The following is a 54,678-nucleotide window of genomic DNA, read 5'->3' on the forward strand; positions in this document are numbered from 1 at the left end:
TTCAGATGCCTCGGCCTTTATGACCGGGCAGGTCCTGACGCTGGATGGCGGACGCAGCTTACTGGATGTGGTGGCAGCACCGGGGCACTGAGGCGACTTTGGCCGCGATTATTCCGGAAACTGCGCTTTGCAGGCCGCGATGACCGGGGCCGCGCCCGCCTGCAGGCTGCGATGCTTGCGCTGCATGGAGACCAGTTTGGCGCGCTCGGCATCAAGGTTGACGGAAACCGGGCGGGTCTCGGTATCCGGCACCGGCCGCCAGCACATGCGCGGCTGCGGGGCCTCTCCCTCTTTGCGCGGGCGGTGCCAGCCGCAGTTTTCCCAGCTCATCCGGGTGGTCTCAACCTCGACCAGGGCATAGCCGCGGCTGAGGGTGGCCTCAGATTCGGCGATCAGGCTGTTGAGGGTGCGCAGATCCTCAGTGCCGCTGCGGATGCAGCGCTCCTGCGGGGTGCCGCAGGCTGCAAGCAGGGCGGGCAGGGCAAGAAGCGCGAAGCAGGCGAAACGGCGGGTCATGGCGAAACCTTTGGGAGATGTTGGCCGGAGTGTGCGGCTGCGCTGCGGCACTGTAAAGGGTGCCGCGGTCAATTTTGCAGGCGCGGCGGGCGGACGCAGGCCCACAGGGATAGCGGCGCGGGGGCGGGGCTGCTAAACCCGGCCTCAGCAAAGCCCCGGGGGATTTCTCATGACCGCATCTGTTTCTGACCTGCCGTCCGACACGGCTGAGGCGCAAAAAGCGCAGGCCGCTGCCTGGTTTCGCAACCTGCGTGACCGCATTGTGGCGGCCTTTGAAGATCTGGAGGACCGCCATACGGAGGGTCCCGGATCCGAGCTGCCGGCGGGTCGCTTTGAAGTGACGCCCACCACCCGCGCCAATGACGGCGGCGGCGGCATCATGAGCGTGATGCGCGGCGGCCGGGTCTTTGAGAAGGTCGGGGTGAACTGGTCGCAGGTGCATGGCACTTTGCAGCCGCGCGCGCAAAAGGCCATGGCGGCCCGCGGTGTGCCGGGGATGGCCGAAGATCCGCGGTTCTGGGCCAGCGGGATTTCTTTGGTGGCGCATATGCGCAACCCCAATGCGCCGGCGGTGCATATGAACACCCGGATGTTCTGGACCCCCCATGCCTGGTGGTTCGGCGGCGGCGCGGATCTTAATCCGGCGCTGGAATTCGCTGAGGATACCGCGCATTTCCACGCTGAGATGAAACGCGCCTGTGACGCCCATGATGCGGGCTATTACGACCGCTTTAAGCCTTGGGCGGATGAGTATTTCTTTATCCCGCACCGGGGCCGGGCGCGCGGAGTGGGCGGGATCTTCTTTGATGATCTGAATACCGGTGACTGGGAGGGCGATTTTGCCTTTACCCGCGCGGTGGGCGAGGCCTTCCTGCCGGCTTTTGTGCCGCTGGCTGATCGTCGCCGTGAGATGCCTTTTGGTGAGGGCGAGCGTGAGGCGCAGCTGGTGCATCGCGGGCTCTATGCGGAATATAACCTTGTTTATGATCGCGGCACGAAGTTCGGTCTGGAGACCGGGCATGATGCCAATGCGGTGCTGATGTCGCTGCCGCCGCTGGCGAAATGGATCTGAGGCGCTTTTGTGGGGAGCGCCGGGGGCTTCGCGCCCCCGGACCCCCGCGGAGTATTTTGAAAAAGCCAAAATCAGGCGGGGTCTGCGGCAGGTGTTCTTGAGCATGGACCGGGGGGGCGGCTTGGGCTAATCCTTGCGGCAAATGCTCTGGCTGCAGGAAATATCATGTCGTCTCATGCCACGCCCGTTCCGATGACCGCGCAGCGCTCTGGCCCTCTGAGGGGGGTGGCGCAGGTGCCCGGGGATAAGTCGATCAGCCATCGTGCGCTGATCCTGGGGGCCATGGCCATTGGCGAGACGCGGATCACCGGGCTGCTGGAGGGCGAGGATGTCATCGATACCGCCAAGGCCATGCGCGCTTTCGGGGCGCAGGTGGAGCGTGTCGGTGAGGGCGAGTGGGTCGTGAATGGCGTGGGCGTCGGTGGGTTTTCCGAGCCTGCGGATGTGATTGACTGCGGCAATTCCGGCACCGGGGTGCGGCTGATCATGGGGGCCATGGCCACCACCGGGATCACGGCGACCTTTACCGGGGATGGCTCGCTGCGCAAGCGGCCGATGAAGCGGGTGACCGAGCCGCTGGCGCTGTTTGGCGTGCAGAGCGTCGGGCGTTCGGGTGGGCGGTTGCCGATGACCCTCGTGGGGGCAGCCGAGCCGCTGGCGGTGAGCTATGAGGTGCCGGTGCCTTCGGCGCAGGTGAAATCGGCGGTGCTGCTGGCGGGTTTGAATGCGCCGGGCGAGACGGTGGTGATTGAGCGCGAGCCGACGCGGGATCACTCGGAGCGGATGCTGGCGGGGTTTGGGGCTGAGATCAGCACCGAGGTGCGCGCGGATGGGGCGCGGGTGATCCGTCTGCAGGGACGGCCGGAGCTGAAGCCCCAGGCCGTGGCGGTGCCGCGCGATCCGTCATCGGCGGCCTTTCCGGTCTGCGCGGCGCTTTTGGTGCCGGGATCTGATATTCTGGTGCCGGGGGTGTCGCGCAACCCGACGCGGGACGGGCTGTTCCTGACGCTGATTGAGATGGGCGCGGATATCACCTTTGAGAACCCTCGCGAAGAGGGCGGTGAGCCGGTGGCGGATCTGCGGGTGCGCTATGCGGGGGCGCTGACGGGGATTGAGACGCCGGAGGAGCGGGCGGCCTCGATGATTGATGAGTTTCCGGTGCTTTCGGTCGTTGCGGCCTGTGCCACGGGTCGGACCATCATGCGCGGGGTGAAAGAGCTGCGCGTGAAGGAGAGCGACCGGATTGATGCCATGGCGCGCGGTCTTGAGGCCTGTGGGGTGACGATTGAGGAAGATGAGGACACGCTGATCGTTCATGGCATGGGCGAGGGCGGTGTGCCGGGCGGGGCCACCTGCGCCACCCATCTCGATCACCGGATTGCCATGTCGTTTCTGGTGCTGGGGCTGGCCTCGCAGCAGCCGGTTTCGGTGGATGACGGCGCGCCGATTGCCACCTCTTTCCCGGTGTTTGAGCCGCTGATGGCGGAGTTGGGCGCAAAGATCACCCGGGGTGGAGAGTAACCGATGAGCCGTTTCTGGAGCCCTGCCGTTCACGGTCTTGAGCCCTATGTGCCGGGTGAGCAACCCAAAGGGCAGAGCTTTATCAAGCTCAATACCAACGAAAATCCCTATGGCCCTTCGCCGAGGGCCCTTGCGGCCATGGCCGGGGCGGGGGGCGAGGCGCTGCGGCTTTATCCCGATCCGGTGGCGGCGGATCTGCGCCGGGTGATCGGCGAGGCCTTCGGGCTGGGTGCGGATCATGTCTTTGCGGGCAATGGCTCGGACGAGGTTCTGGGCCATGCTTTTGCGGCGTTTTTCCGCGATAAGGGGCCGGTACTTTTTGCCGATGTGACCTATAGTTTCTATCCGGTCTGGTGTGATCTGCATGGCATTCCTTACCGCCGTGTTGCGACCGATGCCGATTTCAACATCGAGGTCGCGGATTATGCCGGCCCCTGTGGCGGGGTGATCCTGGCCAATCCCAATGCGCCGACCGGCATCGCTCTGCCGCTGAGTGAGGTGGAGCGCCTGCTGCGCCAGCACCCCGATGTCGTGGTGCTGGTGGATGAGGCCTATGTCGATTTCGGCGCCGAGTCTGCGGCTTCGCTGATTGCGAAATACGACAACCTGCTGGTGGTGCAGACGCTGTCGAAGTCGCGCAGTCTGGCGGGGCTGCGGGTGGGCTTTGCGCTTGGTCAGCCGCATCTGATTGAGGGGCTGGTACGGATCAAGGACAGCTTCAACAGCTATCCGCTGGGCCGGGTGGCCCTGGCGGGGGCGACTGCGGCCATCGAGGACCGCGCCTGGTTTGAGCAGACCCGTGCGCGGGTCATGGCGGATCGTGATGCCATGGCCGGGGGGCTGCAGGCTCTGGGATTTAAGGTTTTGCCGTCGCAGACCAATTTCCTCTTTGCGTCTCATCCCGGGCGGGATGCGGCGGATCTGCTGGCCGAACTGCGGCAGCGTGGGATTCTGGTGCGCCACTTCCGCTCGGAAAAGATCCGCGACTGGCTGCGGATCTCGGTCGGCACGGCAGAGGAATGTCAGGCGCTGGTCACAGCTATGGGTGGGATCCTGGCTGGTAAAGACAAATAAAAAGCCGGGGGAGACCCCGGCTTTTCAGATGTCACACCGTTCTGCCCGGAGGGGCTGCACGGCTTACGGGTTGCGCACGCGCACGGCGCCGGTGCCACCCAGGGCTGCGCCTGCAACTGCGCCCACAGGGCCTGCAATCACGGCGCCGGTTGCCGCGCCGGTTGTGGCACGGGTGGCAGTGTTTGGCCCGCAGGCCGCAAGCGCGAGGGTCATCGCGCAGAAAACTCCGGTCAGGGCACGGGTCATGGCAGCTCTCCTGGACTGACTTTGAATTGCAGAAGTAACGCCGCACCCCACCCTGACGGTTCCGAAAAAACTGAGAGGCCGGTCAGGGCCTCTCAGGGGATGGGCTTAGTAAACCACGACTGCGCGGATCGATTCGCCTTTGTGCATCAGATCAAAGGCCTCGTTGATGCGCTCAAGCGGCAGGGTGTGGGTGATCATCGAATCGATCTCGATCTTGCCGTCCATGTACCAGTCGACAATGCCCGGAACATCGGTACGCCCGCGTGCGCCGCCAAAGGCGGTGCCTTTCCAGACACGGCCGGTGACCAGCTGGAACGGACGGGTCTGGATTTCAGCACCCGCGGGGGCCACGCCGATCACGATGGACTGACCCCAGCCGCGGTGGGTGCACTCCAGCGCATCGCGCATCACCTGCACATTGCCGGTGCAGTCGAAGGAGTAATCCGCGCCGCCGATCTGATCGAAGGGGGTCTTCGTCAGATCCACGATATGCTGCACGATTGAGCCGTCGATCTTTTTGGGGTTCACAAAGTGGGTCATGCCGAATTTGCGGCCCCAGTCTTCTTTGCTGTCGTTCAGATCGACGCCGATGATCATATCGGCTCCGGCCATTTTCAGGCCCTGAATGACGTTGAGGCCAATGCCGCCAAGGCCAAAGATCACGGCTTTCGCGCCGATCTCAACTTTCGCGGTGTTCAGCACAGCGCCGATGCCGGTGGTCACACCGCAGCCGACGTAGCAGACTTTCTCAAAGGGCGCGTCCTCACGGATTTTCGCCAGCGCAATCTCGGGGACCACGGTGTGGTTCGCGAAGGTCGAGCAGCCCATGTAGTGATGGATCGGGGTGCCATCGAGCATCGAGAAGCGGGTGGTGCCGTCCGGCAGCAGGCCCGCCCCCTGGGTCGAGCGGATCGAGGTGCAGAGGTTCGTCTTGCGCGAGAGGCAGGAGGGGCATTCGCGGCACTCGGGGGTGTAAAGCGGGATCACGTGGTCGCCGGGCTTCAGCGTGGTGACGCCTTCGCCGACTTCGATCACCACGCCCGCGCCTTCATGGCCGAGGATCGCCGGGAAGATACCTTCCGGGTCCGCGCCCGACAGGGTGAATTCATCGGTATGGCAGATGCCGGTGGCTTTAATCTCAACCAGAACCTCGCCCTTCTTCGGACGCTCAAGGTTCACCTCCATAATTTCCAACGGCTTACCGGGGGCAACGGCAACGGCGGCGCGGGTGCGGATCATGGGTTTACTCCTATAAAAACGTCAAAGTGTACGGGCAGGGGCGACAGGCCGGGGAAGTCGTGGCAGTCTGATCTGCAGCCTGCCGGGGTAATGATCCGGAACCCCGGCGCGATGCAACAGAGGAGAACGGATTTTGCACAGGAAACTGAAGCTGCTGCCGATCGTGGCAGTTCTGGCGCTTGCGGGCTGCGTAGAGCAGCAGTTGGCCACCCCCGGCCCGATCAAAATCGATGACTGTGGTGCGGCGGGCTATGGCGGGCTGGTGGGCACACCGCTCAGCCGGTTCAATCCCGCACAGGTGAAAAGCCCGGTGCGCGTGCTGGCACCGGGGTCGGTCATGACGATGGATTTCCGCAGCGAGCGTCTGAACATCGAGCATAATGAGCGCGGCACCATCACCCGCATTTACTGCGGCTGAGGCCCTGGTCAGCGGGCCCCGCTCAGGGGCCTGCTGCTGCGGTTACTTGCTCAGCCGATAGGCCTCATGGCAGGATTTGCAGCTGGCCCCGACGGGACCAAGGCTGCCCTTCAGCCCGTCGAGCGAGGCGGTGTTCAGCGCCTCAGCGGCGGTGACCAGGCTTTCGGCTTTCGTGCTGAAATCGTCAAACTTTTCCCAGATCGCGGGCGCGGCTTCGGTCACCGGGTCGGTTTCAGGCGCCTGAAAGGCCGGCACGATCGTGGCGGCGGCGGCGGCCATTGCGGTCTTTGCCTCTGTCGCGCGGGCCGCATCGAAGGTGGCTTTGCCCGAGGCCATATCGCCCAGCGTGGCCATGCCGCCGCGGATCACCTGCATAACATCCATCCGCGCTTTGACCGTCGGATTGGTTACGCCCTCTTTGGCAAAAGCAGGAAGCGCCAGCAGCACAAGGCTGAGGGCGCAGATCCGGGTGAGAGTCTTCATAGGTCTGAACTCCACGCATAAAGCTGCGCAAAACCTGCGCTGCGCGGCAGTCTGACATGCAAAAGCCCCTTCTGCGAAGGGGCTTTTAATCACAGCTTTGTCAAAATCATGAACGGCTCAGACGACAATAAATCCGCCGCGCTCGGGGTCGTATTGCTCAAGAGAGCCTTCCCCGATTGAGGTCCAGAGCCCGTGCAGCGTCAGCTCTTCGGCTTCAACCGCGGCGCGTACGAAAGGAAAGCTCATCAGATTTTCAAGGCTGACCAGCACGGCCTGCTTTTCCAGCGCGTCGATCTGCTCGGCCTCAGGCAGATGGGTCACGCGTTCATAGCCCGGGCGCAGGATGTCCATCCAGCGGCCCACGAAGCTCGATTTTTCCTCAAGTGCCGGGGCATGGCCCGAGCACATATCGTGACAGCCCTTCACGCCGCCGCAGTTCGAATGCGCCAGCACCACAACATGCGCAACCTTCAGCGCGGTCACGGCATATTCCAGCGCGGCCGAGGTGCCGTGATGATTGCCGTCATCGGTGAAGGGCGGCACCAGGGCGGCGATATTGCGGTGAATGAAGAATTCGCCCTCATCGGCGCCGAAGATCGAGGTCACATGGACCCGGCTGTCGCAGCAGGAAATGACCATCGCCCTCGGGTGCTGTCCCCCCGCCGCCAGACGCTTGTACCAGGCCTTGTTGTCCTGCCAGGCGGTGGCACGCCAGCCGTGGAAACGCTGGACGAGATAGGTCGGAAGCAGTTTCGCTGTCATCGGAGTTCCTCTTGATGCCCCTGAGATACTGCCGCAGCCCGAAAAATTCGAGTGATTTTTGGGGGTGGGTCTCATCATTCATTCAACTTTACAGCGGCACACTGTCACGGGTGATGGTGAAAACACATGGGTGTGGCTGTGGCGGGCGGTGAAATTATCCGGCTGAGGATGCGGGAACGGCTTTTGCCTGACCCGGTCTGGGCCGGTCCGGCGGAAATTATGCGCAATGCGTTTCCGGACGGTTATGAAGAGTTGCAGGCCCTGGCGCGGGCCATGCTGCGGTGCTGGCTGCGTGAGGATTTTCGCGGTTTTGATGCGGGGCTCAGACGGGTGATGCGACTGGCCCCCGATCTGGGGCTGGCGCCGATTGCGCGCGTGGCCGCCGATGTGCGGCGCTGTCTGCATCTGCAGGACGGCACGGCGCTGGCCTCGACCTGGGCGCGATTGTCGCGGCTTCTTGATCAGGCCTCGGACTGGCACGACTGAGGCTTGCAGGCCCGCGCCAATCGGCTCACTCTGGGCGGGCCTGCAACCGGAGTGTTCTCATGCCCGAAACCCGCCTCAGCTTTGCCCCTGCCGGAACCCCGGTGCGTCCGCTGTTTCTTGTGACGCCGGAAGGGCTTGCAACGTTTCTGGCGGGTCAGCCAAACGCGGCTCAGGCCTGGCTTTCCGCGCAGGGTTTCAGCGCGGGCTTCGGCGATCCGATCCTGCTGCCGGGGGAAGACGGGCAGATCAGCGGCGCAGTCCTGGGCCTGGGCGATGCAAGGGCCCGCGCGCGCAGCCGTTTTGCCGTGGCCCGCGCGGCCGCGCGGCTGCCCGCAGGCGCCTGGCGGCTGGAGGGCGATCTGACGCCCGAGGACCGCGATGAGGCCGCCCTCGGCTGGCTGCTCGCAGGTTACCGCTTTGATCGCTACCGCGCGGCAAAGCGCCCCGCGGCGCAGCTTCTGGCCCCCGAAGGGGTTGATGCCGCCCGCCTTGAGCTGATCGCCAATGCCGAGGCGCTGACCCGCGATCTCATCAATACCCCCGCCTCCGACATGGGACCCGATGAGCTGGAGGCCGCCTTCCGCGCCCTCGCCTTCGCCCATGGCGCCGGTGTGTCCGTCATCACGGGTGACGAGCTTCTGGCGCAGAATTTCCCGATGATTCATGCGGTTGGCCGTGCCAGCCCGCGCGCACCACGGCTTCTGGATCTTCGTTGGGGGCAGGAGGGGCCGCAGGTCACGCTGGTCGGCAAGGGCGTCTGCTTTGACACCGGCGGGCTTGATCTGAAGCCCTCATCGGGCATGCTGAATATGAAAAAGGACATGGGCGGTGCGGCGACCGTCATGGGCCTTGCGCAGATGATCATGGGCGCGGGGCTGAAACTGCGGCTGCGCGTTCTGGTCCCGGCGGTCGAAAATGCGGTCTCCGGCAACAGCTTCCGTCCGCGTGATATTCTGACCGCCCGCAATGGCCTGACGGTGGAGGTGAACAACACCGATGCCGAAGGCCGCCTGGTGCTGGCCGATGCGCTTGCGCTGGCGGTTGAGGACACTCCCGATCTGCTGATCTCTATGGCCACGCTGACGGGGGCCGCGCGGGTGGCGCTTGGCCCCGATCTGCCGCCCTTCTACACCGATTGCGGGGATCTGGCGGCAAGTCTTTCAGCCGCATCGAAAAAGACCCGCGACCCGCTCTGGCAGATGCCCTTCTGGGAGGCCTATGAGCCGATGATTGAGCCCGGGATCGCCGATCTCGACAATGCGCCCTCGGGGGGGATGGCAGGCTCGATCACCGCAGCCCTTTTCCTGCGCCGCTTTGCGGGGGCCACGCGCTACGCCCATTTCGACATCTTCTGTCATCAGCCCGCGGATGCGCCTGCCCGCCCGAAAGGGGGCATCGGGCAGGGTGCGCGGGCGCTCTTTGAAGCTCTTCCTGACCTTGTGAAAGTCTGACCAGTGGACCGCCGTCTGACGCCGTTTTCCGGCACCAAAGCCCATATCTCGCTGCTTGGCAAAGTAGAGGCCCAGGCCTTTACCGAGGGCCATCCCGCCCGCCTGATCGCCGGGGTGACCGATCTTCTGAAAGCCCCCGGCGGCGCGCGCGACCGTCAGGTCCTTTACGGCGAGCGCGTCCTTGTGATCGACCAGCACGAGGGCCTGGCCTTTGTGATGGCCGATAAAGACGGCTTCTGCGGCTGGCTGCCCGAGGCGGCTTTGGGCCACGATCATCCGGTCACCCACCGGGTGAAAACCGGCTTCAGCCAGCTTTATGAAGGCCCGAAAGCACAGGCCCGCGATCTGGTGGCGCTGCCCTTTTCGGCCCTGGTTCAGGTGCTGGAGGAAGAGGGGAAATTCGCCCGCACGCCACAGGGTTACGTCCCGCTCGCCCATCTGGAGCCGGTGGAGACCCTGGCCTCTGACCCGGTAAAAGTGGCGGAAGGCTTCCTTGGCACCCCCTATCTCTGGGGCGGCAACAGCCGGGCGGGGATCGACTGCTCGGGTCTGGCCCAGGCGGCGATGCTGGCCTGCGGCACGCCCTGTCCGGGCGACAGCGATCTGCAGGCCATGGCCGGCACCGAGGTCGCAGCCCGGGACCTGCGCCCCGGTGATCTGGTCTTCTGGAAAGGCCATGTGGCGCTGGTCTCAGGCCCCGATGAGATCATCCACGCCACCGGCGCCTATATGGGCTGCGTGCGCGAAAAGCTGTCCGCCGCAGAAGCGCGGATCCTCTCAGAGGGCTATGGCCCCATCACGCACCGCCGCCGCCTCTCGAACCGCTGAGCCCGCGCAGATAGTGCCGCAGCACTTTTTCCAGCCGTGCGCCCCCCTGCGGGGCCACGGCTTTCGTCTGCTCATGTGAAATGACCTCCTTCGCATTCAGACCCGCGCCCATATTGGTGATGACCGAGACCGCCCCCACCTTCAGCCCCAGAAACCGCGCGAGGATCACTTCGGGCACCGTCGACATCCCCACAGCATCTGAGCCAAGGATCTTCGCCGCCCGGATCTCTGCCGGGGTCTCAAAATTCGGCCCCGAGAACCAGCAGTAAACCCCGCCCGGCAGCGCCACCCCCGCCGCCTTCGCCGCGCGCTGCAGATCGCGGCGCAGCCCAGGGTCATAGGCATCGACCATATTCACAAAGCGCGCCTCTGACTCTTCCCCGATCAGCGGCGAGCGGCCTTTCAGATTGATGTGATCTTCAATCAGCATCAGGTCTCCCGGCGCAATATCCTCGCGAAGCGAGCCCGCCGCATTGGTCAGGATCACCCGATCCGCCCCAAGCGCCTTCAGCACCTCCAGCGGACGACGCATAATATTGGCGCGGCCCTCTTCATAATAATGCGCGCGCCCGCCGAAAATCGCGACTGAAACCCCCTCCAGCTCCCCGATCACCAGCCGCGGCGAATGCCCCGATACGCCGGTCGCCGGAAAGCCCGGCAGGCTGGAATAGGGGATCGCCACCCCCTCCGCGGCCTCCGCCAGATGTCCGAGCCCCGATCCGAGGATCAGCCCCAGTTCCACCCTTCGGCCGCCGCTGCGCTGGTCAATGATCGCAAGGGTCTGGTCCACAGCCACGCCTCCTGTGCAGGTCACGGGGCCAAGGCTGCGCCTGACGCGGCGATTTGTCAAAGGGAAGCGATGGTGACCCCGAGTGGATTCGAACCACCAACCTGCCCCTTAGGAGGGGGCTGCTCTATCCAGTTGAGCCACGGAGCCATCCCCCCGCTCTTGCCGAAAAAACGCCGCCGATGCAACCGGTCTTGCACTTTGCCACGCCTGCCGCTTTCGTCTAGAACCAAAACCAGGTGACGTGAGGGAGGGGCGCAGCATGGCAGAACAGCCAAAACCGGGACAACCAAGGCCGATCCCACCGCGCCGTCCGCTGACGCTCCGCGATGTCTCCGAAAGATCCGGCGTCTCAGAAATGACCGTCAGCCGCGTGCTCCGGAACCGCGGCGATGTCTCCGAGCCGACGCGCCAGAAGGTCCTCCTTGCCGCCCGCGATCTCGGCTATGTCCCCAACCGCATCGCAGGCGCTCTGGCCAGCCAAAGGGTCAATCTCGTCGGCGTTGTGATTCCCTCACTCTCCAATCAGGTCTTCCCCGAGGTGCTTCAGGGCATCTCAGACGTGCTGGAAGAAAGCGGCCTGCAGACGGTCATCGGCGTCACCCGTTACAGCCTCGCCCGCGAAGAGGAAGTGCTCTACGAGATGCTGTCCTGGCGCCCCTCGGGCATCATCGTGGCGGGCCTCGAGCATTCCGACGCCTCCCGCGCCATGCTGGCCGCAGCTGGCATACCGGTGGTTGAGATCATGGATGTGAACGGCACGCCGGTCGACAGCATGGTCGGCATTTCGCACCATCTCGCAGGACGCCGGATGGCGCAGACCATCCTGACAGCAGGCTATCGCCGCATTGGCTTTCTTGGCACCAAAATGCCCGACGACCACCGCGCCCGCAAACGACTGGAAGGCTTTGAGGCCGCGCTCTGCGAGGCCGGCCTGACGGTCGAGGCGCGGGACTTTTACGACGGCGGCTCCGCCCTGCAAAAGGGCCGCGAGATGACGGCCGCGCTCCTGCAGCGGCACCCCGATCTCGATTTCATCTATTGTTCAAACGATATGATCGGCGCCGGCGGGTTGCTGCACTGCCTTGAGCAGGGCATCGATGTCCCCGGCCGCATCGGCCTTGCCGGCTTTAACGCCATTGAGCTGATCCAGGGCCTGCCGCGCCGCCTCGCCACCATGGACAGCTGCCGCCGCGAAATTGGCCGCCGCGCGGCTGAAATCATCGCCGCAGGCCGCGCAGGCCAGGCCCGGAGCGGCCAGGTGATTGAGCTGGAGCCCGCAATTCTGCCCGGCGATACCATCCGCCGCGCCTGATTTTGGCTTTTTAAAAATACTCCCGGGTGGGGTCCGGGGCGGGCAGGCAGCCCGCCCCGGCGCTCTCCGTCAGCCCCGAAGCTTTTTCAGCAGCGCCTCATTCACATAGCCATCCGGCGTCTGCCCCGCCGAGGCCTGCCAGGCGCGTACCGCATCCATGGTGCCCGATCCGGTCACCCCGTCGACCTCGCCCTGATAGAACCCTTGCGCCGCCAGACGGCTCTGGATCTCTTTGCGCTCAGCCTCGCTCAGCGCGCGGTCGCTGCGCGGCCAGGCCCGCTGCAACCCGCCCCGACCCGCCAGCTGATCAGACAAGAGACCAATGCCCATCACATAGCTGTCGGCATTGTTGTAGCGAGAGATGACGCGGAAGTTGTCAAAGATCATCAGCGCCGGGCCATTGGCCCCCGCCGGCATCAGGATTGAGGCCGGCCCATAATCCGAAATCCGCCCGCCGCGCACCGATTGCACGCCCTGGGCCTGCCACTGCGCCGGGGACTTTTTGATCGACTTGCCCGCCTCGCGGAAGCCTGCCGGAACCGTGACCTCAAGCGCCCAGGGCTGGCCGCTCTTCCAGCCCATCTTCGCCAGATAATTCGCGGCCGAGGCCAGGGCATCGGTCGGATCCTCCGACCAGATATCGCGACGCCCGTCGCCGGTGAAATCCACCGCATAGCTCAGATAGCTCGTCGGCATGAACTGCGTATGCCCCATCGCCCCCGCCCAGGAGCCGCGCATATTCTCCGGGCTGGTATCGCCCGACTGCAGGATTTTCAGCGCCGCAATTAGCTGCTCTTCAAAAAACGCCCCGCGCCGACCGTCATAGGCCAGGGTCGCCAGCGAGGAGATGATCTGCTTTTTGCCGCGGTTCACGCCGTAGCTGGTCTCCATGCCCCAGACCGCTGCGACCACCTCTTTGGGCACACCGTAGCGCGCCTCAATGGCCGACAGCGCCCGGCCATGCTGCGCCAGCGCATTGCGCCCGTTGCGCAGCCGGGTGTCTGAGACCGCAGAATCGAGATATTCCCAGATCGGGCGCGAGAACTCAGCCTGACGGCGATCAAGCCGGATCACATCGGGATCATAAGCGGCCGAGGCCAGCGCCCGGCTGAGCACCTGATCCGAGATCCCCTTGGCCCGGGCCCGGGCGCGGAAGCCTGCGGTCCAGCGCTCAAAGCCCGCGCGTTGCTCGGCACTGGCCGGGGTGACCGGCGCGGCAGGGGCAGGGCTGGCCGCAGGTCGGTTTCTCAGATGCTCCGGCGCGCCATAGCTGCAGGCGGTGGGCAGAAGGACAGCCGCAAAAAACCCGGCAAATCTGAGACCTTTGTACATGAAAAAACCTGTTCGTGACTGAGTGCTGCTCTTTTGTCGCAACCTAGCGACAAAAGAGCGCTCTGCACAGTCCCGCAGCAGGTTTCACTTCCGGCTGCGCACCACCCTGCGGGATTTCGCCGGTTTCTCGCCTTCGCGCCGCGTGCGGCTTTTGAAGGGCTTACCCCGTCCGCCCTTGCGCCCTGGCCTTCCACGACCCGAGGGCAGGCTCTGGTCATCAATGCTCAGCAGCTCAAGGATCAGCCCGCCCGAAATCGGAGCCGCCTCGCGCAGCCGCACGGTGACGCGGGCGCCAATGCCGATCTCAAGCCCGGTCTCCGCGCCCATCAGGGTCTGGCTGTCGGGGTCATAATGGAAGAACTCGCGCCCCACCTCACGGATCGGCACCAGACCATCGGCCCCGCTTTCATCCAGCCGCACGAACAGACCGAATTTCTGCACACCCGAGATCCGGCCCGAAAACTCCGCGCCAACCCGATCCGAAAGCCAGGACGCCAGATAGCGGTCCGAGGTATCGCGCTCCGCCGCCATCGAGCGGCGCTCGCTGTCGGAGATCTGCTTGGCGGTCTCTGCCAGCAGGTCAATATCATCGCGGCTTAAGCCGTCATCGCCCCAGCCATGCGCCTTAATCAGCGAGCGGTGCACGATCAGGTCCGAATAGCGCCGGATCGGCGAGGTGAAATGCGCATAATCCTTCAGCGCCAGGCCAAAGTGGCCCAGATTGTCCGGCCCGTAATAGGCCTGGGTCATCGAGCGAAGGGTGGTCAGGTTCATCAGCTCCTGATGATCCGTGCCCGCCGCCTGCTTCAGCAGCGCGTTCAGATGCGCCGTCTTCAGAACCTGCCCCTTGGCCAGCGTAAAGCCCGAGGCCAGCGCCGTCTCGCGCAAAGCATCAATCTTATCCAGCGCAGGCTCTTCGTGAACACGGAAGAGAAGCGGCGATTTCAGCTTCTGCAGCTCTTCTGCCGCGGCCACATTGGCCAGCACCATGAATTCTTCGATCAGCTTATGGGCGTCAAAGCGGTCCTTAAAGGCCACCGACAGCACCTTGCCCTCATCGCTCAGGATGATCCGCCGCTCGGGCAGATCCAGCTCCAGCGGCTGGCGCACCCCGCGTGCCTGCTTCAGCGCGGCATAGGCCGCATAAAGCGGGCGCAGAACCGTTTCCACAAGCGGCGCGGTCTTCTCATTGGGGCGACCGTCAATCGCCTCCTGAACCATCTCATAAGACAGCGAGGCTTTGGAGCGCATCAGCCCGCGCGTAAAGCGCTGCGCGATCTTGTGCCCCTGGGCATCGATCCGCATCTCAACGGCCATACAGGCGCGGTCGACATTCTCATGCAGCGAGCAGAGATCCCCCGAGAGCGCATCGGGCAGCATCGGCACCACGCGATCCGGGAAATAAGTCGAGTTGCCGCGCTTTTTCGCCTCGCGGTCCAGGGCTGAGCCGGGCGTCACATAATGCGCCACATCCGCAATCGCCACCCAAAGGCGGAAGCCGCCGGGGTTTGCCGGATCTTCATCCGGGAAGGCCAGAACCGCATCATCGCGGTCGCGGGCATCCACCGGGTCAATGGTCACCAGATCGAGATGGCGCAGATCTTCGCGTTTGCCCAAAGGCGCCGCTTCGGCATTTTCCGCCTGGCGCAGTGCATCTTCCGGGAACACATCCGGGATGCCGTGCTGGTGAATCGCAATCAGCGAGACGGCCTTCGGCGCGCCCGGATCCCCCAGACGCGCAACGATTTTCGCGCGCGGCAGGCCCAGCGACTGGCGCTTGCCAAAGAGTTCTGCCTCAACCAGTTCGCCGTCTCTGGCATCCGCCGCGTTCTCACGGCTGATGGCCCATTCCTTCGCTTCGCCCTTGTCGATGGGCAGAATGCGGCCGCCCTCAGCGCCCAGACGGAAAATCCCAAGGATGCGCTGTGCGGTCTGGCCCAGCTTGCGGATGATCCGGCCTTCATAGGCGTAATCCTGATCTGCAACCTTCTCCAGCCGCGCCAGCACCCGGTCACCCCGCCCGACGGCCGGATCCTCGCGTCCCGTCACCATCAGAATGCGCGGGGGTTCCCCCTCAACGCGCCATTCGAGAACCGTGGCCCAAAGATCGCCCGAGCGGTCGGGGCCGGTAATCTCAATCACCTGGATCGGCGGCAGATCCCCCGGCTCGGCAAAGCGGCGGGCTTTCTTTTCAAGAACCCCTTCACCGGCAAGCTCTTTGAGCATGCGCTTTAACTCAATCCGTGCCGCGCCCTTGATGCCAAAGGCACGGGCGATATCACGTTTTGCGGTCTCGCCGGGGTTCTCGGCGATCCATTTCAGAAGGTCCTGGCGGGTCGGAAGCTGTTTCATCCGCTGCCCCTAGCATGAGAGCGCACAAAGGTCATGCTGAAAAGCCTGTGAGCTCTGCGCGGTGGCCGGTCTGCACGCGCCGCAGATTGCCGCAGCGCCGGGGCGGCTTTGGGCGCAGGCTGCGTGGAAATTCATCGCCGATGACCTGCCCTGACACGGCCTGCAACGAAGGTGACTGGGCGGTGCCCAGCGGGCCATCATCGCGGCCATGACCGCCCGGATCCCGACCTGAGCGACACTTCTTTCGATGTTGCAGACGAGTGCGTTCAATAGAATGTCCGTTTCACCACCCCTCAATTTTCCGATCAGAAAACCGGTCGCGCCCATCCGGACCCTGAGAGTGCCGAACGGATCCCGGACCGTGCCGGGGCGGACAGCCATGGGCTCTGTCAGTCTGATCAGCGGCACATCGCCCACCGCGCCGCGCCTCTTCCCCATGCAACCCGCTCAGTCGCCGGTCCGGTGACGGCGTCGTTCCAGCCCATCCTCCCCGGTGATGTGGCAACAGGCCGGCGACCTTCCACACACCGATGCGTCGGCAAAGACCGACGATCCGGACACAGCTGCGGCCAGTGCCAGGGCAAAAGTCAGCGATGGCCCTGTGGTCCGGAACAAGCCAGCGGTTCAGCCAAATGAATGCAACCTTGCGTCTGGCCTCGCGTTCGAACCTGCGGCTCGACGGGTTCCGGTTCAGATAGCCGTAGGTGAACAGCCGCAGCAGCACGGCAGGAGGACAGCCGGGCCGACCGCGGCGGCACCGCGCGCCCGAAATCCAAATCTGTCAGATCAACCACCCGGACCAGAGGCTCCTCATAGATCCGGTCCCCGAGCCGATCCGGAGACCGGACCGTCTGCCCAGGCGCAACGCTGTCGATGAAGTACGACAGCCGATCCCAGCCATGAAAAACTTCCATAAACCTGAGCTTCCACAGACAGCCGGCTGGAGCCGCAGTTGATCTCATGGTCGCGGGGGGCAGCTTGCCGCGCAACCCGTCAGGCTGGTCGTGACCGGCGACGGCTCCCGCCGCTTCCCGCCCTGCCTCTCAAATGGCCTGATGCAAAAGGCGACGGTCTCCCGTCGCCTTTCAGAACCTGTGATCAGAGGTTCAGGGCCGCTTGCTCTGTCCCCTGATGATCCTGGCGGCAGATCAGCCGTTGGCGGCGCGGATCTGCTCAGCTTTCTCTTTGTCAAATGCCACGCCGCTGCTCTCCAGCAGAGTGTCCAGCTCACCCGAGAGCGTCATTTCAGTGATGATGTCACAGCCGCCGACAAATTCGCCCTTCACATAAAGCTGCGGGATGGTCGGCCAGTCGGAGAAATCCTTGATTCCCTGACGGATTTCCGCATCGGCCAGAACGTTCACATCGGCGTATTCGATGCCCATGTAGTTCAGAATCCCGGCCACGCGGCTTGAGAATCCGCATTGCGGCATCATCTTGTTGCCCTTCATGAAGAGCACGACGTCATTCGTTTCGATCGTCTCGCGGATCTGGTCCAGAGCGCTCATCTCATCATTCCTTTTGCCGAAGGCCGCGCCTTCATCTTATTTCGATCGCCGCGCCACCATCACCAGCCCGACGAGGACAAGGACAGCCAGCACAACCCAGATCATTATTCGGGTGCCCGCGTGGTCAGTGCCAGGGCATGCAACTCGCCCGCAGGACCGTCCATTTTGCCCTTCAGTGCTGCGTAAACCAGACGCTGCTGCTGAACCCGGTTCAGGCCTTTGAAGGAAACATCCACAATTTCCGCTGCAAAATGCGCGCCATCGTCGCCCTGAACGGTGATCACTGCCTCCGGGAAAGCATCCCGCAGAAGATTTTCGATATCCTGGGCCTGAATCGCCATAGTCTGCTCCTTCGCACCTTCATCTCAATCTAGGCTTGGCCCCGCGCCCCTGCAAGCCACCCGCAATGCAAAGCGACGCCCGAAGGCGCCGCTTTGGCTTTTCTGAAATACTCCGGGGTCCGGGGCAGAGCCCTGGCGCGCCGCGGCTTCAGTCTTTTTTCGCCACACGTGCGTTGCGGGTCGCAATCAGCTTCAGACGCAGGGCGTTCAGGTGAATAAAGCCCGCAGCATCACGCTGATCATAAGCGCCGGCGTCTTCTTCAAAGGTCACGTGCTTTTCCGAGTAAAGCGAATGCTCAGACCAGCGGGCCACAGTGGTGGCCGAGCCTTTGTAAAGCTTCACGCGAACGGTGCCGGTGACATGTTCCTGAGTCTTGTCGATCAGCGCCTGCAGGGCCTCACGCTCGGGCGAGAACCAGAAGCCGTTGTAGATCAGCTCTGCATAGCGCGGCATGATCGAGTCCTTCAGGTGACCCGCGCCGGAATCCAGCGTGATCTGCTCAATCCCGCGGTGCGCTTCCAGCAGGATGGTGCCACCGGGGGTCTCATAGACGCCGCGCGACTTCATGCCCACGAAGCGGTTCTCCACGAGATCCAGAACGCCGACGCCGTGTTTGCCGCCCAGTTCGTTCAGTTTGGTCAGAATGGTGGCCGGCGACATAGCTTCGCCATTGATCGCAACAGCATCACCCTGCTCAAAGGTGATTTCAACCATTTCTGCCTCATCCGGGGCCTGCTCAACCGGCACCACGCGCTGCAGCACATAGTCCGGGAATTCATCGGCCGGGTTCTCCAGCGCGCGCCCCTCTGAGGAGGTGTGCAGCAGGTTGGCGTCAACCGAGAAGGGGGCCTCACCGCGCTTGTCTTTCGCGATCGGAATCTGGTTCGCTTCAGCAAACTCAATCAGCTTGGTGCGCGAGGTCAGATCCCACAGGCGCCAGGGCGCAATGGTTTTGATCGAGGGATCCAGCGCCGCGACACCCAGCTCAAAACGAACCTGGTCGTTGCCCTTGCCGGTCGCGCCATGCGCCACCGCATCCGCGCCGGATTTCTGTGCCAGCTCAACGAGATATTTCGAAATCAGCGGGCGCGCAATCGAGGTGCCCAGCAGATACTGGCCTTCATAGACCGCATTGGCGCGGAACATCGGGAAGACGAAATCGCGCACGAATTCTTCGCGCAGATCGATGACGTGGATGTTTTCTTCTTTGATCCCGAGCAGCAGCGCTTTCTGACGCGCCGGCTCCAGCTCCTCGCCCTGACCGAGATCAGCGGTGAAGGTGACCACTTCGCAACCGAATTCGGTTTGCAGCCACTTAAGGATGATTGAAGTGTCGAGACCGCCCGAATAGGCCAGCACGACTTTTTTAGGCGCAGTCATCAGATATCTCCCGGACCAGGATGCGGAGTTCCGATTATCCCCATTCTCCCCCCCAGGCAAGCGTTGCGGGCCGCCCTGTCGGGGACTGAAAGCTCTCAGCGCTCCTTCTGTGCAGATTTTTCGCGCCTTTGGCGGCCCGAGGGTATAGAGGGGCGCCATCCGGCCTGTATTGAGAGTCCAACGATGACCGCTTTTGCCCCCGCTGTCCGTGACGCCATGACCGCGCTTCGTGATCTTTTTGAAATCACCCCGCTGCAGCGTAACGATCTGCTTTCGCAGCGATATGGGGCCGAGATCTGGATTAAGCGCGAGGATCTGACCCCGGTGCGAAGCTACAAGCTGCGCGGCGCCTTCAACGCGATGCGCAAGATCCGCGCAACGCGTCCGGAGATGCGCAGCTTCGTCTGTGCCAGTGCAGGCAATCACGCCCAGGGAATGGCTTACGCCTGCCGTCATTTCGGTGTTCAGGGAACGATCTTCATGCCGGTCACCACGCCGCAGCAGAAGATCGACAAGACGCGTATGTTCGGCGGCAGTAATGTCGAGATCGTCCTGACCGGGGACTACTTCGACCAGACCCTTGCCGCAGCCCAGGGCTTCTGCACCCGCCAGGGAGCGGTCTTCCTCTCGCCCTTTGATGACGCGGACGTCATCGAAGGTCAGGCGACGGTGGCGGCTGAGATCCTGGAGCAACTCGGCACCGCTCCGGATCTGGTGGTTGTGCCCGTGGGCGGCGGCGGGCTTTCCGCCGGGCTGACCCGTTATTTCGCAGAGGTCGCGCCCCTTACTGAGATGCGATATGTCGAGCCGGAGGGTGGTAAGAGCCTTGCGGCCGCTGTGGCCGCCGGTGCGCCGGCCACTCTGTCCCAGGTTGACAGCTTTGTGGATGGCGCGGCTGTGGCGCGGCTGGGGGATCTGACATTCACAGCGCTTTCGCAGGTTACCCCCGCGCAGGTTCTGGCGGCGCCTGAGAACCGCATCTGCGGAACCATGCTCGAGATGTTGAATGTTGAAGGCATCGTACTTGAGCCGGCAGGCGCGCTGGCCATTGATGCCCTGAAAGATCTCAAGGGCGAAATTCGCGGCAGGACAGTAGTCTGCGTTGCTTCGGGCGGTAACTTTGATTTCGAGCGCCTTCCTGAAGTCAAAGAGCGCTCCATGCGGTTTGAGGGCGTGAAAAAATACTTCATCCTGCGTCTGCCCCAGCGGCCTGGCGCATTGCGGGAATTTCTCTCTCTGCTGGGACCGGATGATGATGTTGCGCGTTTTGAGTATCTCAAGAAATCCGCCCGCAACTTCGGCTCCGTCCTTTTGGGGATTGAGACGAAACAGCCGGAGAATTTTACCGCACTTCTGGCGCGTCTGGAGGCTGCTTCCTTCGTGCTCCGCGACATCACTCATGACGAATCTCTGGCTGAGATTCTGATCTGATCGGGGCTGCCATGCCGAGGTGATCCAGAAGCCGGGCGCGGCTGTCCTGCCATGCCGCGTCCAAAGCGTCCGGGCTGATCGCCAGCTGCAGACCCTGTCCTGCTGCAATTTCGGCCTCGTGACAAAGCGCGCTGAAGCCATCCAGCCCCAGATTGCGCGCCGCGCCTTTCAGGAAGTGATAATCTGCAGCCGGGTCCTTTTCAGGTCCTTTGTCGATCATACGCGAAATTACGCCATCTGTTTCCTCCAGGAATAGCACGATCAGATCGGCGAAACCTTCGTCGCCGACATCCGCTCTGAGGTCATTCAATTGTCTCAGGTTCAGCATCTGCCGCTCTCCAGTTCGACCAGACTGGGCGATTCGGGTTAAAATCTCCTTCACAAAAAATTCTGCAGCCCTTCACGCTCAGTTAATTTCTCTGAGCCAGACTTCATGCAGTTTTCGGAAGAAGTGGACGCAGATGTGACGGCAATAGCAGATGTCGCGATGGCGGAATGCGTGGTGCCCCGGGGCGGGGGGCGGCGTATTCTTGTGGTCGATGACAGCGCTGCACAGCGCAGGCTGATCCGCATTTCGCTGGAGAAATGGGGATACCTGGTCGCGGAGGCTTCGTCGGGCGCTGAAGGGCTGGACCTGTGCCGCCGGGAGGGGTTTGACCTTGTGATTTCGGACTGGGTTATGCCTGGATTGACGGGTCCGGAGTTTTGTCGGGCCTGGCGAAGTCTGCCGGGGGCGCATTTCGGCTACTTCATTCTGGTGACGTCAAAATCCGGTAAGGAAGAGGTCGCGGCGGGGCTTGAAGCTGGTGCAGATGATTTTCTGACCAAGCCTGTAAGCGCCGCGGAACTTCGGGCGCGTTTGCGGGCGGGGGAGAGACAGCTCGATCTGCGCGCTGAGTTGCAAAGCAAGAATGATCAGCTTGCAGAGGCGCTGAGCGAGGTGCGTCGGCTCTGGTCAACACTTGAGCACGACCTGGCAGAGGCCCGGCGCCTGCAACAGCTTCTGGTCCGCGGGCGGCATCTGGATCTGGGGCGGGCAACGGTCAGCTTCAGTCTGCATCCGTCCGGGCATGTTGGCGGAGATCTGGTTGGCTACATCCCGCGTGGGAGTGGTCGGGTGGCCATTTTTTCGATTGATGTCTCGGGTCACGGCGTGGCAGCGGCCATGCTTGCGGCGCGGCTCTCGGGGATTTTCGCTTCGGCCTTTAAGGAAGGAGACGTGCTTTACACGGAGAATCGGCGGGAAATCGGCCTGCCTGGCCCGCGGCAGATCACAGAACGGCTCAACCAGCTGCTGCAGGTAATGGGGCTGGATCACTATTTCACATGGGCCTGTGCCGAAATGGATCTTCGAAATGGTCGCGTGGCTCTGGTTCAGGCGGGCCATCCCCATCCGCTGCTGCTGCGAACAGATGGCGCCGTTGAGATGGCAGGGCCTGGCGGGCTGCCGGTGGGCCTGATCGCCAATGCCAGCTGGGAGGAGGCGGAACTTCATCTTCAGCCGGGAGAGCGGCTGATGCTTATGACCGACGGATTGACCGAATGCCGAAACCCATCCGGACAGGAATTGGGCGATGAGGGCCTGATGGATCTTGTGCGCCGGAATTCCAGCCTGCGTGGCGAAGCTTTTCTGCTGGCTATTGAACAGGCCCTGATCGCTTTCAACGGCGGGCCGGACTTTGCGGATGACCTGTCCTTCGCGGTGATCGAATGGCGTGGCTGATCAAAGCAGGCTTTGCAAAAAATGGCGATCACCCGGATTCCCCAGAACAGCGCCGGCTTTTGTCGGGGTCATCCAATGGGCACTGTGGCCCGCCTCCCGCGGCGGGCCATGGCGCAGGGCGGGACGGGCCAGATAAACGGTACAAAGCTTTTCCGCCCAAAGGTGATACTCCGGCATGAAAGTGAACCGGCGAAACGCACCGAGGCGCCTTGTGAGATGGATGGTCCAGCCTGTCTCTTCAAGGACTTCGCGGTGAAGGGCCGCAACGGGATGCTCTCCTCGTTCAATGCCGCCGCCTGGCAGCTGGAATTCAGGCCATGGGTCAGCCTGGTGGGTCAGCAGCATCCGGCCGTCGCGCATCAGAATGGCATATGCGCCAGGGCGCAGACGGTAGCGTCGTCCGGATTCAGGCGGGGCATCAAATCGGCGGATCATGGCGGGCTCTTGGCGATGCAGTCTTTGCGCCTATATAAGGGCCAGACTGCCCCGGGGCCAGGAGTTCCCGGGCCTGTAAGGAATTTCCTCATGACAAGCACCCCGCCGATTTGGGACGACAGCGTCCTGCCGTTCCAGCTTGACCTTGCCGATGTGCGCGGTCGCGTTGCCCGCCTCGATGGGGCGTTGAACGCGATTCTGGCCCAGCATGACTATCCTCCGGCTATTGAGGCCCTGGTGGCTGAAACAGCTTTGCTGACCGCGTTGATCGGGCAGACCATTAAGCTGCGCTGGAAGCTGAGCCTGCAGGTGCGCGGCAATGGTGCCGCCCGCCTCGTGGCGACCGACTACTACGGGCCGACCGAAGACGGAGAGCCTGCCCGCATCCGGGCCTATGCCAGCTATGACAAAGACAGGCTGGACCCTGATGCCGAGCCCTTCTCGCAGATCGGTGAAGGCTATTTCGCCATTCTGATCGATCAGGGTCAGGGAATGGTGCCTTATCAGGGGATTACCCCGATTTCGGGTAAATCTCTTGCAGAATGTGCCGCATCATATTTTGCGCAGAGTGAGCAGATCCCGACCGACTTCAAGCTCTCCTATGGTCGCTCGCAGCTTCCGGGCCGCAGTGAAGGGTGGCGCGCCGGTGGCGTGATGATCCAGCACATGCCCAAGGCGTCGCCCTTCGCCAAAGAAGCTACGGGCGAGGGTGGGCTGCTGGCCGCTGCCGATCTCCTGCATGGTGAAGATGCTGATCACTGGAACCGCGCCACGGTGCTGATGCAAACCGCCGAAGAGATGGAACTGATCGGGCCGAACGTGACCCCTGACCGGCTCCTGTATCGGCTGTTCCATGAAGAGGCACCGCGGATTTATGACCGTCAGCCGATCGTCTTTGGCTGCTCCTGCTCGGAAGAGAAGGTGCGCAACAGCCTGTCGATCTATTCGGCCAAGGACATCGCGCATATGACAACGCCGGAGGGGGAAGTGACTGCTGATTGTCAGTTCTGCGGCGCGCATTACGTGCTTGATCCGGCGACCGTTGGCTTTGAAGCCCGCGGGGAGACTGCGGTTGAGTGATCCACAGACGCGTCTGCAGGCGGCCCTTCAGGCCGCGCGGCTCGCGACATCGGATTATGATCTGAACCCCGGGCGGACCTCGCCCGGGATTCCTCTGCGCGCGGCGGCGGTGCTGATTGGTCTCCAGGAGGCTCCGGGCGGCACGAAGGTTGTCCTGACACGGCGGTCGGCGGCGCTGCGTCATCACGCCGGGCAGATTGCTTTTCCGGGCGGTAAACTTGACGCGACAGATGCCGATGCCACGGCTGCCGCTCTGCGCGAAGCCTGGGAAGAGGTGGGTTTGTCACCCGATCTTGCGCAGGTGATCGGCCATATGCCGGCCCATGAAACTGTGACGGGCTATTCCATTACGCCGGTTCTGGCGACCATTGACCCCGCCTTTCGCCCAACCGCCGAGCCGGGTGAGGTGGCGGAGGTCTTTTCCGTGCCCTTTTCGCATCTCACGGAGCTGAGCCGTTACCGGGTTGAGCGGCGGATCTGGCAGGGAGAGTGGCGTCGGTATTACGTCGTGCCATGGGGCCCCTATTACATCTGGGGCGCGACGGCGCGGATGCTTTTTGCGCTGGCAACCGCGATGAATGCGCGATGAAGATTACCGGCGACTGGCTGCAGGCCCCTGAGACGCAAAGGCTGTTTCAGGCCTTTGCGGGCACGGATGTGCAGCTTTTCTTTGTGGGCGGCTGTGTGCGCAATGCCCTGATCGACGCCCCTGTGGCGGATGTCGATCTGTGCTCGGATGCCCCGCCCGATGCGGTGACGCGTCTGGCGGAAGCGGCGGGGCTGAAGGTGATCCCGACGGGGATTGAGCATGGCACTGTGACCGTTCTGGTCCAGGGCACGCCCTTTGAGATCACGACCTTCCGCAGCGATGTGGAGATGGATGGCCGCCATGCCACCGTCGCTTTTTCCAAAGATATTCATGAGGATGCGGCGCGTCGGGATTTCACCATGAACGCGCTTTATGCCAATGCGGCGGGGGAGATCCTCGATCCGCTTGGCACGGGTGTGGCCGATGCGCTGGCGAGGCGGCTGCGCTTTGTCGGTGATCCGGTGGCCCGGATTGCTGAGGATTATCTGCGCATTCTGCGGTATTTCCGCTTCTATGCCTGGTATGCCGATCCTTCGCATGGCCCGGATGTTGAGGCGCTGGCCGCGATTTCGGAAGGTGCAGACGGTCTTGGCGGAATTTCGAGAGAGCGTATCGGTGCCGAGATGCGGCGCCTGCTTGCCGCGCCGGATCCTGCCCCCGCCCTTGCGCTGATGCAGGCCTCGGGCGTTTTGACCGAAGTGCTGCCCGGCGCGGATGCAAAAGCCGTGGCGGTTCTGGTGCATCTTGAGGATCAGGCCGAGCCCGACTGGCTGACGCGGCTTGCGGTGCTGGGCGGTGAGAACCCAGGCCCCGCTTTGCGGCTGTCGCGGGTTGAGGAAAAGGCGCTGCAGCAGATGCGCAGGGCCATGTCGCTTCCTGCAGCGGAGGCGGCCTACCGGCATGGCGCACATATCGCGCGGCAGTCGCAACTGGCTTTGCAGGCGCTGATGGGCCAGCCTTTGCCGGTGGGGCTTGAGGCGCAGATCGCGAAGGGGGCTGCGGCGGTCTTTCCAATTCGCGCGGCCGATCTGGCGGAGCGGTTTCAGGGCCCCGCGCTTGGCCAGGCTCTGCGCGAGCGTGAGGCGCGGTTTATTGCCTCGGGCTTCGGCCTTGGCCGCGGGGATCTGCTTTAAGCGCCGTCCACCGCTCGGATCAGTTTGCGCTCGAGCACCCGCAGGACCTGGGGCAGTTCATGCCCGCGGCGCAGGATCTGCCCATCCTGGCTGACAACCGCATATTGCCCCTGTTTGGCGCGCAGTTTCGGGCGCTTTTCGATGCGGTAAAGCGGCACCTCGGCAGCGCGGCGGAAGACGGAGAAGATCGCCACCTCGCGCATCATATTCAGCGCGTAATCGCGCCATTCGCCCGCCGCAACAAAGCGCCCGTAAAGCGAAAGGATCTGGCCCAGTTCATGGCGGTCAAAGGCCACCCGCTCAGGCGCGGGGGGCTGTTGGGCGGGAAAGGGAAGCGGGCTGTCAAGGCTCATGGCGCTCAGCTTAGCCTGCTTCCCCTGGCTTGCAAGCCCTCAGCCGTTCTCGCGCAGGATCGAGCCCGCCAGATAAAGCGAGCCGCAGATCACCACCCGCGCGCCCGGATCGCGGGCGAGGATGTCGCGCAGCGCCTCGGTCACGCTTGCGGCTTCAAGCGCCTCAAGGCCTTCTGCACGGGCGGCGGCGGCGGTGTCCGATGCGGGCAGGGTGGCGGTTTCGCCCGGGATCGAGACCGCATGCAGGCTGGAGAGATGCGGGACAAGCGGGCGCAGGAAGCCGCCGATATCCTTGGTGTTCAGCATGCCGCAGATCGCATGGGTCGGCCGTTTCGGCAGCGCCGCAAGGGTGCCTGCCAGCGCGCTCCCCGCCGCCGGATTATGGCCACCGTCGAGCCAGAGTTCCGCGCCCTGCGCCAGATCGACCAGCGGTCCGGTCTTCAGGCGCTGCATCCGCGCGGGCCAGAAGGCGGTGGTGACAGCGGCCTCGCAGGCGGCCTCATCAAAGCCGAGATGGCGCAGCGCGGCGATGGCGGCGCCTGCGTTTTCAATCTGATGCGGGCCCGGCAGGTTCGGCAGCGGCAGATCGAGAAGCCCGCGCTCATCCTGACAGATCAGGCGGCCACGCTCAGACCAGGACTGCCAGTCGCGGTTGGCGACCATCAGCGGCGCATGAAGACGCTCGGCCACGGCTTCAATGGCCTCCAGCCCCTCAGAGGTCTGCGGGCCGATGATGGCGGGCACGCGCCGCTTCAGGATCCCGGCTTTTTCGGTGGCGATCAGCCCCACGGTCTCGCCCAGATACATCTGGTGATCGAGCGAGACCGGAGTGATCACACAAAGCGCCGGGTCTGTGATCACATTGGTCGCATCAAAGCGCCCGCCAAGCCCCACTTCCAGCAGCAGATAATCCGCCGGGATGCGCGAGAAGGCCAGAAAGCCGGTGCAGGTGGTGATCTCAAAGAAGGTGATCGGATCCCCGGCATTCACCCGCTCCACCTCAGCCAGCAGCTCCGCCAGATCAGGCTCTGAGATCAGCTCTCCCGCCACGCGGATCCGCTCGTGAAAACGGGCGAGATGCGGCGAGGTATAGGCATGGACCTTTTTGCCCGCCGCCTCCAGCCCCGCCCGGATCATTGCCTGGGTCGAGCCTTTGCCATTGGTGCCGGCAATATGGATCACCGGGGGCAGCCTGCGTTCGGGGTTGCCGAGTTTGTCGAGCAGCACCTGCATGCGGTCGAGCGAGAGGTCGATCACCTTGGGGTGCAGCGACATCAGGCGGGCAAGCAGGTCTTCAGAGGCGGGGGACTGGCTCATGGCAATGATCCGTCAGACAGAGAAAAGGCCACCCGCGAACGGATGGCCGGAAAGGTCAGCAGGGGCGCGGCGCGGTTACGCCTGCGGCTCGGCCGGGGCGGGCGTTTCCGCCACTTCCGCCGGAGCGAGGTCGCCGTGCACCGGTGAGGACTGGCCGGTCAGCATGCGCAGAATGGTCGCCAGCTCGCTGCGCAGCTCTTTGCGGTGGGTCACGCGGTCGAGCATGCCGTGATCGAGCAGATATTCCGCACGCTGGAAGCCCTCGGGCAGCTTTTCGCGGATGGTCTGTTCGATAACCCGCGGGCCGGCAAAGCAGATCAGCGCATTGGGCTCGGCAATCTGCACATCGCCCAGCATCGCATAAGAGGCCGTCACACCGCCCGTGGTCGGATGTGTCAGCACCACGATATAGGGCAGATTGGCCTCTTTCAGCATCTGAATAGCCACCGTGGTGCGCGGCATCTGCATCAGCGAGAGGATGCCTTCCTGCATCCGCGCGCCGCCCGCGGCCGAGAAGACCACGAAGGGACGACCAAGTTCCACCGCGCGCTGCGCACCGGCGATGAAGGCATTGCCGACATACATGCCCATGGAGCCGCCCATGAAGCTGAAGTCCTGCGCGCAGGCCACCACGGGGGTGCGCAGGATTTCGCCCTCGGCCACCAGCATGGCTTCTTTCTCGCCGGTGGACTTCTGGGCCGCTTTCATGCGGTCGGGGTATTTCTTCTGGTCGCGGAACTGCAGCGGATCCACGATCGGCTCGGGCACTTTCACTTCGAGGAAAATGCCGCCGTCAAACAGCGCCGCAAAACGGTCGCGCGGTTTGATCCCCATGTGGTGGTCGCAGTTGCTGCAGACGTTCAGATTGTCAGCCAGTTCCCGGTGGAACAGCATCGTCCCGCACTCCGGGCACTTGGTCCAGAGGTTCTCGGGCATTTCGCGCCGCGAGAAAAGCGAGTTGATTTTGGGTCGGACGTAATTGGTGATCCAGTTCATATTTGTCCCCTGCCGCCGGCTGAACCCCGCAAATAAGGTGTTGGGGCCGGATTTGCAATCAGGCCCCGACGATTGGCGGAACAGGCCTCAGCTCAGAGCTGATCCTTCAGGCGGAAACGCTGAATTTTTCCGGTCGCGGTCTTCGGCAGCGCGCTCACAAAACGGATGCGCCGGGGGTATTTATAGGGCGCAATCATTGATTTTACGTGATCCTGAAGGGTTTTGCAGAGGGCCTCATCGCCGGTCTGCCCCTCAGCACAGACGACAAAGGCTGAGACGATCTGCCCGCGTTCAGCATCAGATTCGGCGATGACGGCGCATTCGGCCACCGCCAGATGCTTGAGCAAAGCGGCCTCCACCTCGGGGCCTGCGATATTATATCCCGCTGAGATAATCATATCGTCAGAGCGCGCCGCGAAGTGGAAATAGCCCTCTTCGTCCTGCCAGAAGCTGTCGCCGGTCAGGTTCCAGCCCTTCAGGACATATTTTTTCTGCCGCTCATCCGCGAGATAGCGGCAACCGGTCGGGCCGCGCACCGCAAGCCGGCCGATGTCGCCGCGCGGCAGCTCCTTGCCCGCCTCATCGACGATCTTCGCCTCATAGCCGCTGACGGGCTTGCCGGTGCAGCCGGGGCGGTGGTCGGTAAAGCGGTTCGACAGGAAGATATGCAGCATCTCGGTCGCGCCGATCCCGTCGAGCATGGGCTTGCCGGTGCGTTTGATCCATTCCTCATAGACCGGCGCGGGCAGGGTCTCTCCGGCGCTGACCGCCGCGCGCAGCGACGACAGATCCGCCCCTTCCGCCATGGCACGCAGCATGACCCGGTAGGCCGTGGGGGCGGTAAAACAGACGGTCGCTTTATATTTCTGAATGATCTCAATCATATTCTGCGGCGAAGCAGTCTCCAGCAGGCAGGCGGTTGCGCCAAAGCGCAGCGGAAAGACCGCAAGCCCCCCGAGGCCGAAGGTAAAGGCCAGCGGCGGTGAGCCGATGAAGACATCCGAGGGCTGAACATCCAGTACCTCTTTGGCATAACCATCCGCGATCGCCAGAATGTCGCGGTGAAAATGCATGGTGGCCTTGGGCGCGCCCGTGGTGCCCGAGGTGAAGGCCAGCAGCGCCACATCATCGCGCCCCGTCGGGACGGGGGCAAATTTCACCGGCTTATCAAGGGCCAGGCGGTCAAGCTCGGCCTCGTGGCTGGCGGTGCCGTCGAAGGCCACAATATGGCGCAGGAATTTTGAACTGGCGGCGCAGGCCTGCATCTCCTCCATCAGGCGGCTGTCGCACAGCGCGTGGGTGATCTCGGCCTTATCGACGATCTGCGCCAGTTCCCCCGCCCGCAGCATGGGCATGGAGTTGACCACAACCGCCCCTGCGCGGGTCGCGGCCAGCCAGCAGGCCACCATGGCCGGGTTATTGGCCGAGCGGATCAGCACCCGATTGCCGGGTTGCAGCCCGTAATCTTCGACCAGCACATGGGCGATGCGGCTGGTCCAGTCGGCCAGCTCTTTATAGGTGCGCCGCCGCCCGTTGCCGATCAGCGCGGTGTGATCGCCAAAGCCGCGCTCGACCATGCGGGTGGTCATCTCTTCGCCCGCATTCAGCCAGTCTGGATAGCTCAGGCTGCCCTGCGGCAGCTCCGGCCAGAGCGCGGCGGGGGGGAGATTGTCACGGGTAAAACTATCGCTGTGGCCCGAAGGGCCGAGGGCAGGTGCAGACATTCCGGTTTCCCTGTGGTGCGGGCCTCTGACGGGCCCTTTGCAGAATGTAAAAGGCCCCCCTTTCGGGAGGCCCTGTAGTTTAAGCTTCGTCGGGGATGACGGCCGTTGCCTCAATCTCGACTTTGGCGCGATCCTCCACCAGAGCGACCACCTGAACCAGGGCCATGGCGGGGAAATGTTTGCCAAGCGTGTCGCGATAGGCGCTGCCGATCTCACGCAGAGAGGCGAGATAGTCTTTCTTATCCGTGACATACCAGGTCAGGCGCACGATATGCTCTGCCCGTCCTCCGGCGCAGGTCAGCACCTCAAGGATGTTCTGCAGGGTCTGGCGGACCTGACCTGCCAGGTCATCGGTCTCAAATTCCTGCTGACCGTTCCAGCCGATATGACCGCCGAGAAAGACCAGTTTGCCCCGGGCGGCCACGCCATTGGCATAGCCTGCCGCGGCCTTCCAGCCCGAAGGGTGAAGAAATTCATGCGGAGAAAGCTCGCTCATCACGCGCTCCTTGAAATTAACCGTCGAGGGTGGCGCGGGCGATGACGACTTTCTGGACGTCACTCGCGCCTTCATAAATACGCAGGGCCCGGATTTCGCGGTAGAGCCCCTCTACCGCCATCCCGTGCCGGACACCGTCTCCTCCGTGAAGCTGCAGTGCCGCATCAATGACGCGCTGCGCGGCCTCGGTGGCGTAAAGCTTGGCCATGGCGGCCTCACGGGTGATGCGGGCCGCGCCCTGATCCTTGGTCCAGGCGGCGCGGTAGACCAGCAGGGCTGCGGCATCCACCTCAAGCGCCATATCGGCGATATGGCCCTGAACCATCTGCAGTTCATGCAAAGGCGCGCCGAAAAGCTGGCGGGATTTGACGCGCGAAAGCGCCTCATCCAACGCCCGCCGCGCCATGCCAAGCGCCGCCGCCCCCACCGTGGGCCGGAAGATATCGAGCACCGACATCGCAATCCGGAAACCTGATCCCGCCTCACCGATCAGCGCCGAGGCGGGCAGGCGGATGTCATTAAAGCGCAGATGCGCGAGGGGATGGGGGGCGATGACCTCAATCCGCTCAACCACCTCAAGGCCGGGGGTCTCGGCGGGCAGCAGGAAGGCCGAAAGACCCTTGGCGCCCGGCGCCTCACCCGTGCGGGCAAAGACCACGTAAAGATCGGCGATACCGCCGTTGGAGATATAGGTTTTCTCGCCCGAAAGGAGGAAGTGATCCCCCTCACGCCGCGCCGTGGCCGTTGAGCGCGCCACATCGGAGCCCGATCCCGGCTCGGTCAGCGCAAAGGCCGAGATCGCCTTGCCCGCGCGGGTGCGCGACAGCCATTCCTGCTGCTGAGCACTGCCGAAAAGGGTCACCGCCCCCATCCCAAGCCCCTGCATCGCAAAGGCAAAATCGGCGAGGGCGTCATGGCGGGCCAGGGTCTCACGGATCAGGCAGAGGCTGCGGACATCCAGCCGCTCACCGCTGGTGGCACCGCTATGCACCAGCCAGCCGCCTTCGCCCAGCATCCGCACCAGGGCGCGGCAGGCGGCATCGGTGTCGCTGTGATCCACCGGCAGATGCGCGGCGCACCAGGTATCCAGCGCTTCGGCCAAAGCGCGGTGGCGGTCCTCAAAGAAGGGCCAGGTCAGAAAGCTGCGGTCTGCCAAAGTGGTCTCCTCAGATCTCAAAGATGGCCCGCCCGATGTCCCCGTCGGGCGGGCCGTTCGGCTGCGCGGCTCCCCTCGCGCGGCCGATCCGATGCTCAGTTGCCCCTGAACACCGGCGTTTCTTTCGCCACGAAGGCGTTGTAAGCGCGGGTAAAATCTTCGGTCTGCATGCAGATGGCCTGGGCCTGGGCTTCGGCTTCGATCGCCTGATCGAGGCTCATGTTCCATTCCTGGTTCAGCTGCGTCTTGGTGATGCCATGGGCAAAATTCGGACCCGCCGCGATGCGGGCGGCCAGTTTCTGCGCCTCAGCGTCCAGATCCGCCGCCTCATGCAGGCTGTTCCAAAAGCCCCAGCGTTCGCCCTCAACGGCCGACATCGAGCGCCCGGTATAAAGCAGTTCCGCCGCGCGGCCCTGGCCGATGATGCGCGGCAGCATGGCGCAGGCCCCCATATCGCAGCCCGCAAGCCCCACGCGGGTAAAGAGAAACGCGCATTTCGCCGCCGGAGTCGCGATCCGCAGATCCGCAGCCATGGCGATAATCGCCCCCGCGCCCACGCAGATCCCGTCCACCGCGGCAATCACCGGCTTGGTGCAATGGAGTATCGCTTTGACCAGATCCCCGGTCATCCGCGTGAAGGCCAGCAGCTCCTTCATGTTCATCTTCGTCAGCGGGCCGATGATCTCATGCACATCGCCGCCCGAGCAGAAATTGCCACCCTGCGAGGCGAAGACCACCACATCGATATCGTCGGAGTAGGGCAGGGCGCGGAAGGTGTCGCGCAGCTCGGCATAGCTTTCAAAAGTCAGCGGATTTTTACGCTCAGGCCGGGTCAGGCGAATGGTCGCGATACGGTCTGACACCTCCCAGGAAAAATGCTGCGGCTTCAGGCCTGCCAGATCACTTTGCTGCATTACGACGCTCCCCCATGCGCTTCAGAATGGCGCTCATTGTGTCGAGATCCTCATCGGGAAGATCTGCAAAAATCCGGCTGACCTCATCCGAGTGATCCCTTGCGAGGGTCATGAAACGCGTGGTCCCCGCTTCGGTCAGCGAGACAAAGACCGTCCGCCGGTCGGTCTCTGAGGGCGAGCGTTTCACCAGCCCGTCTTTCTCAAGGCGGTCGACCACGGCGGTCGCATTTCCGTTGGAGACCAGCAGCATACGGCTGAGATCCGACATGCTGATCGCCTCTCCCCGACGCCAGAGGGCGGCCATCACGTCAAAGCGCGGCAGCGTGGTGCCATGCGAGACGCGCAGAAACTCCCGCAACTCGGCTTCGGCCGCGCGGGTGGTCAGCAACATGCGCAGCCAGAGCTTGAGTTCCCGCCGGTTGCGGTCGTTGTCGTCCTTCATGCTGCCCGCCCCGCAACAGAGGGGGCGGCAGGGACGGCGGATACGGCCGGGACGCGGGGGCAAAGCATGGCAACCTCTCAATTCAGTGCCTCCAGGGTAGCAGGACTGAAAAATTCTTCAAACTTAAAATTTCTGGCTTAAAGCAAAATTGGCCTGCCTTGCGAAGCGGCCGAAACTCTGGCAACCGACGCGCTTGTTTTGACAGGGCAGCCGATCCGGGCTTTGCTGCCCTTCCGGTGCAGGAGTGGGCAGATGGCGGCAGAGGCATGGGTGATCGGCGCAGGTCCGGCCGGGCTGATGGCGGCGGGGGAACTCGCCCGGGCTGGCTATGCCGTCCATATCGCGGAGGCCATGCCCTCGCCCGCGCGCAAGCTGCTGATGGCGGGCAAATCCGGGCTGAACATCACCAAGGATGAGCCTTCGGCGGCGCTTCTGGCGCAATATGGCGGGGCTGCGGACTGGCTTGCGCCGATCCTCGCCGGGTTCGGCCCCCAGGAGGTAAAGGCCTGGGCCGAAGCGCTTGGGCAGCCGGTTTACACCGGCTCTTCGGGGCGGGTGTTTCCGCTGGTGCATAAGGCCTCGCCCCTGCTGCGCGCCTGGCTGGCGGAGCTGGAGGGGCTGGGCGTGCAGATGCACCGGCGCTGGCGCTGGACGGGGTTTGCCGGGGCGGATCTCTGCTTTGAGACGCCGGAGGGCGCAGTGCAGGTGACGCCCGCGCCTGTGGTTCTGGCGCTTGGCGGGGCGAGCTGGTCGCGGCTGGGCTCTGACGGTTCCTGGGCTGCGATTCTTGAGCGCGAGGGGGTTGAGCTTGCGCCCTTCGCGCCGTCGAATGCGGGGCTTCTGATCGGCTGGTCGGCCTTTATGGAGAAACATTTCGGCGCGGCGCTGAAGGGGTTGCGGCTCTCGGCGGGTGACATTGCGCTGCGCGGCGAGGCGGTGATCTCGGCGCGCGGGCTGGAGGGGGGCGGGCTTTACCCGCTGACACCGGCGCTGCGCGCGGGCGCGGTGCTGCGGCTGGATCTCTTTCCCGACCTCACGGAAGCGGCGCTGGCGGCGCGGCTGGCGAAGACGGCAGGCGGATCAGCGGCCAATCGTCTGCGCAAAGCGGGGCTCGATGCCGCGAAGCAGGCGCTTGTGATGGAGGTGGCCCGCCCGCTTCCGGCAGAGCCTGCAGCCCTGGCGGCGCTGTTGAAGCATCTGCCGGTGCCGCATCAGGGCCCAAGGCCGCTGGATGAGGCGATCTCAACCGCCGGGGGCGTCACCCGCGCAGCGGTGGACGACGGGCTGCAGCTGCGCGCCCGCCCTGGTGTCTTTGTGGCGGGGGAGATGCTGGACTGGGAGGCGCCCACCGGGGGCTATCTGCTGACCGCCTGCCTTGCGACGGGACGTCACGCGGGGCGGGCCGCAGCGGGCGGGAAGGCCCCTCTCTGAAGAGGAACCGGGCAGGTCCAGGCGGAGATCTTCGTTAATTTTCACGCGCCTGCCTCTCCCCCGCCTGGGGTGATAAATTCTTAACTCGACATACCTCTAAAAAAATCGTGAAGAGGCGCGCGGCTCATGGCATATTTGAGCCTGCGATTTCCCGTAAGTGCAGGGCCTCCGCGCGTCGGACCTCTCAGGAGCATAGTAAATGCTGAACGAATTCAAAACTTTCATCATGCGCGGCAATGTCATGGACCTTGCTGTCGGGATCATCATGGGCGCGGCTTTCACCGCCATCGTCACCTCAATGGTGGATGACCTGGTGAACCCGCTGCTGGGGATCTTCATTGGCGGCATCGACTTTTCTTCGCTGAGCTTTGGCATCGGCGACGCGCAGTTCATGTATGGCAACTTTATCAATGCGATCATCAAGTTCGTCGTCATCGCCTGGGTCGTCTTTCTGCTGGTGAAGGGGTTGAACAAGATGAAGGACATGGCGATTCGCAAAGAAGAGGTGGCGGCGGCCAATGCTCCGGCAGCCCCCACCCAGGAAGAACTGCTGACCGATATCCGTGATCTGCTGGCGCGCAAGGTCTGAGGCCCGGCCCGGTTTTTTCTGAAAAGCGCCCTTCGGGGCGCTTTTTTTATGCTGCAATATTTCGCGGAAACTCTGCGCAACGGGGGCGGAAAGTCCCGCCGTTCAGGAATTTTGTGGCAGGATCTTGCGCAGACTGAGCAAATCTCTGAAGAGTGGCCCATGGCTGAACTTGATCCTACCGACCGTCGCATCCTCTCTGTCCTGCAAAGGGACGGACGCATCTCCAACGCGGATCTGGCGGAGGAGGTGAATCTTTCCGCCTCGGCCTGTCACCGCCGCGTGCAGCGCCTGGAGGCGGAGGGCTATATCGACCGCTATACCGCGCTGCTTGATGCCCGCCGCATGGGGCGTCCGACCACGGTTTTTGTGGAAATTACTCTGCAGGGTCAGGCGGATGAGGTGCTGGACGCCTTTGAGCGTGAAGTCGCAAAGGTGCCCGATCTTCTGGAATGCCATCTGATGGCCGGATCGGCGGATTATCTGCTGAAGATCGTTGCCCGCGATACCGAAGACTTTGCGCGTATTCACCGCCAGTATCTCAGCCGTCTGCCGGGCGTGGCACAGATGCAGTCGAGTTTCTCGCTGCGCACGGTGTTGCGCACCACGGCGCTGGCCGTCTGATCCCCAAAGAAAAGCCCCCGGCACCGCATGGGCACCGGGGGCAATGGATCAGGCCTGACAGGCAGGCCTGAAGCGGGGCTCAGCCCTCGCCGTTTTCTTTGCCGGCAGCGATTTCTTCGCCGGTTTCCTGATCGACCATCTTCATGCCGAGGCGGACTTTGCCGCGCTCGTCAAAGCCGAGCAGTTTCACTTTCACTTCCTGGCCTTCTTTCAGGATCTCATTCGGGTGCTGCAGACGCTTGTTGGCGATCTGCGACACGTGAACCAGACCGTCACGCTTGCCGAAGAAGTTCACGAAAGCACCGAAGTCGACCAGTTTGACGACTTTACCGATGTAGACTTTGCCTTCTTCCGGCTCTGCCACGATCGACCAGATCATGTCATAGGCCTTCTTGATGGCATCGGCCGAGGACGAAGCGATCTTGATCACGCCGTCGTCGTTGATGTCGACTTTCGCGCCCGAGGTTTCCACGATCTCGCGGATGACCTTGCCGCCCGAACCGATCACTTCACGGATCTTGTCGGTCGGGATGGTCAGGGTTTCGATCTTCGGAGCGTATTCCGAGAAGCCCGAGGGGCCCGAGACCGATTTGCCCATTTCCTGCAGGATGTGCACGCGGCCGTCTTTTGCCTGCGCAAGCGCCTGCTTCATGATGGCGGGCGTGATGCCGGCAACTTTGATGTCCATCTGCATGGTCGTGATACCGGCTTCGGTACCTGCCACTTTGAAGTCCATATCGCCGAGGTGGTCTTCGTCACCCAGGATGTCGGTCAGAACAGCATAGGAGCCGTCGTCTTCCAGGATCAGACCCATGGCAACGCCAGCCACCGGGGCTTTCAGCGGAACGCCTGCATCCATCATCGCCAGCGAGCCGCCGCAGACCGAAGCCATCGAGGACGAGCCGTTCGATTCGGTGATCTCCGACACCACACGGATGGTGTAGGGGAAGTCGGTCGGTGCCGGCAGCACGGCCTGCAGCGCGCGCCATGCCAGTTTGCCGTGACCGATTTCACGACGGCCCGGCGAACCCACGCGGCCCACTTCGCCCACCGAATAGGGAGGGAAGTTATAGTGCAGCAGGAAGTTCGATTTGTAGTTGCCGTTCAGCGCGTCGATGAACTGCTCATCTTCGCCGGTTCCAAGGGTGGTGACAACCAGGCCCTGGGTCTCGCCGCGGGTGAACAGTGCCGAGCCGTGGGTACGCGGCAGGATGCCGGTTTCCACGTTGATCGCGCGGACGGTGGTGGTGTCACGGCCATCGATACGGGTGCCGTTTTTCACAACGTCGCCGCGCAGGATGTCCGATTCCAGCTTCTTGATCGCCGAACCGAGGTTCAGGTCAGCCAGATCGTCTTCCGACAGCGTCGCTTTGATCGCATCAACGGCAGCTTTGATCGCGTTGGTGCGCTCCTGCTTGTCGCGGATTGCGAAGGCAGCGCGCATCTGCTTTTCACCAGCGGCTTTGACTTTCGCGTAGATCGCGGTCAGGTCCGGCGGGGTGAAATCGAAGGGCTCTTTCGCTGCATCTTCTGCCAGGTCGATGATCAGATCGATGACCGGCTGCATCTGGGCGTGGCCGAATTCGACAGCGCCGAGCATTTCTTCTTCGGTCAGCTCGTAGGCTTCCGATTCCACCATCATCACGGCGTTCTTGGTACCGGCAATGACCAGGTCCAGGCGCTGCTCGGGCTTCGAGCGCAGCTGGGTCATGTCGTCCATCGACGGGTTCAGAACGTATTCGCCGTTCACGAAACCAACGCGGGCCGCACCGATCGGACCACGGAACGGAACGCCCGAGATGGTCAGCGCAGCCGAAGCCGCGATCATGGCCACAACATCGGGGTCATTCACGAGGTCGCACGACAGCACGGTCGCCATGACCAGCACTTCATGCTTGAAGCCTTCGACGAAGAGCGGGCGGCACGGACGGTCGATCAGACGCGAGACAAGGGTCTCTTTCTCCGACGGGCGTGCTTCACGCTTGAAGAAGCCGCCGGGGATCTTGCCGGCTGCGTAGTATTTTTCCTGATAGTGCACGGTCAGCGGGAAGAAGTCCTGGCCCGGCTTCGGCGATTTCGCGAAGGTCACGTTGGCCATGACCGAGGTTTCGCCCAGCGTCGCAATGACCGAACCATCGGCCTGACGGGCAACCTTGCCGGTCTCCAGCGTCAGCGTTTCACCGCCCCACTGGATTGATTTCTTCGAAATATTGAACATCAGACATCCTATCTGGGTAACACAGGCCCATCCCGCGCTCCCTGTCTATATAGCGGCCCCATTGCCGCCGCCCCTGATCCTGTGCATGTGTCCGGGGGCTCGGACCTCACGTCTCAGATAGCGTGGGTGCATACAGGAAAACGGCCTTTGTGAAAAGCATCATGTTTTATGGGGGAAAGGCCTTGCGCCTCCGGCTGCCGGTTCCCGCCGATGGGGGCGAAATCCTGTGGCAAACCCCGGGCAGGCGAAAAAGCGTCAGCCGGTTTCCCCGGTTTCGGCAGGCCTTTGCCAGGGCCGTCGCGGCGCTCTCCGGCGGGCGCTAAACGCTTGCGGCGGGGGGCAAAGCGGTCAGACTGCGCGGGCAGGTCAGATCCTGCGGTATCTTTTACAGTCAGGGAGGCGCTGAGATGATCGGACGCTTTTACGCAAAGGTTGCAGCGCTGGTTCTGGTCGCCGGAGCCGCATCGGCTCAGGCACCGGGGATGGATGAGGCGGTGGCCGCGGCCAAAAACCAGCTCGGCGTGCTCGAATTTTGTCAGGCCGAGGGGCATATCGACGGCAAAGCCGTTGAGATTCAGAAAAAAATGTTCGGCCAGCTGCCCGCGCCCACAGATGCGGCCAAGGTTGAGGCCGCTTACGAAAAGGGCAAAGCCGGCACCGTTTCGGCCATGGGGGTTGAGCAATCGCTGAAAGAGGCCTCCGCCTCGCAAAACACCGATATCTCGGCGCTGTGCAAGCAGATGGCGGCGGTGATTACGCAGACCGGTTAATTCAGCCGGCAGAGGGCCGGATATGACAACGCCCGCGCCGGGGATCCGGCGCGGGCGTTGCTGATTCGCTGTGCGAAAGACTTAGCGGCGCAGGCCGAGTTTCGCGATGAGAGCCTGGTAACGGGCCTCGTCACGCGACTTCAGGTAGTCCAGCAGCTTGCGGCGCAGAGCAACCATCATCAGCAGACCACGACGCGAGTGGTTGTCTTTCTTGTGAGCTTTGAAGTGCTCGGTCAGGGTCGCGATGCGCGACGACAGGATTGCAACCTGGACTTCCGGCGAACCGGTGTCGCCTTCTTTGGTTGCGAATTCTTTGATCAGGCGGTTTTTTTCTTCGACGGTGATCGACATCGGGATCTCCTTAAGAGGGTTATGGCGCAAGCCGGGACGTCGTCCAGCAGGGCCCGTGGAGGCACCGTCTGAGGCTCAGACGGATGCGGGGACATAGCGCGGAATGCCCCGAAATGAAAGGCTTTTGATCCCCCGGCCTTTGCCCGGTGCAAAAGGGCTTTTGAGAATCGGCCGGATTGTGATATTTTGTGTTAGTTATCAGTTATTTAACTTGTTTTATGGTTAATGCCCTCTGACGGGCAGGAGTGTGCGGGATGCTGGAGTTGCTCGGGCTGGTCGGGCTTTTGGTGGCGGGCGCAGTCGGAAGCGCGATATTCCCCGGCGATGCAGAGCACGGGTCCGGAGAGGAAGAGGACGACACGCCTGAGCCCGAGGCAGAGCCCGGGATTTTTGCTGAGACATCAGAGCCCGCCGCAGAGGGCATGTCTGAAGGGGGGGGCGGGGCCTCGCAGCCGGACCCGGTTCCGGAGGCGGGCGGGGCGTCTGACCCGGCCAGCAGCCGCAGCGGGGCCTGGGGGCCGGAAAGCTCCGACCTCTCTCCGCCGCCGGAGGAGCGGCCCTTGACGCTGACCGGGGGGCCACAGGACAGCCAGATCTTCGGCGGCGCGCAGGGCGATACACTGACCGGGGGCGAAGGCAACGACACGCTGACGGGCGGCGGCGGCGCGGACAGGATGGCCGGGGGTGCGGGGTCCGATCACCTGGCGGGGCAGGAGGGGGACGATCATCTGGAGGGCGGATCCGGCGATGATACGCTTCTGGGCGGTCGCGGCGATGATCTGCTGATCTCGGGTGGCGGTAACTCCTGGCTCAGCGGCGGGATGGGGCAGGATGTGCTGGTCGCGGGCAGTGGCAATGACACCCTCGACGGGGATGAGGGGGCCGACACCCTCTCTGGCAACCTTGGTCAGGCAGAAGAGGGGACGCAGCGCTATCTGAACGGCGGGCGCGGCGATGACCTTTTGCATGCGGGCGGTGGCGATGTGGCCAGTGGGGGAGAGGGGGCGGATGTGTTTCGGCTGACCGGCACGGGGGCGGCACAGATCATGGATTTCGGCACCGAGGACAGTCTGCTGATCGAATATGCCGCCAATGCGCCCGCGCCGGTCATCAGCTATGAGGCCGGCGAGAACGGCCTGCGGGTGCTGGCCGATGGTCAGGTTCTGGCCGATCTGATCGGGGTGCATGACCCTGACGTGGTGCGGCTGACCCTCTCAGCGGTCTGAACTCTGCAGGAAAAACGGTAAAAACTGCTCAATCACCGCTTTGGGATTTTCCTCCTGCACGAAATGCCCGGAAAGGCAGGAGGCGCCGGTCAGATCCGTGGCCCAGCCCCGCCAAAGCCCAAGGGGATCGCCGCTTTTGGCCGGAAAACCCTTTTCCGCCCAAAGATAAGAGAGGGGCGCTGTGATCTTTTCGCCCCCCGCGCGGCTGGCCTCATCAATCCGGCGGTCGGTGGTGGCCCCGGCGCGGTAGTCGGCGCACATGGCATGAACCCGCTCGGGCTGTTGGATCTGGGCGCGGTAGCTTTCCAAAGCTGCGGGCGGCAGATCTGCCAGATCATGGCTGCGCAGCCAGGAGGTGAGGGTATGGTCCAGCCAGGGCAGCGGGTCCGCCGAGATCAGCCGCTCGGGCATCGGCGCGGGTTGCGCGAGGAAGGTCCAGTGATAGCCCGCCATGGCCAGTTCGGCCGTCCAGGCGTTCCAGAAATCCGCCGTTGGCACGATCTCAATGATCCCCAGCCGGCGCAGACGGTCGGGATGATCCAGCGCCAGGCGGTAGGCCACCCGCGCGCCGCGGTCATGGCCGAGAAGATGCGCGCTGCGGATGTCCAGTTCATCCATCAGGGCAATGATGTCTTCGGCCATCCGGCGCTTGGAATAGGTGACATGTTCGGCATCATCCGCAGGGGCATCGCTTTCGCCATAGCCGCGCAGGTCGGGCACCAGCACGCGGAAGTGCTTGGCAAACTCCGGGGCGACCTTTGACCAGCACATGCCGTTTTGCGGAAAGCCATGCAGCAGGATCAGCGGCGGGCCGGAGCCTGCCCCCTGAACGGAAAGCGTGATCCCCGGCAGCGTCACGCGGCGGCGGGTAAATCCATCGATAACGGCCATCCTGTCTCTCCCCTTTGGGGCAGAGTGGCGGCGGGGGTGATTCCCTGCAAGCTTTCGCTGCGGGCGAAAAGGGCACTTCCGGTCCTTTGTCTGCAGGGAAAGCGCGGCGGAATGTCTTTCCGGGCAGGGCGGGGCAGGGCATCCGGTTGACAAGGAGCGTGGCGCGGCAGAAGGAAGGCGCGATGATCCGGACCCTGATCTATGTTGCATTGGGCGGCGCTGCGGGCGCTGTGGCGCGGTTTGTGACCGTGAGCGCTTTTGCACGGCTGCTGCCCGGGAGCTTTCCGGCGGGGACCTTCGTTGTGAATGTGGCGGGCTCTCTTGTGATGGGGGGCCTTGCTGCCTGGCTGGCCGCGCATCAGGCGGAGCGGTTTTCACCGCTGCTGCTGAGCGGCTTGCTTGGCGGGTTCACGACCTTTTCGGCCTTCTCGGCGGATATCATTCGCCTTCTTGAGGGCGGCACGCCATGGATGGCGGGCGGATATGCTGTGGCTTCGGTGGGGGTGTCGGTTGTGGCACTTATGGCCGGTGCTGCCCTGATACGAGGACTGCTATGAGCGGCGTTCAAATCCTGACGGTCTCGGAAGACGATGGCGAAATGCGCCTCGACCGCTGGCTGAAAAAGAAATTCCCGCAACTGAACCAGGTTGCGGTTGAGAAGATGTGCCGGAAAGGCGAGCTGCGGATCGACGGCGGTCGGGCGAAGCCTGCTGACCGTATTGTTCCGGGCCAGAAGGTGCGGGTGCCCCCGCTGCCGACCGAGGCTCCGCCGCTGAAGATCCGCGGTATGGAAGAGATGATCACCGAGGCCGATGCCGAGATGATCCAGTCCTGCGTGATGTTCCGCGATCAGCATCTGATCGTGATCAACAAACCCGCAGGTCTGCCGAGCCAGGGCGGCTCGGGGCTTGATCACCGCACCGTCGATGGTCTGACCCCGGCGCTGATGTTTGGCTATAAAGAGCGCCCCAAACTGGTCCACCGTCTGGACAAAGACACTTCGGGTCTGCTGGTTCTGGCGCGCACCGACCGTGTGGCGCGTGCCCTCTCGGAAGCCTTCCGTGAGCGGACCACCCGCAAGATCTACTGGGCGGCCGTGGCCGGAGTGCCCCATCCGAAGTTCGGCACCATCCGCTATGCCCTTGAGAAATCGAGCGGGCATGGCCGATCGGGTGAAGGCGAGAAGATGATCTGCATCCATCCCGCCAAGATCAAAGATCACCCCGAAGCCAAACGCTCGACCACCGATTATGCGGTGATGGATCTGCTGGGCACCCGGGTGTCCTGGGCGGCACTGGTGCCGATCACCGGGCGCACGCACCAGCTGCGCGCGCATATGGCGGAACTCGGCCATCCGATCATCGGTGACGGCAAATACGGCGGTTCAGCGCAGGAGAATATGGGCGACGGCTGGGGCGCACAGCTGGGCGGCGAGATCAGCCGCAAGCTGCATCTGCATGCCCGTCTGCTGGCCTTCCAGCATCCGATCACCAAACAGCATCTTACCTTCCGGGCCCCTCTGCCAAGCCATATGGAGAAAACCTGGAAGACGCTGGGCTGGGATATCAATTCGGTGCCGGACGATCCCTTTGAATGGGCCGAAGAGATGGCTGAGCGGCAAAAGCGCGAACGTCAGCGCGATCGGTGAGGGTGGCATGAGCGGCTGGAAGGCAAAACGTTTCTGGAAAGAAGCCCGGGTTGTGGAAGCCGAAGGCGGTTTTCAGGTGATGCTGGATGCGCGGGCGGTGAAAACCCCCGCGAAATCCCCGCTGGTGCTGCCGGGCCGCGCCATGGCCGAGGCTGTGGCAGCGGAATGGGACGCGCAGCAGGGCGAGATCCGGCCCGAGACCATGCCGGTCACCCGCTCGGCCAATGCCGCGATCGACAAGGTCGGGGTGCAGTTCGATGCGGTCCTGGACATGCTGGCCGAATATGGCGGCACCGATCTGCTGAGCTATCGTGCCGAGGGTCCGAAGGATCTGGTGGCCCGTCAGGCGGCGCTTTGGGACCCGCTGCTCGACTGGGCAGCCGAGCGGTATGACGCCCGTCTGCGGGTGACCTCCGGGGTCATTCCGGTGGCTCAGGAGGCTCAGGCGCTGGCCCGTCTGAAGGCGGCGCTTGGCGCCCATGATGCCTTTGAGATGACGGCGCTTCACGACCTGATCGGCATCTCGGGATCACTGATTCTCGCGCTTGCCGTGGCGGAAGGGCGGATCACCCTGCCCGAAGCATGGGCAGCCTCGCGTATTGATGAGGCATGGCAGGCCGAGCAGTGGGGGGCCGATGAAGAGTTTGAGATCAAAGAGGGCAAGCGTCGCGAAGCTCTTGAACATGCTGAACGTTTTCTTGCGCTGAGCCGTCAGCGCAACTGAGAGATGCAGCCGTCTCGCCCGGTAGGCGCATAAAAACCGGGCAAAATTTTCCTCAAACGCTGTTAATTTACGCCCAGGCTTGGGAAATTATTCCCGTCTGCCGCCAGCCTTGACGCATTGGCCGGGCGCATCGCAAGATACCTCTGACCCCGGGAGCAATAATCGGGGCACTCCTTTCGGGCCAACAGGGCCTGTCCCGCGCCGCTATTCTGCGGCGCTCCACAGGAAGAGGTTATAATGAAGAAATCCGTTTTCCTCGGCACGCTGTCGTTCGCGGCACTCGCAGCCGGGATCTCGCAGGCCGCGACGCTTGACGATGTTAAGGCCCGCGGCTCGCTGAACTGCGGCGTCTCGACCGGCGTCAACGGCTTCTCGGCACCGGATGCGCAGGGCGTCTGGCAGGGCTTTGATGTGGCGATCTGCCGCGCGGTGGCCGCTGCTGTGCTGAAAGATCCGATGAAGGTCAACTTCATCTCGACCACCGGTCAGACCCGATTTACGGCCCTGGCCTCGGGCGAGGTCGATATCCTGGCGCGGAACACCACCTGGACGCTGTCGCGCGATGCCGATCTGAAGTTCACCTTTATCGGCGTGAACTATTATGACGGTCAGGGCTTTATGGTCAAAAAAGACCTCGGCGTGACCTCGGCAAAAGATCTCGAGGGCGCCACCGTCTGCATCCAGACCGGCACCACCACCGAGCTGAACCTGGCGGACTTCTTCAAGGCGAATAACCTGAAGTATGAGCCGGTTCCGGTCGAAACCAACGCCGAAGCGCAGCAGCAGTATCTGGCCGGTGCCTGTGACGTCTATACCACCGATGCTTCGGGTCTTGCCGCGACGCGCGGTGGCTTTGCGGATGCCGCAAACCACATCATCCTGCCGGAGATCATCTCGAAAGAGCCGCTCGGCCCGCTCGTCCGTCAGGGCGATGACCAATGGTCAGACATCGGCCGCTGGGTTCTGAACGCGCTGGTCGGCGCAGAAGAATATGGCGTCACCGCAGCCAATATCGATGAGATGACCGCGACGGGCAGCGAGAACCCCGAGATCAACCGCCTGCTCGGCAAAGAGGGTGAACTCGGCGCGATGCTGGGTCTTGATAACGACTGGGCCATCCACGCGATCAAAGCCGGCGGCAACTACGGCGAGGTTTTTGAGGCCACCATCGGTGAGCAGACCCCGATCGGTCTGGCCCGCGGCCTGAACGCACAATGGACCCAGGGCGGCCTGCTCTACGCGCCGCCGTTCCGCTGATCTGCCAAAGGGGCGCCCTGAGCAAGGGCGCCCCGTTTTGCAAAAGCACGACACGATCTGAATAACAACAGTCTGCCGCGGAGCGCGCCCGCGCTGATCCGCTGAGCCAGAAGGCCAGGCAGACCTCAGGGGGTATTCGTTATGACACCCGGAACCGACGCCCGAAGTGGCGACTTTCGGCTGAGCATGCTGCTTTATGACACGCGGTATCGCTCGTTCACCCTTCAGTTTATTGCGCTGGTCTTAGTGGCGCTCGCCGGTTGGTGGCTGGTGGCCAATACGGTCGCAAACCTGAAGGCACTTGGTAAAGATTTCAGCTTTGGCTTTCTGACCGTGCGCTCGGGCTACGACATCAACCAGCGCCTGATTGAATATACCTCCGACAGCAGTCATGGCCGCGCCATGCTGGTGGGCCTTTTGAACACGCTGCTGCTGGCAGCGCTCTCCTGCGTAACCGCCACGATTGTGGGCGTTTTCGCAGGGGTACTGCGTCTGTCGGAAAACTGGCTGATTTCAAGGCTGATCGGCTTTTATGTTGAGATTTTCCGCAATATCCCGCTGGTCCTGTGGATCCTGCTGATCTTCGCGGTGATGACCGAATCCATGCCGCCGCCCAATGCCTTCCGCGGGGAAAATGCCACCTCTTCGATGCTGTTCTTCGACAGCGTGGCGATCACCAACCGCGGCGTTTATGTGCCCGAGCCGCTCTTTGACCGCTCGCTGGGCAATATCGATCTGGGGGTCTTTCTGGTCAGCATTGATCTGCTGGCGATCATCGCGGTGCTGAGCGTCTGTTTCTGGGCCTGGCGCAGGCTGAAGACCCAGGCGAGTGCGGTGCAGAACGCAACCGGCGTGCGCCCGACGACCTGGTGGAAAAGCATCCTGATCTTCGTGGTGCCGCTGGTGGCGCTGAAGCTTGCGCTTGGCTTTCACCTTGGGATGCCGGAACTGCGGGGCTTCAACTTCGCGGGCGGCACTTATATGCGCAACTCCTTCTTCGCGATGTGGGTGGCGCTGACGCTTTATACCGGCGCCTTCATCGCTGAGACGGTGCGCGGCGGTATCCTTGCGATCTCGCGCGGGCAGTCTGAGGCCGCCTTCGCGCTTGGCCTGCGCCCGGGCCGCACCATGAGCCTGGTGATCCTGCCGCAGGCTTTGCGCGTCATCATCCCGCCGATGATCTCGCAATATCTCAACATCACCAAGAACACCTCTCTGGCGCTGGCTGTGGGCTATATGGATCTGCGCGCCACGCTGGGCGGTATCACCATCAACCAGACCGGCCGCGAGCTGGAGGGGATGCTGCTGCTGATGCTGACCTATCTGGTCATCTCGCTGATCATCTCAATGGTGATGAACTGGTACAACGCCCGTGTCCGGCTGAAGGAGCGCTGAGATGGATCAATCTCCCTTTGTGCGCAAAGAGATGCTCGCCCCCAAAGCCGCCCCGGTATCCGAGACGGGTGCGGTCGGCTGGATCCGGCAGAACCTGTTCTCCGGCCCGCTGAACATCCTGTTGACGGTGATTTCCGTGGCGGTGATCTTCTGGGTCGTCACCCATACCGCGCCGTGGTTTCTGAACGGCGTCTGGAAGGCCTCCAGCCTGGTGGAATGCCGGGAAATCCTGAACGGCGCCACCGGGGCCTGCTGGGCCGTGATCACCGAGCGCTGGCACCAGCTGACCTTTGGCTTCTATCCGCCTGAGCTGTACTGGCGCCCGATCCTCGCCTTCGTGCTGATGCTGGTGGCGCTGGCTCCGGTGCTTTACCCCTCGGTGCCGCGCGGCATGTTCTGGTTTTCGCTGCTTTACCCGCTGATCGGCTTCTGGCTGCTGTGGGGCGGTACGCTCTGGCTGCCGGTGGTGGTGCTGCTGGGGCCGCTTGTGGGCTATGTGGTCTACCGAATGCTGCGCAGCTACAGCTCGGCCCTTGGGATGATCCTTGGGGCTGTGGCGATCCTGGCCTTCTGGATGTGGCTGGCCGGGCCGCTGTCGAAAGATCTGCAGCGGATTTTCCCTCTGGCGATCCGCGAAGTGCCCTCGCGTGATTTCGGTGGCTTCATGCTGTCGATCATCATCGGGGTGACCGGCATTGCGCTGTCGCTGCCGCTGGGCATCGTGCTGGCGCTTGGCCGCAAATCCGACATGTTCCTGATCCGCATCCTCAGCATTGGCTTCATTGAGTTTGTGCGCGGTGTGCCGCTGATTGCGCTGCTGTTCACGGCCTCGCTGCTGCTGAACTACTTCCTGCCGCCGGGGACCAACTTTGACATCATCCTGCGGGTGATCATCATGGTGACCCTCTTTGCGGCGGCCTATATGGCCGAGGTGGTCCGGGGCGGTCTCGCGGCCCTGCCGCGCGGGCAATATGAGGCGGCGGATGCGCTTGGCCTGGATTACTGGCGCGCGCAGCGTCTGGTGATCATGCCTCAGGCGCTGAAAATCTCGATCCCGGGCATCGTCAACACTTTCATCGGCCTTTTTAAAGACACCACGCTGGTCGTCTTCATCGGCCTTCTCGATCCCATCGGGCTGTCGAACTCCATCCGCGCCAATGCGGCCTGGAACGGCATCTATTGGGAACTCTTCATCTTCATCGGTCTGTGTTTCTTCATCATCTGCTTTGGCATGTCGCGCTATTCGCTCTGGCTGGAGCGGAAGCTGAAGACCGATCACCGTTAAGGAACCTGTCATGTCACAAACTGCTGCCATGCAAGCCGCTCAGATGCAGGTCTCGGGCGAGGTCGCGATCCAGATCCGCAATATGAACAAGTGGTACGGCGCGTTTCACGTGCTGCGCGACATCGATATGACCGTCCACCGGGGAGAGCGGATCGTGATCTGCGGCCCCTCAGGCTCAGGCAAATCCACCCTGATCCGCTGCATCAACCGTCTGGAAGAGCATCAGGAAGGCCAGATCGTCGTCGATGGGACCGAGCTGACCTCGGATCTGAAGAACATCGACAAGGTGCGCTCGGAAGTGGGGATGGTGTTTCAGCACTTTAACCTTTTTCCGCATCTGACCATTCTTGAGAACTGCACCCTCGCGCCGATCTGGGTCCGGAAGGTCCCCAAGCGTGAGGCTGAGGAGGTGGCGATGCACTTCCTGGAAAAAGTGAAGATCCCCGAGCAGGCGCTGAAATACCCCGGGCAGCTGTCCGGTGGTCAGCAGCAGCGCGTGGCGATTGCCCGCTCGCTCTGCATGAAGCCGCGCATCATGCTCTTTGATGAGCCGACTTCGGCGCTCGATCCCGAGATGATCAAAGAGGTGCTCGACACCATGATTGAGCTGGCAGAAGAGGGCATGACCATGCTCTGCGTGACCCATGAGATGGGCTTTGCCCAGGCCGTGGCGAACCGCGTGATCTTCATGGATCAGGGCCAGATCGTCGAAGAAAACGCGCCGAAAGAGTTCTTCAACAATCCCCAGAGTGAGCGCACCAGGCTCTTCCTCAGCCAGATCCTCGGTCACTGAGGGGCAGGGGCCTTTACGCAAAGACGGGGGCGCGCTAGACCGCGCCCCTGACTGCATTTGGGGATGGCGATGATCTTTACGGTGGCGGTAGACGGCCCGGCGGCGGCCGGTAAAGGCACGATCAGCCGGGCGGTGGCCACGGAATTTGGCTTCGCCCATCTCGACACCGGCCTGCTCTATCGCGCGGTCGGCGTCGTCTCCGAGCTGCGCGGCGTCGATCCGGTGACGGTTGCGCGCAGCCTCAGCCCCGAGGATCTGGCCCGCGACGATCTGCGCAGTCTGGCCGCCGGGGATGCCGCGAGCCGCGTGGCGGTGATTTCAGATGTGCGCGCGGCCCTTGTCGATTTTCAACGCAGCTTTGCGCGCCGCTCCGGGGGGGCGGTGCTCGACGGGCGCGACATTGGCACCGTCATCTGCCCGCAGGCAGAGGTGAAAATCTTTGTCACCGCCTCGGCAGAAGCGCGGGCGCACCGCCGCTGGCGGGAAGTGGGGGGCGATGAAGCGCAGGTGCTGGCCGAGGTCCGCGCCCGCGACGATCGTGACATGAACCGCGCCGAGGCCCCGCTGCGTCCGGCCGCCGATGCCGTGCGCCTCGATACGACCGATCTCTCCATCGCGGAGGCCGTGGCCCGGGCCTCAGCTCTCATTCGCACATGTCTGCCCCGTTAAATCCCTCCTAACCCGGCTGTGCGATACCTGATCCCGGGTGTGTCGGAAGGGTATCAACATGGCAGGGCCAGGGAATGCGGCGCCGGTAATCATCAAGCGCAAAAAGATCGTGCAGGAGGGCGGCCATCACGGCGGCGCCTGGAAGGTTGCCTATGCGGATTTTGTGACCGCTATGATGGCGTTTTTCCTGCTGATGTGGCTGCTTAACGCGACCACCGATAAGCAGCGTAAGGGCATTGCCGATTACTTTAACCCCGTGATGCCGATCCACCGCACATCCGGCGGGGGCGATGGCATGTTTCAGGGCGATTCGCTCTTTTCCGAAGACAGCCGCGCGCGGGAAGGCACCGGGGCGGCCGCCCGTCACCCCACCGACCAGCGCCGCGCCATGGGCCTTGAGGCCGACAGCGGCGGAGAGCAGAAAGTTCTGAAAGACCTCATGGCGCGTCTTGATGGCATGGGCGGCGAAAGCTCTGAACGGCTGGCCCTGATGCGCCATATCGTGACGCGGCTGACCGATGAAGGCCTGGTGGTTGAGTTGTTCGACCTGACCGACCGGCCGCTTTTCGAGGGCGAGACCGAGCGCCCCACTCAGATCCTGCGCGATCTGATTCCCGTGGTCGCCGGTGCCTTCGCGCTGGTGGAGAATGCGGTGGCGGTTCATGGCCATGTCCGCAGTCTTCCCATCACCCGGATCGAAAACCCGGTCTGGCAGCAATCCTCCTCCCGCGCGCAGGCTGCGCGTCAGATGATGGAGCTTTCGGGCTTTGCCACCGCCCGGATGCGGCGCGTTTCGGGCTTTGCTGATCGTCGCCCGGCGGTCACGGATCCTATGGCGGTGCGGAATAATCGCATTGAATTCGTGCTCTTACGCAATGGGTCGTGAGTTTTCTTCCGCGTTAGCCGACCATTAAGGCCTTTGCTGCATTCTGAAGACCACCGGACCGGAATCGCGGTCGCAAATGGGGGTCCCGTAATGACGATTTCATCTTCGCTGAGCGCCGGGGTGTCCGGTCTGAACGCCAATGCCGTGCGCCTGGCTTCGATTTCGGACAATATCGCCAACTCTGCCACGCTGGGATACAAGCGGGCTGAGGTGGATTTCCATGCGATGGTCGTCGGTTCGGGCAACACAGCGCGCTATGTGGCGGGCGGAGTGACCACCACAAACCAGCGCCTCATCGATCAGAGCGGGGCTCTGACACAGACCAATAACGTGACCGATATTACGATCCGCGGACGGGGTTTTCTGCCGGTGGCGAAACTCGCGTCGCTGCCCGACAGCGGCAGCCCGCTTAGTTTTGGTCTGCGCACCACGGGTTCATTTCGTGCCAACAGCGACGGTTATCTGGTGAATGCCACGGGCCAGGTGCTGCTCGGCTGGCCCGCCGATGCCACCGGGAATATTCCAACTCAACCCCGGGAAACGATCAGCGCGCTTCGGCCCGTTCAGGTGAATATGGCGGCACTGGCTGCCAATCCCACCACCTCTGCGGCCATCAGCCTCAATCTGCCAGCGGGTGAGACGGCTGCCGGTGCCGCTGGAACCCCCTACGAGCTGACGATGGAATACTACAACCCTATCGGTGAGGCTGGCTGGATCACCTATCGTTTCACGCCCGTCATTCCGGCTGCAGGATCCTCAAATCAATGGACAATGGAGATTGAAGACAGCGTCAGCGCGACGACGCTGGGCAGCTGGACCCTTGATTTTGAAACGCTTGGTCCTGCGGCAGGTATGCTGCAGGCAGCGACGCCGGTGGGCGGCAGTGCGGCCTATGATGCGGCCACAGGTCAGATTTCCCTGACGCTGCCTCATGGCCCTGTTGATATCGGCATTGGCAAACCGGGTGAGCCGGGCGGACTGTCGCAACTCGCGGCCGGTTTTATTCCCTCCGCACCGGTCAAAGACGGAACGCCCGTGTCGTCCATCGTCGCCCTGGAACTGGATGAGCAGGGCAATCTTTATGGCGTCTATGACCGCGGATTTTCAAAGCTCCTTTATCAAATCCCTGTTGCCGACGTGCGCAATCCGAACGGCCTTATTTCGCTGGGTGATCAAACCTATCAGGTCAGCAGCACCTCAGGATCTTTCTATCTTTGGGATGCGGGCAGCGGACCGGCTGGTGTAACGCGCTCCTTCACGCGCGAAGAAAGCAGCACTGATGTCGCCCATGAACTGACGCAGCTCATCCAGACGCAGCGGGCTTATTCCTCCAACGCCAAGGTCATTCAGACCGTGGACGAGATGCTGCAGGAAACCACAAATCTGAAGCGCTGATCCGATAGCAGGAGGGCGATATGTCTTTATCCTCAACACTCACCACGGCTTTGACGGGCCTCACCGCATCCGCGCGCGCCGCAGATCTGGTTGCTTCAAATGTCGCCAATCTGCAAACAGACACTTACGGCCATCGCAGCCTCTCGCTGAGTTCGGCGCAATATGGCGGTGGCGTGGTCATAAACGGCGTAACCCGGGCCACGGACCCGGTTCTGACCGGGGATCGTCGCCTCGCTCAGGCAGCAACCGGAGCCGAGGATATTCATCTCGCTTTCTATAAGAAAATGGAAACAGCGATCGGGCTTCCCGGCAGTGGAAACTCACTCTCGGATCGAATTTCAGCCCTGAGTGCGGCCCTTGAAACGGCCTCCCTGGCTCCGTCCTCCCCTTCGGGACTAACCGGGATCTTGCATGCTGGACAGGATCTTGCGCGCGGCCTCAATCAACTGACGTCCCAAACTCAGCTCTCCCGAACGCTGGCCGAACAAAGTATTGCCCGGGATGTGGCGCAGCTGAACGAAAGCCTTGCGCGTGTCGCCGCCATAAACAGGCAGATCCCAAGGCTCACGGCGATGCGTCAGGATATTTCCGGCCTCGTAGATCAGCGCCAGGCTCTGATTGATCAGATCGCTTCTATTGTACCGCTTCGCGAGGCCGCGGGTCAGGGTGGGGCTGTTACGCTGTACACGACCGGTGGTGTGGCGCTGCTCGACGGCCATGCAGCGGAATTCAGCTTCATCCCTTCTGGCACGATAGCGGCCGACAGCGGGACCCTCTCGGGCCTGAGCGTGAATGGACGCCAGATCTCCACTTCCGAGCAGGGGCCGCTTGGGGGCGGAAGTCTCGCAGCGGCGTTTCACCTTCGTGATATCACGGCGCCTGAACTGCAGCAGAAGTTGGACACGGTAGCCCGCGACCTGATCCTTCGTTTCGAAGCTGCGGATCCGGACACTGCCTCTTCGGGTGTCGCCGCACTGCTGTCGGATGGGGGGCAAAGGTTCAATCCGGCCCTTCAGAATGGGCTTGCCAGTCGCATCGCAGTCAGCCCGGCCGCCGATCCGGATCAGGGGGGGGCACTTTGGCGGATCTGGTCCGGCATGGCAGCCACAGTTCCTAAAGATGTATCAGACAATAGAATTCTTACGGATCTCGCGGGTTCGCTTCTACGCAGAACCACGACTGCGGGCGTGAGTTTTTCTCCAGGCCAGCGGTCCGCGACTGATCTCTCTGGCGCGCTTTTTTCACTCGTCTCTACGGAGCGTCTCTCTGCTGCAGGGCGTGCGGGCTTTGCGTCGGGTCAACTCACCCTCTTGCGACATCGTGAGGCTGAGATTGGCGTCGATAGTGACAATGAGGTGCAGGCTCTCCTTAGAATTGAGACGGCTTATGCTGCTAATGCCCGCGTCATCCAGGCGGTAGACGACATGCTCCAACAACTCTTGAGGATATGACATGCCTGCTTTTTCTATTGGCGATCTGTCCCGTCACCTGATCCTTCGCCACGAAGTGACCCGGGCAAAGATGGAGCTAACGACACTCGTCGAGGAGGTCGCCTCCGAGCGAAAGTCTGATGTGGCGAGAGCCCTTCGCGGGGAGGTTTCCGAACTTTCATCTCTTGAGGCAAGCACGGCCAACCTTTCATCCTGGGCAAGAACGGCCAGTCTCCAGGCGACCAGACTGGCGGCTCAGCAGCGTGCCCTGGGATCGATGGATCAGATGGCCAATGAACTCTGGGCGAAGCTCACGCTGTCGGAGCCCGCTACTCCGCAATCTCAGAAAAAAATCATAGCAGATGACTCTGTCGTAACTCTGGATCGTATGCTTGCCCAACTTAATAGTCTGAGTGGGGGTGAGAGCCTCTTTTCAGGGGGGCAGACTGACCAGTCAGCCGTTTCTGATGGAGCGGCTCTTCTTTCCAATCTGCGCAGTGCTGTGTCGGGGCTCGCATCAGCGTCAGACATTCATGATGCCGTAGTATCCTGGTTTTCCCAGCCAGGAGGGTATGACAGTGTGACCTATGCGGGTGGGGTGCCACGCCCTGGCCTGCGTATCGGAGAGTATGAAAGCACACGGGCTTCAGTGACGGCATTAGCCCCAGAGATTCGTGAAGTCCTGGCGGGGGTAGCACTGGCCGCACTCGCTGCCGATTATCTCACGCCACAAGATCAGGAGGTTGGGGCCTCCCTCATTAATATGGGCGCGGACCGTCTCCTGGACGGATCGTCAGAGCGCATCTCGCTAATGGCTCGCGTCGGTGTTGATGAGCATCACATCGCTAAAGTCTTAAGCCGGAACAACGCTGAACTCGCTGCACTCACACTTCGTCGCCGAGAAGTACTCGGCATTAACGGTTATGAGGCTGCATCGGCACTTCAAGGCGTACAAAAGCGCCTTGAGCTGCTCTACACGATGACCGCAAGGCTCTCAGAACTGAGTTTGGTGGGAGCGCTCAGATGAGCCGCATCTTCATTATGCTGCTACTGATGACGGGCTTTGCGGATGCTTCCCCGGTTCGTATCAAAGATCTTGTGGAATTTGACGGAGTAAGGGGAAACGATCTTTTGGGCTACGGCTTAGTCGTAGGGCTCAATGGCACAGGCGACGGGTTGAGAAATGCTCCTTTCACAGAAGACATAATGTCGAACCTGCTTGAGCGTCTGGGAGTGAACGTCACAGGGGAGCAATTTCGCCCTCGTAACGTTGCAGCGGTTTTGGTGACTGCATCCCTCCCGCCTTTTGCCAGGACGGGCGGATCTATCAGTGTGACAGTTTCCGCGATCGGTGATGCAAAAAGCCTGCTGGGTGGCACCTTGATTATGACCCCTCTGAACGGTGCGGATGGGCAGATATACGCGGTTGCCCAAGGAGCAGTAATCGCAGGTGGTGCCAGCGTAGAGGGGGCCGCTGCCCGCGTGACACTGGGTGTGCCAACGTCCGGGGTTATACCTTCCGGCGCCCGGATTGAGCGCGAAGTTGAATTTGATTTAAACAGCCTCACAGCGGTAAGGCTTGCACTTAGAGTTCCGGATTTCACAACGGCGTCAAGGATTGAGACCGCAATCAACTCGAAGTTTGGCAGGCAGATCGCGTCCATGCTCGATAGCGGTACCGTCGCGATCGATATCTCACTTGCTTCGATACGCTCAGTCGCGCATGTTCTCAGCCTCATTGAAGTCATTCAGGTCGAGCCGGAAAGGCGTGCAAGAGTTGTAGTAGATCAACGCTCGGGCACCATCGTAATGGGAGCGGAGGTGCGTATAAGCCGTGTTGCAGTTTCGCAAGGCGGCTTAACACTCAGCGTAGAAGAAGCTCCGGTGGTCTCTCAGCCAAGTCCTTTCAGCTCCACCCAAACAGTTATAGTTCCACGAACTTCAGCGACGCTTGAGGAGGAGGCAGGCCGAAGTCTTGCTGAGGTAAGTGGCACAAGCTTATCCGAGTTGGTAGGAGGGCTAAACGCTCTGGGAGTTGCACCTCGCGATATGATCGACTTATTAAAGACTATCCAAGCAGCGGGGGCACTTCATGCCGAGTTTCTCGTTCAGTGAGGATGTTGATTTAAACCGCTCTGAGTCTGTCGAAGTGAGGTGACCTGCCACTGAACTTTCCTCCGGCCGCGACTGGAGCCGGT

General features: G+C 62.7%; 56 protein-coding genes, 1 tRNA gene and 1 pseudogene (1 of these 58 running past the window's edge). 32 read left to right on the forward strand and 26 right to left on the reverse strand.

Translation table 11 applies throughout. The features are described 5' to 3' along the window. Positions 1-91, forward strand: the 3' portion of a protein-coding gene (locus EG244_RS02970; RefSeq protein WP_124963524.1) for an SDR family NAD(P)-dependent oxidoreductase. It extends 719 nt beyond the left edge of the window; the window shows 91 of its 810 coding nt (coding positions 720-810); the start codon falls outside the window, past its left edge; it ends in the stop codon at positions 89-91. A 17-nt stretch (positions 92-108) separates the two neighbouring features. Here EG244_RS02970 and EG244_RS02975 read toward each other — a convergent pair whose 3' ends face one another. Then, positions 109-516 (reverse strand): hypothetical protein, encoded by a 408-nt coding sequence (locus EG244_RS02975; protein ID WP_124963525.1) that lies wholly within the window; start codon positions 514-516, stop codon positions 109-111. Between the two features lie 169 nt (positions 517-685). Between EG244_RS02975 and hemF the strand changes: the two genes are divergently transcribed. From hemF to hisC, 3 genes are all read left to right on the forward strand, one after another. Continuing rightward, positions 686-1,588, forward strand: a complete 903-nt coding sequence (hemF, locus tag EG244_RS02980; protein ID WP_124963526.1) for an oxygen-dependent coproporphyrinogen oxidase — start codon at positions 686-688, stop codon at positions 1,586-1,588. Positions 1,589-1,753: 165 nt separating this feature from the next. Continuing rightward, a complete protein-coding gene (gene aroA / locus EG244_RS02985; RefSeq protein WP_124963527.1) occupies positions 1,754-3,109 on the forward strand; it encodes a 3-phosphoshikimate 1-carboxyvinyltransferase in 1,356 nt (451 codons plus the stop codon). 3 nt (positions 3,110-3,112) lie between these two features. Then, positions 3,113-4,183 carry a histidinol-phosphate transaminase gene (gene hisC, locus EG244_RS02990; RefSeq protein WP_124963528.1) on the forward strand — a complete coding sequence of 357 codons (1,071 nt, stop codon included), beginning with the start codon at positions 3,113-3,115 and terminating at the stop codon, positions 4,181-4,183. A 63-nt stretch (positions 4,184-4,246) separates the two neighbouring features. Here the strand turns inward: hisC and EG244_RS02995 are convergent, their stop codons facing one another. Both EG244_RS02995 and EG244_RS03000 read right to left on the reverse strand, forming a co-directional pair. Continuing rightward, entirely contained in the window at positions 4,247-4,429 is a 183-nt protein-coding gene (locus EG244_RS02995) for a hypothetical protein (RefSeq protein ID WP_124963529.1), read from the reverse strand. A 105-nt stretch (positions 4,430-4,534) separates the two neighbouring features. Next, the gene (locus EG244_RS03000) at positions 4,535-5,665 is read right to left on the reverse strand and encodes an S-(hydroxymethyl)glutathione dehydrogenase/class III alcohol dehydrogenase (RefSeq protein WP_124963585.1); all 1,131 of its coding nucleotides are present in this window, start codon (positions 5,663-5,665) and stop codon (positions 4,535-4,537) included. Between the two features lie 136 nt (positions 5,666-5,801). On the opposite strand from EG244_RS03000, the gene EG244_RS03005 reads away from it, so the two are divergent. Beyond that, a complete protein-coding gene (locus tag EG244_RS03005) occupies positions 5,802-6,086 on the forward strand; it encodes an I78 family peptidase inhibitor (protein ID WP_158617225.1) in 285 nt (94 codons plus the stop codon). 42 nt (positions 6,087-6,128) lie between these two features. On the opposite strand, the gene EG244_RS03010 is transcribed toward EG244_RS03005, so the two are convergent. Beyond that, entirely contained in the window at positions 6,129-6,569 is a 441-nt protein-coding gene (locus EG244_RS03010) for a c-type cytochrome (RefSeq protein WP_124963531.1), read from the reverse strand. Positions 6,570-6,686: 117 nt separating this feature from the next. Continuing rightward, positions 6,687-7,331 (reverse strand): carbonic anhydrase, encoded by a 645-nt coding sequence (locus EG244_RS03015; protein WP_124963532.1) that lies wholly within the window; start codon positions 7,329-7,331, stop codon positions 6,687-6,689. A 126-nt stretch (positions 7,332-7,457) separates the two neighbouring features. Here EG244_RS03015 and EG244_RS03020 point away from each other — a divergent pair, with 126 nt between their 5' ends. The 3 genes from EG244_RS03020 to EG244_RS03030 are packed head-to-tail and all read left to right on the forward strand — an operon-like array spanning position 7,458 to position 10,096. Beyond that, positions 7,458-7,817 carry a hypothetical protein gene (locus EG244_RS03020; protein WP_124963533.1) on the forward strand — a complete coding sequence of 120 codons (360 nt, stop codon included), beginning with the start codon at positions 7,458-7,460 and terminating at the stop codon, positions 7,815-7,817. Between the two features lie 59 nt (positions 7,818-7,876). Beyond that, positions 7,877-9,268 (forward strand): leucyl aminopeptidase family protein, encoded by a 1,392-nt coding sequence (locus EG244_RS03025; protein ID WP_124963534.1) that lies wholly within the window; start codon positions 7,877-7,879, stop codon positions 9,266-9,268. Between the two features lie 3 nt (positions 9,269-9,271). After that, positions 9,272-10,096, forward strand: a complete 825-nt coding sequence (locus EG244_RS03030) for a C40 family peptidase (protein ID WP_124963535.1) — start codon at positions 9,272-9,274, stop codon at positions 10,094-10,096. Here EG244_RS03030 and EG244_RS03035 read toward each other — a convergent pair. Beyond that, positions 10,065-10,886: a purine-nucleoside phosphorylase gene (locus tag EG244_RS03035; RefSeq protein WP_407644024.1), complete on the reverse strand. Its 822-nt coding sequence runs from the start codon at positions 10,884-10,886 to the stop codon at positions 10,065-10,067. The two genes, EG244_RS03030 and EG244_RS03035, sit on opposite strands and share 32 nt — an antisense overlap. 70 nt (positions 10,887-10,956) lie before the next feature. Beyond that, positions 10,957-11,033, reverse strand: a tRNA-Arg gene (locus EG244_RS03040). A 112-nt stretch (positions 11,034-11,145) separates the two neighbouring features. Between EG244_RS03040 and EG244_RS03045 the strand changes: the two genes are divergently transcribed. Further along, positions 11,146-12,198 (forward strand): LacI family DNA-binding transcriptional regulator, encoded by a 1,053-nt coding sequence (locus EG244_RS03045; protein WP_124963537.1) that lies wholly within the window; start codon positions 11,146-11,148, stop codon positions 12,196-12,198. A gap of 69 nt (positions 12,199-12,267) precedes the next feature. Here EG244_RS03045 and EG244_RS03050 read toward each other — a convergent pair whose 3' ends face one another. The 6 genes and pseudogenes from EG244_RS03050 to EG244_RS03075 all read right to left on the reverse strand — a co-directional run bounded on the left by EG244_RS03050 (position 12,268) and on the right by EG244_RS03075 (position 19,115). Beyond that, positions 12,268-13,530 (reverse strand): lytic murein transglycosylase, encoded by a 1,263-nt coding sequence (locus EG244_RS03050; RefSeq protein WP_124963538.1) that lies wholly within the window; start codon positions 13,528-13,530, stop codon positions 12,268-12,270. An 84-nt stretch (positions 13,531-13,614) separates the two neighbouring features. After that, positions 13,615-15,882 carry a ribonuclease R gene (gene rnr / locus EG244_RS03055; protein WP_124963539.1) on the reverse strand — a complete coding sequence of 756 codons (2,268 nt, stop codon included), beginning with the start codon at positions 15,880-15,882 and terminating at the stop codon, positions 13,615-13,617. Positions 15,883-16,399: 517 nt separating this feature from the next. Beyond that, a pseudogene (locus tag EG244_RS20815) lies at positions 16,400-16,796 on the reverse strand (transposase); the annotation flags it as partial. A 234-nt stretch (positions 16,797-17,030) separates the two neighbouring features. After that, complete coding sequence (gene grxD, locus EG244_RS03065) at positions 17,031-17,390, reverse strand: Grx4 family monothiol glutaredoxin (RefSeq protein ID WP_124963540.1); 360 nt, start codon at positions 17,388-17,390, stop codon at positions 17,031-17,033. Positions 17,391-17,494: 104 nt separating this feature from the next. Further along, positions 17,495-17,731 (reverse strand): BolA/IbaG family iron-sulfur metabolism protein, encoded by a 237-nt coding sequence (locus EG244_RS03070; protein ID WP_124963541.1) that lies wholly within the window; start codon positions 17,729-17,731, stop codon positions 17,495-17,497. Positions 17,732-17,879: 148 nt separating this feature from the next. Next, positions 17,880-19,115, reverse strand: coding sequence for an argininosuccinate synthase (locus tag EG244_RS03075; RefSeq protein ID WP_199737761.1), 1,236 nt, complete (start codon positions 19,113-19,115; stop codon positions 17,880-17,882). Between the two features lie 180 nt (positions 19,116-19,295). Between EG244_RS03075 and ilvA the strand changes: the two genes are divergently transcribed. Further along, the gene (gene ilvA / locus EG244_RS03080; protein ID WP_124963543.1) at positions 19,296-20,543 is read left to right on the forward strand and encodes a threonine ammonia-lyase IlvA; all 1,248 of its coding nucleotides are present in this window, start codon (positions 19,296-19,298) and stop codon (positions 20,541-20,543) included. On the opposite strand, the gene EG244_RS03085 is transcribed toward ilvA, so the two are convergent. Next, on the reverse strand, positions 20,506-20,871 hold the full coding sequence (locus EG244_RS03085) for an Hpt domain-containing protein (protein WP_124963544.1): 366 nt from the start codon (positions 20,869-20,871) through the stop codon (positions 20,506-20,508). The genes ilvA and EG244_RS03085 overlap by 38 nt on opposite strands. Positions 20,872-20,976: 105 nt before the next feature. Between EG244_RS03085 and EG244_RS03090 the strand changes: the two genes are divergently transcribed. Next, entirely contained in the window at positions 20,977-22,266 is a 1,290-nt protein-coding gene (locus EG244_RS03090; protein ID WP_233588901.1) for a PP2C family protein-serine/threonine phosphatase, read from the forward strand. Here EG244_RS03090 and EG244_RS03095 read toward each other — a convergent pair whose 3' ends face one another. Continuing rightward, positions 22,267-22,701, reverse strand: coding sequence for an NUDIX domain-containing protein (locus EG244_RS03095; RefSeq protein ID WP_124963545.1), 435 nt, complete (start codon positions 22,699-22,701; stop codon positions 22,267-22,269). Positions 22,702-22,791: 90 nt separating this feature from the next. Here EG244_RS03095 and hslO point away from each other — a divergent pair, with 90 nt between their 5' ends. Genes hslO through EG244_RS03110 form a run of 3 tightly spaced genes read left to right on the forward strand, consistent with a single transcriptional unit; the run spans position 22,792 to position 25,503 of the window. After that, positions 22,792-23,781 carry an Hsp33 family molecular chaperone HslO gene (gene hslO / locus EG244_RS03100; RefSeq protein ID WP_124963546.1) on the forward strand — a complete coding sequence of 330 codons (990 nt, stop codon included), beginning with the start codon at positions 22,792-22,794 and terminating at the stop codon, positions 23,779-23,781. Beyond that, on the forward strand, positions 23,774-24,370 hold the full coding sequence (locus EG244_RS03105) for a CoA pyrophosphatase (RefSeq protein ID WP_124963547.1): 597 nt from the start codon (positions 23,774-23,776) through the stop codon (positions 24,368-24,370). The genes hslO and EG244_RS03105 overlap by 8 nt, the downstream gene beginning before the upstream one ends. Then, complete coding sequence (locus EG244_RS03110; RefSeq protein ID WP_124963548.1) at positions 24,367-25,503, forward strand: CCA tRNA nucleotidyltransferase; 1,137 nt, start codon at positions 24,367-24,369, stop codon at positions 25,501-25,503. Before EG244_RS03105 ends, EG244_RS03110 begins: the two co-directional genes overlap by 4 nt. On the opposite strand, the gene EG244_RS03115 is transcribed toward EG244_RS03110, so the two are convergent. The 8 genes from EG244_RS03115 to EG244_RS03150 all read right to left on the reverse strand — a co-directional run bounded on the left by EG244_RS03115 (position 25,500) and on the right by EG244_RS03150 (position 32,901). Further along, a complete protein-coding gene (locus EG244_RS03115) occupies positions 25,500-25,856 on the reverse strand; it encodes a DUF2794 domain-containing protein (RefSeq protein WP_124963549.1) in 357 nt (118 codons plus the stop codon). The two genes, EG244_RS03110 and EG244_RS03115, sit on opposite strands and share 4 nt — an antisense overlap. Before the next feature lie 39 nt (positions 25,857-25,895). Next, entirely contained in the window at positions 25,896-27,173 is a 1,278-nt protein-coding gene (locus tag EG244_RS03120; RefSeq protein ID WP_124963550.1) for a bifunctional folylpolyglutamate synthase/dihydrofolate synthase, read from the reverse strand. A 75-nt stretch (positions 27,174-27,248) separates the two neighbouring features. Beyond that, positions 27,249-28,169, reverse strand: coding sequence for an acetyl-CoA carboxylase, carboxyltransferase subunit beta (accD, locus tag EG244_RS03125; protein WP_124963551.1), 921 nt, complete (start codon positions 28,167-28,169; stop codon positions 27,249-27,251). A gap of 92 nt (positions 28,170-28,261) precedes the next feature. Then, positions 28,262-29,893 (reverse strand): benzoate-CoA ligase family protein, encoded by a 1,632-nt coding sequence (locus tag EG244_RS03130; RefSeq protein ID WP_124963552.1) that lies wholly within the window; start codon positions 29,891-29,893, stop codon positions 28,262-28,264. Between the two features lie 79 nt (positions 29,894-29,972). Then, positions 29,973-30,389: a RidA family protein gene (locus EG244_RS03135; protein WP_124963553.1), complete on the reverse strand. Its 417-nt coding sequence runs from the start codon at positions 30,387-30,389 to the stop codon at positions 29,973-29,975. Positions 30,390-30,405: 16 nt separating this feature from the next. After that, the gene (locus EG244_RS03140) at positions 30,406-31,545 is read right to left on the reverse strand and encodes an acyl-CoA dehydrogenase family protein (protein ID WP_124963554.1); all 1,140 of its coding nucleotides are present in this window, start codon (positions 31,543-31,545) and stop codon (positions 30,406-30,408) included. A gap of 95 nt (positions 31,546-31,640) precedes the next feature. Beyond that, positions 31,641-32,459 carry an enoyl-CoA hydratase family protein gene (locus EG244_RS03145; protein WP_124963555.1) on the reverse strand — a complete coding sequence of 273 codons (819 nt, stop codon included), beginning with the start codon at positions 32,457-32,459 and terminating at the stop codon, positions 31,641-31,643. Then, on the reverse strand, positions 32,446-32,901 hold the full coding sequence (locus tag EG244_RS03150; protein WP_124963556.1) for a MarR family winged helix-turn-helix transcriptional regulator: 456 nt from the start codon (positions 32,899-32,901) through the stop codon (positions 32,446-32,448). The genes EG244_RS03145 and EG244_RS03150 overlap by 14 nt, the downstream gene beginning before the upstream one ends. 252 nt (positions 32,902-33,153) lie before the next feature. On the opposite strand from EG244_RS03150, the gene EG244_RS03155 reads away from it, so the two are divergent. The 3 genes from EG244_RS03155 (at position 33,154) to EG244_RS03165 (ending at position 35,542) form a co-directional block, all read left to right on the forward strand. Further along, entirely contained in the window at positions 33,154-34,332 is a 1,179-nt protein-coding gene (locus EG244_RS03155; protein ID WP_124963557.1) for a TIGR03862 family flavoprotein, read from the forward strand. A gap of 199 nt (positions 34,333-34,531) precedes the next feature. Next, the gene (mscL, locus tag EG244_RS03160) at positions 34,532-34,921 is read left to right on the forward strand and encodes a large conductance mechanosensitive channel protein MscL (RefSeq protein ID WP_124963558.1); all 390 of its coding nucleotides are present in this window, start codon (positions 34,532-34,534) and stop codon (positions 34,919-34,921) included. Positions 34,922-35,080: 159 nt separating this feature from the next. Continuing rightward, positions 35,081-35,542 carry an Lrp/AsnC family transcriptional regulator gene (locus EG244_RS03165; protein WP_124963559.1) on the forward strand — a complete coding sequence of 154 codons (462 nt, stop codon included), beginning with the start codon at positions 35,081-35,083 and terminating at the stop codon, positions 35,540-35,542. Positions 35,543-35,621: 79 nt separating this feature from the next. Here EG244_RS03165 and pnp read toward each other — a convergent pair whose 3' ends face one another. Beyond that, the gene (gene pnp, locus EG244_RS03170) at positions 35,622-37,760 is read right to left on the reverse strand and encodes a polyribonucleotide nucleotidyltransferase (RefSeq protein ID WP_124963560.1); all 2,139 of its coding nucleotides are present in this window, start codon (positions 37,758-37,760) and stop codon (positions 35,622-35,624) included. Positions 37,761-38,167: 407 nt separating this feature from the next. Here pnp and EG244_RS03175 point away from each other — a divergent pair, with 407 nt between their 5' ends. Beyond that, positions 38,168-38,530 (forward strand): pore-forming ESAT-6 family protein, encoded by a 363-nt coding sequence (locus EG244_RS03175; RefSeq protein WP_124963561.1) that lies wholly within the window; start codon positions 38,168-38,170, stop codon positions 38,528-38,530. A gap of 81 nt (positions 38,531-38,611) precedes the next feature. On the opposite strand, the gene rpsO is transcribed toward EG244_RS03175, so the two are convergent. Then, a complete protein-coding gene (gene rpsO / locus EG244_RS03180) occupies positions 38,612-38,881 on the reverse strand; it encodes a 30S ribosomal protein S15 (RefSeq protein WP_124963562.1) in 270 nt (89 codons plus the stop codon). 254 nt (positions 38,882-39,135) lie between these two features. Here rpsO and EG244_RS03185 point away from each other — a divergent pair, with 254 nt between their 5' ends. Then, complete coding sequence (locus tag EG244_RS03185; protein WP_124963563.1) at positions 39,136-40,107, forward strand: calcium-binding protein; 972 nt, start codon at positions 39,136-39,138, stop codon at positions 40,105-40,107. On the opposite strand, the gene EG244_RS03190 is transcribed toward EG244_RS03185, so the two are convergent. Further along, complete coding sequence (locus EG244_RS03190; RefSeq protein ID WP_124963564.1) at positions 40,096-40,998, reverse strand: alpha/beta fold hydrolase; 903 nt, start codon at positions 40,996-40,998, stop codon at positions 40,096-40,098. The genes EG244_RS03185 and EG244_RS03190 overlap by 12 nt on opposite strands. 182 nt (positions 40,999-41,180) lie before the next feature. Here EG244_RS03190 and EG244_RS03195 point away from each other — a divergent pair, with 182 nt between their 5' ends. The 13 genes from EG244_RS03195 (at position 41,181) to EG244_RS03255 (ending at position 54,595) form a co-directional block, all read left to right on the forward strand. Further along, on the forward strand, positions 41,181-41,555 hold the full coding sequence (locus EG244_RS03195; protein ID WP_124963565.1) for a fluoride efflux transporter FluC: 375 nt from the start codon (positions 41,181-41,183) through the stop codon (positions 41,553-41,555). Next, on the forward strand, positions 41,552-42,646 hold the full coding sequence (locus EG244_RS03200) for an RluA family pseudouridine synthase (RefSeq protein ID WP_124963566.1): 1,095 nt from the start codon (positions 41,552-41,554) through the stop codon (positions 42,644-42,646). The genes EG244_RS03195 and EG244_RS03200 overlap by 4 nt, the downstream gene beginning before the upstream one ends. Before the next feature lie 7 nt (positions 42,647-42,653). Beyond that, positions 42,654-43,370, forward strand: a complete 717-nt coding sequence (locus EG244_RS03205) for an ATP12 family chaperone protein (RefSeq protein ID WP_124963567.1) — start codon at positions 42,654-42,656, stop codon at positions 43,368-43,370. Positions 43,371-43,607: 237 nt separating this feature from the next. Next, positions 43,608-44,627, forward strand: a complete 1,020-nt coding sequence (locus EG244_RS03210) for an amino acid ABC transporter substrate-binding protein (protein ID WP_124963568.1) — start codon at positions 43,608-43,610, stop codon at positions 44,625-44,627. 141 nt (positions 44,628-44,768) lie between these two features. After that, the gene (locus EG244_RS03215) at positions 44,769-46,022 is read left to right on the forward strand and encodes an amino acid ABC transporter permease (protein WP_199737752.1); all 1,254 of its coding nucleotides are present in this window, start codon (positions 44,769-44,771) and stop codon (positions 46,020-46,022) included. Between the two features lies 1 nt (position 46,023). Continuing rightward, a complete protein-coding gene (locus tag EG244_RS03220) occupies positions 46,024-47,307 on the forward strand; it encodes an amino acid ABC transporter permease (protein ID WP_124963569.1) in 1,284 nt (427 codons plus the stop codon). Positions 47,308-47,317: 10 nt separating this feature from the next. Further along, positions 47,318-48,100, forward strand: a complete 783-nt coding sequence (locus tag EG244_RS03225; protein WP_158617227.1) for an amino acid ABC transporter ATP-binding protein — start codon at positions 47,318-47,320, stop codon at positions 48,098-48,100. A 69-nt stretch (positions 48,101-48,169) separates the two neighbouring features. Beyond that, a complete protein-coding gene (locus EG244_RS03230; RefSeq protein ID WP_124963570.1) occupies positions 48,170-48,769 on the forward strand; it encodes a (d)CMP kinase in 600 nt (199 codons plus the stop codon). Between the two features lie 58 nt (positions 48,770-48,827). Next, on the forward strand, positions 48,828-49,655 hold the full coding sequence (locus EG244_RS03235) for a flagellar motor protein MotB (RefSeq protein ID WP_124963571.1): 828 nt from the start codon (positions 48,828-48,830) through the stop codon (positions 49,653-49,655). Between the two features lie 90 nt (positions 49,656-49,745). Further along, positions 49,746-51,050 carry a flagellar hook protein FlgE gene (locus tag EG244_RS03240; RefSeq protein ID WP_124963572.1) on the forward strand — a complete coding sequence of 435 codons (1,305 nt, stop codon included), beginning with the start codon at positions 49,746-49,748 and terminating at the stop codon, positions 51,048-51,050. Between the two features lie 20 nt (positions 51,051-51,070). Continuing rightward, on the forward strand, positions 51,071-52,501 hold the full coding sequence (gene flgK / locus EG244_RS03245) for a flagellar hook-associated protein FlgK (RefSeq protein WP_124963573.1): 1,431 nt from the start codon (positions 51,071-51,073) through the stop codon (positions 52,499-52,501). A 1-nt stretch (position 52,502) separates the two neighbouring features. After that, positions 52,503-53,507, forward strand: coding sequence for a hypothetical protein (locus EG244_RS03250; RefSeq protein WP_124963574.1), 1,005 nt, complete (start codon positions 52,503-52,505; stop codon positions 53,505-53,507). Continuing rightward, positions 53,504-54,595 (forward strand): flagellar basal body P-ring protein FlgI, encoded by a 1,092-nt coding sequence (locus EG244_RS03255; protein ID WP_124963575.1) that lies wholly within the window; start codon positions 53,504-53,506, stop codon positions 54,593-54,595. Before EG244_RS03250 ends, EG244_RS03255 begins: the two co-directional genes overlap by 4 nt. Positions 54,596-54,678: the final 83 nt, after the last annotated feature.

The sequence above is a fragment of the Falsigemmobacter faecalis genome (assembly GCF_003863335.1).
GTDB lineage: Bacteria > Pseudomonadota > Alphaproteobacteria > Rhodobacterales > Rhodobacteraceae > Wagnerdoeblera > Wagnerdoeblera faecalis.

Coding starts and splice junctions, on each gene's coding strand:
- EG244_RS03070 (WP_124963541.1), bottom strand. CDS start 17,731: ATGGCGATTCAGGCCCAGGATATCGAAAATCTTCTGCGGGATGCTTTC.
- EG244_RS03050 (WP_124963538.1), bottom strand. CDS start 13,530: ATGTACAAAGGTCTCAGATTTGCCGGGTTTTTTGCGGCTGTCCTTCTG.
- hemF (WP_124963526.1), top strand. CDS start 686: ATGACCGCATCTGTTTCTGACCTGCCGTCCGACACGGCTGAGGCGCAA.
- EG244_RS03235 (WP_124963571.1), top strand. CDS start 48,828: ATGGCAGGGCCAGGGAATGCGGCGCCGGTAATCATCAAGCGCAAAAAG.
- EG244_RS03255 (WP_124963575.1), top strand. CDS start 53,504: ATGAGCCGCATCTTCATTATGCTGCTACTGATGACGGGCTTTGCGGAT.
- aroA (WP_124963527.1), top strand. CDS start 1,754: ATGTCGTCTCATGCCACGCCCGTTCCGATGACCGCGCAGCGCTCTGGC.
- EG244_RS03230 (WP_124963570.1), top strand. CDS start 48,170: ATGATCTTTACGGTGGCGGTAGACGGCCCGGCGGCGGCCGGTAAAGGC.
- EG244_RS03220 (WP_124963569.1), top strand. CDS start 46,024: ATGGATCAATCTCCCTTTGTGCGCAAAGAGATGCTCGCCCCCAAAGCC.
- hisC (WP_124963528.1), top strand. CDS start 3,113: ATGAGCCGTTTCTGGAGCCCTGCCGTTCACGGTCTTGAGCCCTATGTG.
- EG244_RS03120 (WP_124963550.1), bottom strand. CDS start 27,173: ATGAGCCAGTCCCCCGCCTCTGAAGACCTGCTTGCCCGCCTGATGTCG.
- mscL (WP_124963558.1), top strand. CDS start 34,532: ATGCTGAACGAATTCAAAACTTTCATCATGCGCGGCAATGTCATGGAC.
- EG244_RS03175 (WP_124963561.1), top strand. CDS start 38,168: ATGATCGGACGCTTTTACGCAAAGGTTGCAGCGCTGGTTCTGGTCGCC.
- EG244_RS03135 (WP_124963553.1), bottom strand. CDS start 30,389: ATGAGCGAGCTTTCTCCGCATGAATTTCTTCACCCTTCGGGCTGGAAG.
- rnr (WP_124963539.1), bottom strand. CDS start 15,882: ATGAAACAGCTTCCGACCCGCCAGGACCTTCTGAAATGGATCGCCGAG.
- EG244_RS03205 (WP_124963567.1), top strand. CDS start 42,654: ATGAGCGGCTGGAAGGCAAAACGTTTCTGGAAAGAAGCCCGGGTTGTG.
- flgK (WP_124963573.1), top strand. CDS start 51,071: ATGTCTTTATCCTCAACACTCACCACGGCTTTGACGGGCCTCACCGCA.
- EG244_RS03110 (WP_124963548.1), top strand. CDS start 24,367: ATGAAGATTACCGGCGACTGGCTGCAGGCCCCTGAGACGCAAAGGCTG.
- EG244_RS03185 (WP_124963563.1), top strand. CDS start 39,136: ATGCTGGAGTTGCTCGGGCTGGTCGGGCTTTTGGTGGCGGGCGCAGTC.
- EG244_RS03095 (WP_124963545.1), bottom strand. CDS start 22,701: ATGATCCGCCGATTTGATGCCCCGCCTGAATCCGGACGACGCTACCGT.
- pnp (WP_124963560.1), bottom strand. CDS start 37,760: ATGTTCAATATTTCGAAGAAATCAATCCAGTGGGGCGGTGAAACGCTG.
- EG244_RS03250 (WP_124963574.1), top strand. CDS start 52,503: ATGCCTGCTTTTTCTATTGGCGATCTGTCCCGTCACCTGATCCTTCGC.
- EG244_RS03145 (WP_124963555.1), bottom strand. CDS start 32,459: ATGCAGCAAAGTGATCTGGCAGGCCTGAAGCCGCAGCATTTTTCCTGG.
- EG244_RS03150 (WP_124963556.1), bottom strand. CDS start 32,901: ATGAAGGACGACAACGACCGCAACCGGCGGGAACTCAAGCTCTGGCTG.
- EG244_RS03225 (WP_158617227.1), top strand. CDS start 47,318: ATGTCACAAACTGCTGCCATGCAAGCCGCTCAGATGCAGGTCTCGGGC.
- EG244_RS03020 (WP_124963533.1), top strand. CDS start 7,458: ATGGGTGTGGCTGTGGCGGGCGGTGAAATTATCCGGCTGAGGATGCGG.
- EG244_RS03085 (WP_124963544.1), bottom strand. CDS start 20,871: ATGCTGAACCTGAGACAATTGAATGACCTCAGAGCGGATGTCGGCGAC.
- EG244_RS03115 (WP_124963549.1), bottom strand. CDS start 25,856: ATGAGCCTTGACAGCCCGCTTCCCTTTCCCGCCCAACAGCCCCCCGCG.
- EG244_RS03025 (WP_124963534.1), top strand. CDS start 7,877: ATGCCCGAAACCCGCCTCAGCTTTGCCCCTGCCGGAACCCCGGTGCGT.
- EG244_RS03165 (WP_124963559.1), top strand. CDS start 35,081: ATGGCTGAACTTGATCCTACCGACCGTCGCATCCTCTCTGTCCTGCAA.
- EG244_RS03200 (WP_124963566.1), top strand. CDS start 41,552: ATGAGCGGCGTTCAAATCCTGACGGTCTCGGAAGACGATGGCGAAATG.
- EG244_RS03190 (WP_124963564.1), bottom strand. CDS start 40,998: ATGGCCGTTATCGATGGATTTACCCGCCGCCGCGTGACGCTGCCGGGG.
- EG244_RS03240 (WP_124963572.1), top strand. CDS start 49,746: ATGACGATTTCATCTTCGCTGAGCGCCGGGGTGTCCGGTCTGAACGCC.
- EG244_RS03090 (WP_233588901.1), top strand. CDS start 20,977: ATGCAGTTTTCGGAAGAAGTGGACGCAGATGTGACGGCAATAGCAGAT.
- accD (WP_124963551.1), bottom strand. CDS start 28,169: ATGAACTGGATCACCAATTACGTCCGACCCAAAATCAACTCGCTTTTC.
- EG244_RS03195 (WP_124963565.1), top strand. CDS start 41,181: ATGATCCGGACCCTGATCTATGTTGCATTGGGCGGCGCTGCGGGCGCT.
- EG244_RS03210 (WP_124963568.1), top strand. CDS start 43,608: ATGAAGAAATCCGTTTTCCTCGGCACGCTGTCGTTCGCGGCACTCGCA.
- EG244_RS03010 (WP_124963531.1), bottom strand. CDS start 6,569: ATGAAGACTCTCACCCGGATCTGCGCCCTCAGCCTTGTGCTGCTGGCG.
- EG244_RS03215 (WP_199737752.1), top strand. CDS start 44,769: ATGACACCCGGAACCGACGCCCGAAGTGGCGACTTTCGGCTGAGCATG.
- EG244_RS03045 (WP_124963537.1), top strand. CDS start 11,146: ATGGCAGAACAGCCAAAACCGGGACAACCAAGGCCGATCCCACCGCGC.
- hslO (WP_124963546.1), top strand. CDS start 22,792: ATGACAAGCACCCCGCCGATTTGGGACGACAGCGTCCTGCCGTTCCAG.
- ilvA (WP_124963543.1), top strand. CDS start 19,296: ATGACCGCTTTTGCCCCCGCTGTCCGTGACGCCATGACCGCGCTTCGT.
- grxD (WP_124963540.1), bottom strand. CDS start 17,390: ATGAGCGCTCTGGACCAGATCCGCGAGACGATCGAAACGAATGACGTC.
- EG244_RS03155 (WP_124963557.1), top strand. CDS start 33,154: ATGGCGGCAGAGGCATGGGTGATCGGCGCAGGTCCGGCCGGGCTGATG.
- EG244_RS03130 (WP_124963552.1), bottom strand. CDS start 29,893: ATGTCTGCACCTGCCCTCGGCCCTTCGGGCCACAGCGATAGTTTTACC.
- EG244_RS03015 (WP_124963532.1), bottom strand. CDS start 7,331: ATGACAGCGAAACTGCTTCCGACCTATCTCGTCCAGCGTTTCCACGGC.
- EG244_RS02975 (WP_124963525.1), bottom strand. CDS start 516: ATGACCCGCCGTTTCGCCTGCTTCGCGCTTCTTGCCCTGCCCGCCCTG.
- EG244_RS02995 (WP_124963529.1), bottom strand. CDS start 4,429: ATGACCCGTGCCCTGACCGGAGTTTTCTGCGCGATGACCCTCGCGCTT.
- rpsO (WP_124963562.1), bottom strand. CDS start 38,881: ATGTCGATCACCGTCGAAGAAAAAAACCGCCTGATCAAAGAATTCGCA.